This is a genomic window from Bradyrhizobium sp. sBnM-33 (assembly GCF_032917945.1).
GTDB lineage: Bacteria > Pseudomonadota > Alphaproteobacteria > Rhizobiales > Xanthobacteraceae > Bradyrhizobium.
Genome location: NZ_CP136624.1, coordinates 9,032,226 through 9,089,530, shown reverse-complemented (window position 1 = coordinate 9,089,530; position 57,305 = coordinate 9,032,226). Strand labels below are relative to the sequence as shown.

The window sequence follows — 57,305 nt, the reverse complement described above, 5'->3', positions numbered from 1 at the left end:
GGACTTGTTGATCTGCGCCAGCCCGTCGGACACGGTGTCGCAGGAGGTCACCGCGAAACCGCGGGTTTCCATGGCGCGCGACAGGCGCTCCAGAAACGGCTTGTCGTCCTCGACGATCAGCAGCGAGCGGTCGGCGAGATCGTTCAGTTCGGCAATGGCGTTCAAGGCAAGGTATCCCCGGTTGCGGATGCGAAGCACTTATAGACCATATGGCGCGGTAATTTTGCACTGCCAAGGCCCCAAGGGGCCGAGCAGCCCCGGTTTCCTCAATCCTTAACGCCTTTTAATCCGCTGGCCCGGCAGCATTTTCCTCGGCCTCGAAGCGGACGCGCGGCCACGCGATCCGCACCACGGCGCCGTGCTCGGGAAAGGTCCGGTTGGAGAACGAAACCTTCGCGCCGGTGCGTTCCAGGAGCGTTCGGGCGATAAATACGCCAAGGCCGAGGCCGGCGCGTTCGCGGTTGGTTTCGTCGGCGCTGCGACGCCTTGATAAATAGGGCTCGCCGATCCGTTTCAGCATGTCGGGCGCGATGCCGGGGCCGTCATCGGAGATGACGATTTCGACTGTATCCGCGTTCCACCAGGCGTTAACCTCCACCGTTGTCCGCGCGAAATCGACGGCGTTCTCCAGGATGTTGCCGACGCCATACAGAATCGCCGGGTTCCGGGCGCCAACAGGCTCCCGGGTGGCTGCGACAGCAAGCCGCACCCTGATCGTGACGCCAAAATCGCGGTGCGGCGCCACCACTTCCTCGATCAGCGTAGACAGCGGCATAAGATCGAACGGCGCCCCCGATGAGGAAAGCTGGGTGATCTTGGCGAGGATGTCGCGGCAGCGCTGCGCCTGCTCGCGCAGAGTCTTCAGATCCGAGGCCAACTGGTCGTTGCCCTCGGCGGTCTTTTCCAGCTCTCGCGAAATCAGGAAGATCGTCGACAGCGGCGTGCCGAGTTCATGCGCGGCGGCCGCGGCCAGTCCGTCAAGTTGAGTCAGATGCTGCTCGCGCGTCAGCACCAGCTCGGTTGCGGCCAGCGCGTCCGAAAGTTTGCGCGCCTCCTCGGTGGCCTGGAACGCATAGAGACTGGTGACGCCGATCGCGAGCACGATCGAGAGCCAGACGCCGAACAGATAGATCGGCGGCAGCACCAGCGGGTCTTCGCTGTCCCAAGGCAGCGGCAGATGGAAGAATACCAGTGCCGAGGCGCAGGCGACCGCGAGCAGCCCGAGGCCAACCGTCATCCGGACCGGCAGCACCGTCGCCGAGATCAGGACGGGGCCGAGGAACAGAAATGAAAACGGGTTCTGCAAGCCTCCCGTCAGGAACAACAGCGCGGCCAATTCGACGATGTTGAGCGCGAGCAGCGCCGCCGCATAGACCGGTTCCAGCCGTTGCATCGGGTTGAAGGCAACCTGCAGTGCAAGATTGAGCAGCGCCGAGATGCCGACGACGGCCACGCAGGCAATGATGGGAAAGTCGAACTCCAGCCCGTGCGCCACGATGAAGATCGCGGTGAGTTGGCCGAGCGCCGCCAGCCAGCGCAGCCGCAGGATCGTATCGAGACTGACAAAGCGGTGCGGATGGCGGAAATCGGAGGCTGCAACGTCGGACATGACTGGAGTTTAGCCGCGCGTGCGTGTGATCACAAATTCACGCAGTCGTTCGGGTCCAGCACGGGCCTGCATGGTTCGAGACGCCGCTTTCGCGGCTCCTCACCATGAGGGGATAGTTTTACCCCTCATGGTGAGGAGCGCGGCGGAGCCGCGCGTCTCGAACCATGCAGGCCCCGCCCGCCGCCAAGCACCCCGAACCCTTGCGCTATCAGCCATGATGGCCCAATGAACAGGCCGTAATGGTCGATAGCGAGGCAGTCCCAGCGCAATCGCCCGCGGCCGGGCCGGAAAGCTCCGCCGCGATCGACGTCGCGCATCTGATAAAACTCTACAAGACCACCCGCGCCGTGGACGATATCTCATTCCGGATCGCGCGCGGCAGCGTAACCGGGCTGCTCGGCGGCAATGGCGCCGGCAAGACCACGACCATTGCCATGATCATGGGGCTGGTGCTGCCGACCTCGGGCCGCGTCCAGGTGTTGGGGCACGTGATGCCAGAGCAGAGCGCCGAGGTGCTCGGGCGGATAAATTTCGAGAGCCCGTATGTCGACATGCCGATGCGGCTCACGGTGCGGCAGAACCTTACCATTTTCGGCCGGCTCTATGCGGTGGAGAATCTCGCCGAGCGCATCGAGCAGCTCGCATCCGACCTCGACCTGAAGGATTTTCTCGATCGCGCCAACGGCAAGCTATCGGCCGGACAGAAGACCCGCGTCGCGTTGGCAAAGGCGCTGATCAACCAGCCGGAGCTGTTGTTGCTCGACGAGCCGACGGCCTCGCTCGATCCTGATACCGCCGACTGGGTGCGGCAGCATTTGCAGAACTATCGCAAGACGCATGATGCCACCATTCTGCTGGCCTCGCACAACATGCTGGAAGTGGAACGGCTGTGCGACCGCGTCATCATCATGAAGCGTGGCCGCATCGAGGATGACGACAGCCCCGACCAGATCATGGCGCGCTACAACCGCACCACGCTGGAAGACGTGTTCCTCGACGTAGCGCGCGGCCGGGTGGCGGAGACCGCGCCATGAGCGCTACCGCCACCCATCACGGGATTGCCGCGCACCGCATCCAGGCGATGGTGCTGCGCTACTGGTACCTCCTGATGTCGTCCTGGCCGCGGCTGTTGGAGCTGATCTACTGGCCGGCACTGCAGATCATCACCTGGGGCTTTCTGCAGAACTACATCGCGCAGAACGACAATTTCTTCGCCCGCGCCGGCGGCACGCTGATCGGCGCTGTCATCCTGTGGGACATCCTGTTCCGCGGGCAGCTTGGCTTTTCGATCTCGTTTCTTGAGGAAATGTGGGCGCGCAACCTCGGCAACCTCATGATGAGCCCGCTGAAGCCGATCGAGTTCCTGATCTCGCTGATGATCATGAGCCTGATCCGGCTCGCGATCGGCGTGATTCCGATGACGCTGCTGGCGCTGTTCTTTTTCGATTTCAATTTCTTCGCGATCGGGCTGCCGCTGATCGCGTTCTTCTGCAACCTGATCTTCACGAGCTGGTCGCTCGGCATCTTTGTTTCCGGCCTGGTGCTGCGCAACGGGCTCGGGGCCGAGAGCATCGTCTGGACGATGATGTTCGGCCTGATGCCGCTCGCCTGCGTCTACTATCCGGTCGCGGTGCTGCCCGCCTGGCTGCAATGGATTGCGTGGATGCTGCCGCCGACCTATGTCTTTGAAGGCATGCGCGCGCTCCTGATCGATCACGTATTCAGGAGCGACCTGATGGTCTGGTCGCTGGCCATTAACGGGGTGCTGTTTGCCGCCTCCTTTGCGATCTTCCTTGCCCTTTTGCGCAGTGCCAAACATCACGGATCTTTGCTCGGGGGTGGCGAATAAGTCACAGATTCCCGTGGTTTCCCGGGGCGTTTACGCACGTTAGCGGTTGGATAGGTCCGATCGGTGCATTGACGCAATATTACGCATTCTGCACTATGCTGCGGCGCAAACAGAAGGTCAGAAATAAAATGCCGATTGGTGAGTTTGGCGGCGCACCGCCGCTGGTGGCCGAAGGCAGTCCGGCGCTAACGACGCCGATGTACTGGATGTACGAAATAGGCCACGCGTCGCTCAATCCGGCGCGCGCGGTGACCGATGCCACCAAGATTCTGTTTCAAAATCCGCTTAATCCCTTTTCGCACACGCAGTTCGGCAAATCGATCGCCGCGGCATGCGAATTGTTCGAGCGCACCACCCGCCGTTACGGCAAGCCCGAATGGGGGCTCGACTTCACCGAGGTGAACGGCATCCGCACCCCGGTCGAGATCCGCTCGATCTGGGAAAAACCGTTCTGCCGACTGCTGCATTTCGATCGCAAGCTGACCCGGCCGCTGCGCGCACCGCATCCGCGTGTGCTGATCGTGGCGCCGATGTCCGGCCATTACGCGACGCTGCTGCGCGGTACGGTCGAGGCATTCCTGCCGACGCATGAAGTCTACATCACCGACTGGTCGGATGCGCGAATGGTTCCTCTCGCCGAGGGCCGCTTCGACCTCGACGATTACATCGATTACATCATCGAGATGCTGCAGGTACTGGGCGGCAACATGCACGTGATCGCGGTGTGCCAGCCTTCGGTGCCGGTGGTGGCGGCGGTTTCCATGATGGAAGCCGCGCGCGATCCCTTCGTACCGCTGTCGATGACCTTGATGGGCGGCCCGATCGATACCCGCCGCAATCCTACTTCAGTGAACAACCTCGCCGAACAGCGCGGCATCGAATGGTTCCGTAACCACGTCATCACGAAGGTGCCGTTCCCGCATCCCGGGGTGATGCGCGACGTCTATCCGGGCTTTTTGCAGCTCTCGGGCTTCATCACCATGAACCTCGACCGCCACACCGACGCGCACAAGGCGCTGTTCAACAACCTGGTGAAGGGCGACGGCGATATGGTCGAGAAGCACCGCGAGTTCTATGACGAGTACCTCGCGGTGATGGATCTAACGGCGGAGTATTACCTGCAAACCGTCGATCTCGTGTTCGTCAAGCACGCGCTGCCCAAGGGCGAGATGACCCACCGTGGCAAGCCGGTCGATCCGTCAAAGATCCGCCGCGTGGCGCTGATGACGGTAGAAGGCGAGAACGACGACATCTCCGGGCTCGGCCAGACCGAAGCGACACACGCTTTGTGCCCCCATATTCCCGATCATCGCCGCGTGCATTACGTGCAAAAGGGCGTCGGACATTACGGCGTGTTCAACGGATCGCGATTCCGTTCCGAAATCGTGCCGCGCATCTCCGATTTCATGATGTCGACGGCCAATACCAACATGTCAGCGGCTACTACCAAGCCAACATTGGTCCGTGCAGCCGAATAGAGCCAAGGCGGCATCGATTTTCGTGCCGCCCATAAGTTGCTGACAAGATTCAAACATTCCGGATTCCGCTCGAATCAAGGGGTGAGTTCAGACTCACTCCTTGACGTCGTTTTTCAGTCCCGGTTCCAGCCGAAATTTGCGGTTCCAGACCCATCCCCTAGGGGCCATTTGGCGCCCGACCCCTGTATATTGGGCAAATGATTTGTTTTTGCGTCGAGCGATTTAGATGCGATTTCCCTGGCGGCGGATATGGCAGAATCCGGGCGAACTCCTGCTCCCCGGACTCCAAGAAATGGCTACTCGCGCCCTCCTTTATCGGCGGCCCGCCGAACCCGCGACTCTTTTGGTCAAACACTGCTCGCAAGTCTTTGCGATCAGGCTGCGCCGGCATCGCCGGGCGCGGCGATACACCTTGCGCATTCATCCGACGGATCGCGAAGCGATCCTGACGATGCCGCCGCGCGGTACTCTCGCCGAAGCCAAGGAGTTTGCGCAGCTTCACGGCGGCTGGATCGCCGCCCGTCTCGGCCGTTTGCCGAAGGCCGCGCCCTTTCAATCCGGCACTGTCATACCGCTGCGCGGTGTGCCGCACCGGATCGTGCATCGCGCGGGTGAGCGCGGCACGGTGTGGATCGAAACCCGCGACAGCGGCGAGAAGATTTTGTGCGTGGCCGGCGGCTACGAGCACATGGATCGGCGCGTCCACGACTTTCTCAAGCGCGAAGCGCGCAAGGATCTGCACAAGGCCTCGCTCGCCTATGCCGCGGAACTCGGCGTGCGGGTCAGGCGCGTGTCGATCCGCGATCAGTCGAGCCGCTGGGGATCATGCACCTCGGCCGGGTCGTTGTCCTATTCCTGGCGGCTGATCCTCGCGCCTCCTTACGTGCTGGACTATCTCGCCGCACATGAGGTCGCCCATCTCGTCGAGATGAACCATTCGCTCAGGTTCTGGCGCGTCGTCGACCGCATCTGCGACCATGTCGAACGCGCCAAGCGCTGGCTCGATACCCACGGCAACGATTTGCATCGGTATGGGGTGGAGGATTAGGTGTTGCCACACCTACTGCTGTCATCGCCCGGCTTGACCGGGCGACCCAGTATTCCAGAGACAGTAGTGATCAGCCGAGAAGCCGCGGGCGTACTGGATACCCGCTTTCGCGGGGTATGACGACCAGGACGCGGCGCTATCGCTACCTTCCAAACAACCGATCCACCAACCAGCCATCGAGACCTGCTGCGGCCTCTGGCCGCGCATTTGGATTGGGTGGCGGCCCGGATGGTCGTGCCGGCGCAGGCCGGTACGAACCGCCTGACGGCGCCGGCACCGGTGGGGACGGGCCCGCGCTGACCTGCGACGCCGTCTGGAACATGTTCGACAAAAATCCGCCGCGCTGCGCGTTCGGCAGTCCCGCCACCGGCACACCCTGATGGGCCGTACGCATGAAGCGGGTCCAGACTTCCACCGGCAGGCCGCCGCCGGTCGCCTTTTTGGTCGGCGAGTTGTCGTCATTGCCGAGCCAGACGCCCGTGACGAGGTTTGCCGTGTAGCCGATGAACCAGGCATCGCGGAAATCCTGGCTGGTGCCGGTCTTGCCGGCGGCCATCCAGCCCGGAATCTCCGCCCTGCGCGCGGTACCCGAGAGCAGCGTCTCCTGCATCATCGTGTTCATCATCGCGACATGGCGCGGCTCGATCACCTGGCCGAGCCGATCGGCCGTGCGCCTGTACAGCACCTTGCCTTCATTGGTGCGAATCTTGGTCACGACATGCGGGGAGACGCCGAGCCCGCCATTGGCAAACGGCGCATAGGCCCCGACCAGCTCGATGACGGAGACTTCCGAGGTGCCAAGCGCGATCGAGGGATTGGCCTCGAGTTTTGATGAAATGCCGAGCCGGTGTGCGGTCCGCACCACGTTCTTCGGCCCGACTTCGAGGCCGAGCCGCACCGCGACCGTATTGAGCGACATTGCCAGCGCCTGCGTCAGCGTGACCGAGCCAAAATATTCATGCGTATAGTTCTCCGGACGCCAGCCCTTGAGGTTTAGCGGCGCATCCTGTCGGATCGTTTCCGGCGTCAGGCCGCCCTCGATCGCCGTCAAATAGATGAACGGCTTGAACGCCGAGCCAGGCTGGCGTTTGGCTGTGACCGCGCGATTGTACTGGCTCTCGGCATAGTTCCGCCCGCCGACCATGGCGCGCACCGCGCCGTCGGGCGTCATCGCCACCAGCGCGCCTTGCGTAACGTTGAATTTGACGCTCTTGGCTGCCAGCTCGTCGATGATCGCGGCTTCCGCCACGCTCTGCAGCTTCGAATCGATCGTGGTCTCGACTACGATGCTCTGGTCGATCTGGCCGACGAGATCATCGAGCACCTCGCCGATCCAGTCGGCGACGTAGTTGACGGTGCCGGCGCCGGCCGGCTTCACGTGGTAGGAGGGATGGCCGATCGAGGCCTTGGCCTGGGCGTCGCTGATGAACTTGGCTTCCGCCATCGCCGCGAGCACGATCCGAGCGCGCGCTTCCGCGCCTTCGGGGTTGCGGTTCGGCGCCAGCCGCGACGGCGACTTGACGAGGCCGGCCAGCATCGCGGCTTCCGCGACCGTGACGTTTTTCGCCGACTTGCCGAAATAACGCTGCGCCGCCGCCTCGACGCCATAGGCGCCGGAGCCGAAATAGACGCGGTTCAGGTAAAGCTCGAGAATTTCATTCTTGGAGTGCTTGCGCTCCAGCCAAAGCGCCAGCTCCACTTCCTGCAGCTTGCGCGTGATCGTCCGTTCCTGGGTCAGGAACAGGTTTTTTGCGAGCTGCTGTGTCAGCGTCGAGCCGCCCTGCGAGACGCCGCGATGCAGGATGTTGGCAACGGCCGCGCGTGCAATGCCCACGGGATCGATGCCATAATGCGAATAGAAGCGACGATCCTCGATGGCGATGAACGCCTTCGGCAGATGGGGCGGCAGATCCTTCAGCGCGATATTGGCGCCGGGCGCTTCGCCGCGCGAGGCCAGCACGCCGCCGTCGAGTCCGACGATCTGGATGGTCGGCGGGCGCTTTGGAATTTCCAGCGACTGGATCGCCGGCAGATGCGCGCCGACCCAGACTACGACGCCGATGATGGCGATCGCCGCCCACAGGCCGAGCACCGCGCCCCAATAAACGAGACGGCCAATCCGGAAGCGGCGTTTCGAGCGCCGCTTCGCGCCGCTTTTGGTCCCGCGCGGCTTGCGCTCGCGCGGCGGCTCGTCCTCGTCGTCTTCTTCGTGCTTGCGCTTCGGCACTGGCTTTTTCGGTTTGTCGTCGTCGGTGGCGGCCGGAATGCGATCCTCCGGCGAGAGACGCAGGTCGGCGAGTGCTGCCGGAAGCCCAAACAGCGGCTCCTTGCGTGCGCCGCTCTTTTTCCGTCCCCACGCCATGCCAAACGCCGCTCACACCCGTCCTGCCGGAGGCTAGCGGTCGCTGTTTAAGGGTCGGTTACGGAAAGGTTAATGCGGGATTAGGAGGTGCGGCGGGGCTGTATTAGGGTTGGCGCAAACGGCAGCGTTTGCAGGAGAAAACGGCATGGGCCACATCGATCCAACCAAGGAGGTGTTCGCGCAATTTCGGGCCAATGACCGGCCGGGTCCGATCCATATGCTCAACCTGGTCCGGCTGCGCGCTGAGGCCTCCTATCCCGACGGCCGCAAGGCGACGGGGGCGGAAGCCTATGCCGCCTATGGGCGCGAAAGCGGGCCGGTGTTCGAACGGCTCGGCGGACGGATCGTGTGGCAGGGCAGGTTCGAGCTGATGCTGATCGGGCCGCAAGACGAGCGCTGGGACCATTGCTTCATCGCCGAATACCCAAGCGTCGCAGCCTTCGCGGAAATGATTCGCGATCCCGTCTACCGCGAGGCGGTGAAACACCGCCAGGCCGCGGTCGAGGATTCCCGCCTGATCCGGCATGCGGTGCTGCCGGTAGGTAAGAGGTTTGGGGAGATTCCGGCGTGAGCGTCGGTTCGGGTAGCAACCGTTAGACCCCCATGGTGAGGAGGCACCAACGGGTCCGCGCGAAGCGCGGCCCGATGACAGGCTCCGCGCCGTCTCGAACCATGTGGCCCGGCTAGTGCCATTCATCCTTCGAGACGCGGCGCAAGCGCCGCTCCTCAGGATGAGGTCTTGCAGAAAAAAATCGGCGGTCCCAAAGGGACCGCCGATCGCTTTCACCGCCGATCGTTTCGATTGGTTGGCCGCGACTAACCCGCCGGGCCGGCGTCCTCGAGGATCGGGCCGAACATCTCCCAACGCTCGCCGTTGAACTTCATCATCTGCAGCTGCTTGTTAACGCGGTAGTCGGTCGGCGTGGTGTTGACCGAGATGCCCGGCAGCAGCAGGTCGAGCTGAACGTTCTTCAGGTTGGTCGCCTGCTTCAGCACGTTCTCGCGGGTCAGGTTGTCGCCGCACGCCTTGAGCACATGGATCATCAATTGCGAGGTCATGTAGCCATAGGAATTGAAGCTCGAATCCTTGTCGCCCTCCGGATAATACTTCGCCATGAATTCGAAATACTTCTTCATGCCGGGGTCGTCCTTCCAGGTCGGATCAAGCGGATCCTTGCCGTAGTTGACGCTGATCACGCCCTTGGAGGCTTCAAGGCCTGCCGGCTTCATCACCGCGCCGACCGAGGTGGCGTTGATGTCGAGGATGTGCACCGGCTTCCAGTTGAGCTCGGCGATCTTCTTGATCGCCTGCGCGGCCGGCTTCGGCGTCGTCGCCGAGAAGAACAGGTCCGCGCCGGCGTCCTTGATCTTGAGGATCTGCGAATCGATGGTCGGATCGGAGACTTCGTAGGAGGCTTCCGCCACCACCATCTTCGCGGCCTTGTCGCCGAGGCCGGCCTTGATGCCGTTCAGGTAATCCTTTCCGAGGTCGTCGTTCTGATAGAGGATTCCGACCTTGGCGTTCGGATATTCCTTCAGGATGTACTGGCCGTAGATGCGCCCCTCGACGAAGTAGTTGGGGTTGAAGCCCATCGTCCACGGAAAATTCTTCGGGTCGGTAAACTTCGACGCGCCGGTCGCAGCGAACAGTTGCGGCACCTTCTTGGCGTTGAGATATTTCTGCACGGCTGCGTTCGAGGGCGTGCCGAGGAGTTGGAAGGTCAGCAGCACCTCGTCGCTCTCGACCAGCTTGCGCACCTGCTCGACCGCCTTGGGCGGTGAGTAGGCGTCGTCATACTGGATCAGATTGATCTTGCGGCCGTTCACGCCGCCCTGATCGTTGATCATCTTCATATAGGCCGCCTGGGTCTTGCCGATCGTGGCATAGGAGGAGGCCGGTCCCGAGAATGGATTGGTCTGGCCGATCTTGATCTCGGTGTCGCTCGCGCCGGTATCGTATTTTTTCTGCGCCGACGCCGTCGAGACCGACAGCGCAAGCGCGAGCGCCGTGCCGGTGACCAGATGGAAAATACCCTTCCTCATTATGCTGCATTCCTCATGTGTTTTATGATTGGCGCTGATCGTGCCGCCGGCCGGTCTGGCCGAACGGATGTCGTCGCTGCCACAATAGTGGCGGAAGCCATGTTGCAATGCAAGGCATCGAAAACCCGGATAATTTCGGGATCGAGTTCCGCCTGCTCAAAAGGAATCCATTACGCGTATCAGCCGCAAAAAGATGCACGCGCCGCGCCGGCTCAAAACAAAAGCCGCCGGCATCGCGCGTGACGCCAACGGCTCGTGTCTTGAATTGGGGCAGGCGCTAGCCGCTCGGTCCGGTATCCTCGATGATCGGCCCGAACAGCTCCCACCGCTCGCCGTTGAATTTCATCATCTGCATCTGCTTGTTGATGCGATAGTCGGTCGGCGAGGTGTTGGTGACCATGCCGGGTAGCGACAGGCTGCCGGTGACGTTCTTCAGATTGGCCGCCTGTTTCATGATGTTGTCGCGGGTGAGATTGTCGCCGCATTGCTGCAGGATCTTCACCAGCAATTCCGCCGTTGCATAACCGTACGTGTTGACCGTGTTGAGCTTGTCGCCCTCCGGGTAATATTTGTCCATGAAGGCGAAATAGGCCTTCATGCCGGGATCGTCCTTCCACTGCGGATCACCGGGGTCCTTGCCGTAATTGGTCGAGATGATGTCCTTGGAGATGTCGAGGCCCGCCGGCTTCAGCGTGGCCGAGACCGGGCTCGCATTGATGTCGAGGATGTGGACCGGTTTCTAGCCGAGGTCGGCGACCTTCTTGATCGCTTGGGCCGCAAACTTCGGCGTCGAAGCGTCGTAGAGCAGGTCGGCGCCGGCTGCTTTCAATTTGACGATCTGCGAGTCGATGGTCGGATCGGTCAGCTCGTAGGAGGCTTCGGCGACGATCATCGACGCGGCCTTGGAGCCGAGCCCCTCTTTTAGGCCAGTGACGTAGTCGCGGCCGAGATCGTCGTTCTGATAGAGAATGCCGATCTTGGCGTTGGGATGATTCTGCAGAATGTATTTGGCGTAGATGCGCCCCTCGGACTGGTAATTGGGATTGTACCCCATGGTCCAGGGGAAGTTCTTGGGATCGGTGAACTTCGAGGCGCCGGTCGCGGCGAGGAGCTGCGGCACCTTCTTGGCGTTGAGATATTTCTGCACGGCGGCATTCGAGGGCGTGCCGATGATCTGGAAGGTGAACAGCACCTCGTCGCTCTCGACCAGCTTACGCACCTGCTCGACGGCTTTCGGCGGCGAGTAGGCGTCGTCATACTGGATCAGGTTGATCTTGCGGCCGTTGATGCCGCCTTGCTCGTTGATCATCCTGAAATAAGCGGCCTGCGTCTTGCCGATACCGGCATAGGCGGAGGCTGGGCCCGAGAACGGAACGGTCTGGCCGATCTTGATTTCGGTATCGCTGGCGCCGGTATCGTATTTCTTCTGCGCGGTAGCCGGTGACGTCAGCGCGATCGCGACCGCCGTGCCTGCGATCAGATGAAGAACACCACCTCTCATATGTTGCTCCCTTTCCTTGATCTCGACCGATGATCCTGTTCCAGCCCTCCGTTAGGAAGGGCCGGACGTCATCGTTGGAGGAGAGTGTGGCGGAAGGGTTTTGCCAATGCAAGGTAGTGCGGCAAGGGCGCTAACGCCGGCCAGAACAGGATCAGGGCGAGCGCTGCGGGCGCCGCCTGCGCGTAGAGGATCCGGTCAACCGGCAGCGGAATTCGGGTGGACACTAACGCGTCGCAGATGAAAAGTGCGGGGCCGCTCGCAGATAGTTTCAGGGACGACGATGCTGGAAAACTTCAACCTCGACCACCTGCCAACGCCGATCGGCACGGCGCTATTGGTCACCGATACGGACGGCCTGCTCCGCGCGCTGGACTGGGAAGACTATGAGACGCGCATGCAGCGCTTGCTGCGCCTGCACTATGGCGCGGTGAATTTGAACAATGGACGGGCGCCGCGTGATTTGCGCGCCGCCTTGACGGGCTATTTCGAGGGCGATCTCGACCGCTTCGCTTCGATCGAGTGGCGCGTCGGCGGCACGCCGTTTCAGCAGAAGGTCTGGAACGCGCTGCCGAAGATCGCGGCAGGCACGACGATGAGCTATGGCGCGCTCGCCGCAAAACTTCGGATGCCGCGCGCCGTCCGCGCGGTCGGCCATGCCAACGGCTCCAATCCGATCAGCGTGGTCCTGCCCTGCCATCGGCTGATCGGTGCTAATGGTTCGCTGGTGAAATACGGCGGCGGGCTGGAGCGCAAGCGCTGGCTGCTCAAGCACGAGGGCGTGGAGATCCCGTGCTCGGGAACAGGAGAGGCGGATCGGCCGGGCGAGTTGCGCTCGGCGCCGTCACCCGTTTCAAGTCAATCGGGGTCACGGGGCGCGTTTCGCATGTCCCGAAGGATATAGATGAACACAATCAGCAGAGGTCCCCACGCCAGTAACGCGCCCACCAGCATCGCATTTACTGTCGCCATGCTGGCTCCTCCGCGATCATCGGCACGATAGATGGTCTCGGCGCGCCGCAGGTGCCGGTACCTGGTAGAGCCACTTCCAATACGTCCGGTTGCGCTCCAGTTGACGCTTGTAGATCTCGCGGCACTTCGCCGAACAAAACTGCTGGAAGTACCAGCTACGCCGGACCAGCCCGAAGGGGCGCTTACATTCCGGATTTCCGCAACAATTGTTCATGACGCAATCTCCGCATTGGCACGCCGTATCCAACGAATGAAACTCTCGTGGCCCTTGTTGAGACAGAAGCGCCCGCAATAGCGCTCGCGCGCTGGATTTCGCAGAGAGATGATTTTGGGGTCTTCGCTGTCACACTCGGAGCAACGCGGTTCTGTATGCATGGCGACCTCCTTCCCAGGAATTGCCATTTGCCGATTAAAATGTGTGATGCTTTGCGCCCTCTGTTCCAAAGGGACGACGCGAAGTCTGGCGTGGTTGGGGCTTATCTTCAATTCGTCTAGATGTTTGGCGAGATCATCCTTACGTATGCTGGCTCGCCTGAGGGCCGGATCGGCTCATTTGGTTGCCGCCTCGCCATTTGGCGCCAGCGCCGTTTCGAGGCACTTGATCAGTGCTTCCCCATCGCACGGCTTGCTCAAAAAGCAGGTCGCTCCCGCCTTCATGGCCCGGGCGCGGTCGCTTTCGACCGAAAAGGCCGTGACGAAGATGAAGGGAAAGCGATGGCCGGTATCGAGTAAATGAGCTTGCAGATCGAGCCCGCTCATGGCGGGCATTCTGACGTCCGTTATCACGCATGAAGTGTCATTCAGATGCGGCGATTGCAGGAACTCCTCGGCCGACGCAAATGAATGGACGACGTAACCGAGCGACCTGACGAGATTACGGGTCGCGGCGCGAACCGACCCATCGTCGTCGATGATTGATATGACCCGATTGGACAAGGCGATCCTTTCTGGAGACGACCAGAGGATGTTCTTTGCTGTGTCGCCGCGTATCGGGAGAGTGCGCTGCAAATCAGCGAGGGAAAATCATACTTAGGTTTGCGATCGGCCGGATGCGGGCCCGATCCCGAGTAGCTCGGCCATCCGCACCAGATCGGGCAGCGACTTCGCGCCCATTTTCCGCATGATATGTCCGCGATGTATCTTCACGGTGATCTCGGCCAGGCCGACTTCGGCTGCGATCTGCTTGTTCATGAGCCCCGCCGTAACCAGCGCCATCACCTGTCGCTCCCGGGGAGTTAGCGTCTCGAAAAGCGCGCTCAGCTCTGAGAGAACATTTGCTTCATTGCGGCTGCTGCGGTCGCGTTCGATCGCCGCGGTTACGGCATCCAGCATGTCCTGATCGCGGAACGGCTTGGTCAGAAAATCGACGGCGCCGGCCTTCATTGCACGGACCGTCATCGGAATATCGCCATGGCCCGTCATGAAGATGATTGGAATGTGAATGTCGGCCTTGGCCAGTTCGGCCTGAAAGTCGAGGCCGCTCAGCCGGGGCAGCCTGATGTCAAGAATCAGGCAACTGGGGGCATTCGGAAGCTTGTGCTGCAGAAACTCGTGAGCCGAACCGAACGCCTCGACGCGCAATCCCACGGACCGGAAAAGATTGCTCAGTGCCTCACGTACCGATGCGTCGTCGTCGATGACGAAGACGACCGGCTCCTCGGCGCTTACGAGGCCGGAAGGCGATGCCGGGCGCGCGGTCACGGCGCATCCTCCTGAGCTAATGGCAAGGTGAACTGGAATGTCGCGCCAGGGCCGGCATTTCCGAATGCGGACAGCCGCCCGCCATGAGCGCCGATGATGGAGCGGCAGATCGACAGGCCCATGCCCATGCCGCTGGATTTGGTGGTGAAGAACGCGTCGAACAGCCGGTCAGCATTCGCGGTGGCGAGCCCGACGCCGCAATCTTTCACGGTCACCACGATTTGTCGGGCTTCATCCTGGCAAGTCCGGATCACCAGCTCCCGCGGTCGGTCCGTGACCGCCTGCATGGCCTCAATGGCATTGATGACCAGGTTGAGAATGACTTGTTGCAACTGGACCCGGTCGGCGATGACCAGCGGCGGGTCGGGGGAGAGCTCCAGCCGCAACGATACCTGGTGGTTGAGCAACGCATGCTGCACCAGGCTGATGACCTCGTTGATGACATCATTGATGTGAAGCGCAGCCTTTTGACCGGTCGTCTTGTTCACAAGCGCACGGACCCGCTGGATCACTTCGCCGGCCCGATTGCCATCCTTGATGATCGCCTCCACGGTCCCGCGCGCTTCTTTCAGATCGGGTGGCTCACGGTCGAGCCAACGCTTGCATGCGGCGGCATTGGTGACCACGGCGGCGAGCGGCTGGTTCACCTCATGGGCGATCGACGCGGCCAGTTCGCCGAGGGCAGTCACGCGCGTGACATGCGCGAGGGTCGCCTGCGCTTCATGTAATTCCATCTCGGCCCGCTTGCGTGCCGTGATATCGGTTACCGCTCCGACGAATTCGATGCCATCAGCTTCCTTCACCGCATGCGCGGTGGCGTGGACATGCTTGACCGAGCCGTCGGGCATCAGCAATCGATATCCATGCTCGAAGTCCTTGCCGTCGCGGGACGCGCGATCGATGGTCCGTTGCACGCGCGCGCGGTCATCCGGATGAATGCGTTGAAAGACGGTGGCATGCGTGACGGAGGGTGCCCTTTCGAATCCGAATATTCTGAAGGTCTCTTCCGACCAGATAATCTCGCCGCTGGCGACGCGCCAGCCGAAGCTGCCGGTGTGGCTCAATCGCTGGGCTTCGGCCAAATACATTTCACTCTCTCGCAGCGCATTTTCAGCCTGCTTGCGCTCCGTGATGTCCTCGCATGCGATCAGGACGATCAATCGGCCGTCCAACCGCCGCACGGCCTTGGCGTTTTCACGAACCCAGAGGGTTGAGCCGTCCTTGCGAACCTTGCATATCTCCCAACTGTGGGTCTGGCCGATATTGTCCAGGCATACGGCGACGTTGCCCTGGGCGATGGGTTGCTCCTCGGCAGGAAAGACTTTCAGCACGGATTTCCCGAGCAATTCGCTGACGGAATAGCCAAGCTGCGCGGCGCCGAATGTGTTGACGGACAGCACCGTCCCCGTCGCATCGACCATGAAGTACATCACCGGGTTATGCTCGAAAACCTCCTTCCATTGGGCCTCGCTGTGGCGCAGCTTCTCGATCGCGCGCGCTTCGGCGCTCACCCGGCCCTCAAGCACGGCTTCCATTTGCCGGCGGGTGCGCCCCACCAGGCCGATCATGATCAATGAGGCGGCAAGCGAAGCGATCAGCAGTGCGACCGCAATGAAATGAGCGGTGGCCGTCGGGGCCGGGCCGAGCAGCAGCCAGATACCGGCCACCGCTCCCAACGCCAGCGCCATGCTGCCGAGCAGCCATTGCTCGGCCGAGCGCCAGGATTTTATCGTCGGCTTACGCATCATCGGCACGGACTCGGCATCCCGAGCGGCGCTGCGTCGCCAAGAGTTCGCGACCATCAGCGGCGACAACGTCGCCCTCCTAACAGGCTGGATATTAGCAGCTTTTCGTCGGCCCGGAGGGCAAAATCGGCTGGTCCCCCGCGGCCTCTTGACCTGCGGGGGCGCGATCTTCCTATCGAGTGAGGCCCGGCTGCGATCCTAAACCTCGGTATGGTCCGCTCAACCGAATGGAATGCCTGCATCAACCTCCGTTCAATGGTCCGCTCCTTCTCGATGACTACGCTGACTGGCTAACCGGATGGCGGCAGCGCGCAGGTTTTGCCATGCGGGAAGAGTATTACGAAGACCCATCGGACGTCTTGCCGGTCGCAACCGTCGCTGTGGTCAAACCCGCTTCGTTAGGGGATCGCCGACCGAACTCAGGGGATTGATATGCCGAAACCGCATCTGCATCTGATCCGTTGCTCCGACGGTGTCGAATCCGAAACGAACCGCCGCTATCGCAGGTTCCAGCCCACGGTTATCGATGGTGGCAAGCGAACAGGCATCGCCCCGCTAGAGAACCCATGGGGAAGTCTACTTGACCTGTTCGGTCTCGGCGTCCTGATTGGGCAGGCAAGCTATCTTACCTTCATCGCCGCGAGCTTGGTTGCGCTCGAGTGTCAAGGTTGGGCTTCGGGCGAACGGACCAACTCGGGAACGCCGGCTGGTCGCGCAGGACTCCGCAGAGTGTAGCCTGTAGGATGGGTAGAGCGCAGCGAAACCCATCACTGCCTCTCAACACGATTGATGGGTATCGCGAAGCGAACCCATCCTACAAAACTATGAATACCCGGAAGCGAATCCGCTGACCAAAGCAGAGCAGGCCGAGTTCGATGCGATCAGGGATCGGCTGTGGCATTCATGGTTGCCGCCGGTCGAGGCTATCAGCGAATTGACGCGCGCGGCTGTCGCGCTGCCGGACGAGAACGACGCCGCTTGGAAAGTGCTGGAGGCTTGCGGCATCTCGCGCGGCGTGTCCGGGCTGCGATCCTGATCGCCTCAACGGTTCGAGGTGATCCTGCAGACATTGCGTCCGCCCGCGTCATAGATCGTGGTCGTGTTGCCGTTCGTCGTCTCGCGGCTGATGACGTTGCCTCGCGTTGTAGTTCGGTTGTGTCTCAGTTTGAATTTTTTGGGGGGCTGCTTTGCCGGAAGTGCTCCACGGCACCATCAATTTGAACCCAATCATGCTTCGACTGTTCGAAAACCGATATGACGGGGGCTGGGTATTTTGGTTCTGCCATCGCGCCGACTGCAACGGCGATCAGCGCGGGCAGATTGCTGAGTTTCCAGTATACTGTTGAGCCGCACTGTGGACAGAAATAGTTATGGATTTTCCCGCCGCTTGCGGCGGCATGCGTGAACTCTTTTGAGGTTCCTGAGATGGTGACAACATCAGCGGGGTAATAAGCGCCTACACCGAACGGCGCGCCGGTTCGGCGTTGGCAGTCGATGCAGTGACAAGCAACGACTAGCTTGGATGGTTCTTTTGGAAGCGAGAGCGTGACTGCACCGCAGCTGCATCGAGCGTCAGCCATTCGAAATATCCTCCAATTGCTTCTGAGCAAGCAAAGCTTACCGCGAAGGGACGACGGGCCATCCGACCGATGAAGGTCAAATCGATCTGATCGAACTTTATGGGGCTTTATTGCTCCGTCAAAGCTCGCAGTGACACCACGGGGGACACATCAGGCACATCGCATTGATATCTCGATGGTTTTTGTGCCGTTCCTCTCCCTTGCGCAGGGAGGCCGGGATGCTCCTGCTGTACCTGTATGCTGGTGTGCGCGTTCTTAGTGCGCAAATTGCACACGAGACCGCGGGTGCGGCGCGCACCCGGTCTTCCCTGCGCCCTCTGTTTTGGAAGAGGGCGGGAAGTTGAGAGCAAACTTCGGTCGCCATGCGCCGCGAGATCGCGAAGTCACCCTCAGTTGTCATCGCCCGGCTTGACCGGGCGACCCAGTATTCCAGAGACAGCAGTGATAGAATCGATAAGCCGCGGCGTACTGGATCCCCGCCTTCGCGGGGATGACGGTCGAATGTGCGTCGCTATCTCACGCCGCCGGCTTAGCGACGTTGTCTTCGGCAGAGAGCAGATGAAGCAGCGCGCTCTTGATTGCGGCCTGCCGGGTCGGCGCGTTGATCTGGGCGCCGAGCAAATCGGTGACGTAGAACACGTCACGGGCGCGTTCGCCGAAGGTCGCGACATGGGCGGAGGCGATGTTGAGGTTGAGCTTCGAGATCGCAGTGGTGAGCTGATACAACAGGCCCGGGCGGTCGAGGCCGGAGACCTCGATCACGGTGTAGCGGTCCGACCACTGGTTGTTGATGATGACCTCGGGCTCGACCACGAAAGCGCGAACCTTGCCGCGGTTGGCCGACTTGCGCGCCACCACTTCGGGCAGCCGCAATTTGCCTTCGAGCACCTGCTCGATCATTTCGCCGATGCGGGTCGCGCGCCGTCCCTCATCCTCGTCGCGGTCGTATTCCCTGGAGATCGCGATGGTGTCGAGCGCACGGCCGTCGGTGGTGGTGTAGATCTGCGCATCGACGATGTTGGCGCCGGCAGAAGCGCAGGCGCCGGCAATGATCGACAACAGCCACGGATGGTCGGTCGCGAGAATCGTCAGTTCGGTGACGCCGCGCGCCTCGTCGAAGCCGACATTGATCGCGAGCTGATGCCCGGCCTGTTCGCTGGCGCGGATGAAGCGCGCCTGGCGAATTTTCCGCTGCAGGTCGACCTTGAGCCAGTAGGCCGGATAATGCCGCGCAATATAAGCGTTGAGCTCCTCTTCCGGCCATTCGGTGAAGGCGGCGCGGAATTCGGCCTGCGCCAGCGCAATGCGCTGCGCGCGGTTCACTTCCGAGAAGCCGCCGGTCAGGACCGGCTCGGTCTCGTAATACAGCGTGCGCAGCAACTGCGCCTTCCAGCCGTTCCAGACGCCGGGGCCGACGCCCCTGATGTCGGCGGTGGTCAGGATGGTCAGAAGCTTCATCTGCTCGACGGATTGCACGACGGCAGCAAAATTCTCGATCGTCTTGCGGTCGGAGAGGTCGCGCGACTGCGCCACCGTCGACATCGTCAGATGCTCTTCGATCAGCCATGCCACCAGCTCGGTGTCACCTGCGGAAAAGCCGAGCCGCGGACACAGCCGGCGCGCCACCCTGGCGCCCGCGATCGAATGGTCCTCCGGCCGCCCCTTGGCAACGTCGTGCAGCAGCGTGGCGATGTAGACCACCGCGCGATGTTCGGGCTGAATCTTGCGGAACAGGTCGCTCGCGACCGTGAATTCGTCATTGCCGCCGCGTTCGATCTCCTGCAGGAAGCCGATGCAGCGGATCAGGTGCTCGTCCACCGTATAATGGTGGTACATGTTGAACTGCATCATCGACACGATCTTGCCGAAGGCGCGGATGAAGTGACCGAGCACGCCGGTCTCGTTCATCCGCCGCAGCACGGTCTCGGCATCATTCGACGTCAGGATCTCCATGAACAGCCGGTTGGCTTCCGGATCTTCGCGAAGCTGGCTGTTCACAAGTTTCAACGAGCGCGTCACCGTCCGCATCGCGTCGGGGTGGAAGGCGAGGTTGTTCTTCTGCGCCAGATGGAAGATCCGGATCAGGTTCACCGGGTCGTGCTTGAAGACGTCGGGCGCAGCGAGGTTGATGCGGTTGTTGTCGATGATGAAGTCGTCACTGTCGGGCACCCGCCGCCGCTTGGTGCTCGGCCGCAGCCGCGCCACCATGCGGCTCAGCACCGGCGCCGGCTTGGCCTGCTCGTCTTCGAGCTTGGCGCACAGGATCGCGGTGAGATCACCGACGTCCTTCGCCACCAGGAAGTAATGCTTCATGAAGCGTTCGACGTCCTGCATGCCGGGATGCGAGGTATAGCCGAGACGAACCGCGATCTCGCGCTGCATGTCGAACGACAGCCGCTCCTCGGCGCGCCCCGACACGAAATGCAGATTGCAGCGCACCGACCACAGGAAATCGGCGCAGCGGCGGAAGGTGCGGTATTCCTGCGCGTCGAACACGCCGCGCTCGACCAGTTCGCCGGTCTCGCGCACGCGGTAGACGTATTTTGCGATCCAGAACAGCGTGTGCAGGTCGCGCAATCCGCCCTTGCCGTCTTTGACGTTGGGCTCGACCAGATAGCGCGACTGGCCGGCGCGGCGGTGCCGCTCCTCGCGCTCCGCGAGCTTGGCGGTGACGAATTCGGCAGCCGTGCCCTGCACCACCTCCTTGTCGAACCGGGCGACCAGTTCGTCATAGAGCGGCCGGTCGCCGGTCAAGAACCGCGTCTCGAGGATCGCGGTGCGGATCGTCATGTCGCCGCGCGCCTGGCGGATACATTCGTCGACCGAGCGCGTGGCGTGGCCGACCTTCAATCCCATGTCCCACAGGCAATAGAGAATCGCTTCGGCGACCTGCTCGCCCCAGGCGGTCTGCTTGTAGGGCAGGATGAACAATAGATCGATGTCGGATTCCGGTGCCATCAGGCCGCGGCCGTAGCCGCCGGTGGCGACGACCGCCATACGCTCGGCGCCGGAGGGCACGTGCGAGCGATAGAGATGCCGCGTCGCAGCCGAATAGAGGATGCGAATGATCTCGTCCTGCATGAAGCAGAGCCGCTCCGCGCAGCGGCGGCCGTGGCGATCCTTCAGCAGCACGGCCTGCGCGATGGCGCGCGCCGCGATCATCTCGGTCTTGAGCAATTGCGCCAGCGCCGAGCGGAACACGTCCTCGCGGCCAGCATGCTTTTCGGCCAGCGCATCGACCGCCGCGGTGATCCGCGCGGTATCGAAACGGTCATCCGCCCCGGAGCGGTCCTCTGTCACGATGCTGTCCATGATCTCCCCGATATCGGACGGCACAGGGGCTGTCACGGGCGATTGTACGGTCAAATCCAAGCTATGCCGCCGCGTCGGCGAATTCCAGTCATAACCTGTTGGAAAAGCGTGGATTTCCGAATGCGGGGTGCGGGCGGCCGCGGCGGCGTGATGACAGCGCGTCGATCGCCCTTTATATCCGATGCACAAAACAAAGTCGGGAGATGAAAATGGACGCCGCCGAACTCCGCGCGATGCAAGCCCCGATCAAGGAACGCTACAAGGCCGATCCCTCGGCCGCCGTCATTACGCTGAAGGCCAAGGGCTCGATCGACAATGAAGGCATCGCCTGCAAGGTCGAGACCGGCCGCGCGCTGGCGGTGGCCGGCCTGCACCCGGGAACCGGCGGCTCCGGCCTGGAGCTCTGCTCCGGCGACATGCTGCTCGAAGCGCTGGTCGCCTGCGCCGGCGTGACATTGAAGTCCGTCGCCACTGCCACCGAGGTGCCGCTTAGAAGCGGCAACGTCATCGCCGAGGGCGATCTGGATTTTCGCGGCACGCTCGGCGTCGACAAGGAAGCACCGGTCGGCTTCGAGGAAATCCGCCTGCGCTTCGAGGTCGCAACCGACGCGCCGCAGGACAAGCTCGACCTGCTACTCAAGCTGACCGAGCGCTATTGCGTGGTCTATCAGACTATCAAGAACGGCCCGAAAGTCTCGGTGTCGATGAAGCGGGTGTGAGGCAATCTTGGCGTCGTCCCTGCGAAGGCATTGCGAAGGCAGGGACCCATAACCACGGAAGTTCATGGGGGCGGGAGGGGCCAACCCCGAATCCCAGAGATCGAGAAGCCGCGGCGTATGGGTTCCTGCGTCCGCAGGAACGACGGATAAATGTCCCCCGAATTTGCCTTCATCCTGACGCTCGGCCTGCGCATGGCGATTACCGCGGCGTTCGTGGTGACGGCTTCCATCGTCACCGAACGCTCAGGCCCCGTAATCGGCGCGCTGATCGCGACGCTGCCGATCTCGGCCGGGCCGTCCTACGTATTCCTCGCGCTCGATCACGACGCTGCCTTCATCGCCGAGGGCGCGCTGGCAAGCCTGCCGATCAACGCCGCGACGATATTCCTGGGCTTGACATATGTCGTGCTGGCGCAGCGCCACGGCGCGCTGCTCAGTTGCCTCGCGGCGGTCGCCGTATGGCTCGCGCTCGCCGCGATCATCCGCTCGGTGCAATGGTCGCTCGTTGGCGGCCTGATCGTGAATGCCATTGCGTTTGGCATCTGCGTGCCGCTGCTCGCCCGCTACCGCCACGCCAAAATGCCGCCGATCCGGCGCCGCTGGTACGACATTCCGCTGCGGGCCTCGTTGGTCGCGACGCTGGTGGCGACGGTGGTCACGACTTCGGGCTGGGTCGGTCCCAAGATCAGCGGCATGATCGCGCTGTTCCCGATCGTGTTCACCTCGATGATGCTGATCCTGCATCCGCGCATCGGCGGTCCGCCGACCGCCGCCGTGCTCGCCAATAGCGCCTGGGGATTGATCGGCCTCGGCATCGCGATCGCCGTGCTGCATGTCGCGGCACTGCAGTTCGGCTCGGCGGTTGGGCTCAGTCTCGCGCTGGCGACGTGTATCGGCTGGAACCTGAGCCTGTGGTGGCTCGGGCGAAGGAAGGCGGCGCCCTAACGATACCTTACGATTGGTCTGAGTGCGTATGTCGCAGCATGTAGTCCGCTCGCGATCGTATTGCTGAGCTCCGATCACTTGCCAGAATCGCGATTAAGCTGTCCGCATCCGGTAATTGTCCTCGAGCGTCGACCATGGCGTCGGCGGCGACCCTTCTGACCAGGACCGACCGGTCGTGGATGCCTCTTCTGATCCAATCGGCGGCAGGACTGGCTCTCTGAATATCGCGCGAGTCCAGCATCCTCACACGCTTCCGCAAGCCATAGACCTTGTCGATCCAAGCCCACTCGTAACCCACCGGCCAGGTTGCTCTGCCGGACAACAAGCACTGGTAGGCTGCGACTCGGACGGATGGTTGAATCGCATCGATAGCAAGGCGTGGAAGATGCTTATCGATCTCTGGATATCGCAACGCGTGGCGCAGGCAGCTTGCAAACGGTCCGGTCTGTTGCTTCCGCATCCGGATGGCGAGAGCCGCCATGACATCGGTCCGTCCAAACACGGAATCCAGAACGTTTGCCTCCTCGCTCCAACGAGCCCACACGAACCGGCGGTCAAGCAGGTATGGAGCGGCACTCGCTGCGACTTCCGGGCTTATTCGAGGGAAAACTCGTTCGGCGCAACGGACCGCCGCCTGACGTACCGCTCCGACCCAGTCGTTTAATCGCCAAGCCAGCGCCGATAGGAAGAAGGCAGAAGCCGGAGGTGCGTTGATGGTGTCGAGCGCGGCCTCTCTCACATAACCACTGCGGTGAAACAGAAAGAACCAAGCGTAATCGTGGCTCCTCTTCATGAGCTTCTGTTCGGATTTCCTAAGCTGTTCGAGCAGGGAAGGTTCATACGGCGAGACCACATCGGTCATTTCGCGACTTGCATCCACGATCAGCTTGGCTGGAAGTTCAGAAAATTCAGCCAGAATGTCCTGCAGTTCGGAATCGGACAGCGCGCGAAAGCGCTGGGTGATCAACGCGGACAGTTGAGCGGACAGCGATGGCGGCAGGACGGATCGACGTGGCATGGCCGCATTCTGGCACCACTCCTTGAATGCTGGAAGATACACGCTGCATGTCTGCCGAGATTTACTTCGGCAGCTTCGCCTTCAGCGCATACAACGCCTCCAGCGCCTCGCGCGGCGACATCTCGTCGGGGTGCAGCGCCCTCACGGCTTCCATCAATTGCTCGGCCTCGCTCGGGGCTTCGGCTTCGGCGGCGGCGCGGGAGGGGACGGCGAACAGCGGCAAATCGTTGGCCAGTGCCCGCGCGGTCTGGCCGCGGTCCTGCGCCTCGAGTTTTGCGAGCACCGACTTGGCCCGCGCAATCACGGCCGGCGGCAGGCCGGCGAGCTTCGCGACCTGAATGCCGTAGGACCGATCGGCCGAGCCGGGGAGCACCTCGTGCAGGAACACGACGTCGCCCTGCCACTCCTTGACGCGCACCGTGGCATTGAACATCCGCGGCAGTTTGGCCGAAAGCGCGGTCAGCTCATGATAATGCGTCGCGAACAGCGCGCGGCAGCGATTGGCTTCATGCAGGTGCTCGATCGCGGCCCAGGCGATCGAGAGACCGTCGAAGGTCGCGGTGCCGCGGCCGATCTCGTCGAGGATGACCAGCGATCGTTCGCTCGCCTGATTGAGGATGACCGCGGTCTCGACCATCTCGACCATGAAGGTCGATCGTCCCCGCGCGAGATCGTCGGCCGCGCCGACGCGTGAGAACAATCTATCGACGACGCCGATCCGGGCGCGTGACGCCGGCACATAGGAGCCGATCTGCGCCATCAGCGCGATCAAGGCGTTCTGCCGCAGGAACGTTGACTTACCAGCCATGTTCGGGCCGGTGATCAGCCAGATCTGGCCGGATTTTTGCGCAGGCCCGGGCGAGAGATCGCAGGCATTGGCAATGAACGGCTGGCCGTCGCGCTTCAGCGCCTGTTCGACCACGGGGTGCCGGCCGCCCTCGACGGCGAAACCGAGCGAGTTATCGACCTCGGGCCGAACATAATTATCGTCGACCGCGAGCTTCGCCAGCGCGGTCGCGACGTCAAGCATCGCAAACGCATGCGCCGCGGCGCGCAGATCGTCGCTGGCGGCCAGCGCCATCGCGGAGAGCCGCTCGAAGATTTCGAGCTCGAGGTTGAGCGCGCGGTCGCCGGCGTTGGCGATCTTGGCCTCGATCTCGCCGAGTTCGGAAGTGGTGAAGCGAACCTGCCCCGCCAGCGTCTGGCGATGGATGAAGGTCGCATTCAGCGGAGGCGCCATCAGTCTGTCGCCGTGCTGCGCCGTCACCTCGACGAAATAACCGAGCACGTTGTTGTGACGAATCTTCAGTGCCTTGATGCCGGTGTCCTCGGCATAGCGCGCCTGCATCGCGGCGACGACGAGGCGGGAGGCGTCGCGTAAGTTTCGGCTCTCGTCGAGCGCGGGCTCATAGCCCTCGCGGATGAAGCCGCCGTCGCGCTTGATCAGCGGCAATTGCTCGGCGAGCGCGCGTTCGAATTCACGCGCGAGATCGCGCGACGGGCGGCGCAGCGCCTCCATCACGGCTGCAATTTCAGATGGCGGCGCTTCGAGCTGTGTGAGCCGCGCCAGCGCTTGGTCCGCGGCGAGGATACCGTCGCGCAAGCCTGCAAGGTCGCGCGGGCCGCCGCGTCCGACCGACAGCCGCGCCAGCGCACGCGACATATCGGGTGCGGCGCGCAGCACGTTGCGGATGTCATCACGTGCAGCGCTGTCGCTGACAAAGGCGGCAATTGCATCAAGCCGCCGTGCGATCGCGGCGCTGTCAGTAAGTGGCGCGGCGAGCCGTTGCGCCAGTAGCCGGGAGCCTGCGGCGGTCACGGTGCAGTCAATTGCATCCAGCAGCGATCCGCGCCGTTCGCCCGCGAGCGTGCGGGTCAATTCGAGATTGGCGCGGGTGGCAGGATCGATCGCCATCGTCGTGCCCGCGGCCTCGCGTGACGGCGGCGACAGCGGCGGGCGCTTACCGACCTGGGTGCGGTCAATATAAGTGACGGCGGCGGCCGCCGCGGTCGCCTCCAGCCGCGACATCGCGGAAAGGCCGTCCATGGTTGCGACCGCGAAATAGTCGCACAGCCGCCGCTCGGCGGTGGCGCCGTCGAAGACGTCGCGGGTTAGCGGCGTCACTGAGGGCAGTTCGCGCAGCAGCGGGCCCAAATCAGGATCGCCATAGAGCGCATCGGTAACGATCGCTTCGTTCGGATTGATCCGCGCCAGCGTCGCCGCGAGTTCCGCGGTCGAGCATTCCGTGACTGTGAATTCGGAGGTCGAGATATCGATCCAAGCAAGCCCGATGCGGTCGCCGCCAGAGGAGGCGCGGGCGCGCGCGATCGCCAAAAGATAATTGTTGGTGCGGGCATCGAGCAGCGTGTCTTCGGTCAACGTGCCCGGCGTCACCAGCCGCACCACGCCGCGGGCTACCACGCTCTTGTTGCCACGAGCGCGTGCCGCCGCGGGATTCTCGGTCTGCTCGCAGACGGCAACGCGATGTCCGGCATTGATCAGGCGATGCAGATAATCTTCGGAGCGCTCCACCGGCACGCCGCACATCGGGATATCCATGCCTTGATGCTTACCGCGCTTGGTCAGCACGATCCCGAGCGCCTTGGAGGCGATCTCGGCGTCCTCGAAGAACAGCTCGTAGAAATCGCCCATCCGGTAGAACAGGAGCAGTCCAGGATGGGCGGCCTTGATTTCAAGGTACTGTTCCATCATCGGCGTGACACGCGAAGGCGCATCGGTAGCCGGCGTGGCCTCAGGCGGAACGGGGGAGGGGATGGACTGCTGGATCGTCATCAGAGCGTTTTCAAGTGAAGTGGGTACCGGTTCGCGTGAAGAAAACGCGTCAAACGAGAAGCTGGAGCCGGCCGAGGCTCCAGGGGCGGCAAGCTACAAAATTTCGCCGCCCGATCCTATTCCCATACCTGCGTTGTCAGAGTTTTCCACGCCCCGAGGCCGATCAACTGGTTGCATCCCATGAGAGCGCATGACGGCCCCTCCGCGAAAGCGCCGCGGGGCAGCCATGCCTCAATTGACCTGCCGCGGGCGCGCTCCTAAAACTCGCCATCAATTCTGGGTCAACGCCTAAGGCACGGCATTCAGGGAGAGATTCTATGCGTGATGTATTCATTTGCGATGCCGTCCGGACCCCGATCGGCCGTTTCGGCGGCTCGCTCGCCAAGGTGCGTGCCGACGATCTGGCCGCAGCCCCGATCAAGGCGCTGATGGCGAAGCATCCCAACCTCGACTGGACCCAGGTGGATGAGGTGTTTTTCGGTTGCGCCAACCAGGCCGGCGAGGACAACCGCAACGTGGCGCGCATGGCGCTGCTGCTGGCGGGCATGCCGGAATCGGTTCCGGGCCAGACGCTCAATCGCCTGTGTGCGTCGGGCCTTGATGCGGTCGGCGCCGCGGGGCGGGCGATTCGATCAGGCGAAATCGATTTTGCGATTGCCGGCGGTGTGGAATCAATGACGCGGGCGCCGTTCGTGATGGGCAAGGCACCTGAAGCGTTTGCGCGCTCAGCCGAGATTTACGACACCACCATCGGCTGGCGCTTCATCAATCCCGTGTTGAAGGCGCAGTATGGCGTCGATGCGATGCCGGAGACCGGCGAGAACGTCGCCGAGGAATTCCAGGTGTCGCGCGCCGACCAGGATGCGATGGCAATCCGCTCGCAGCAGCGCGCGGGGGCGGCGATCGCCTCGGGCTATTTCGCCGAGGAAATCACGCCGATCCAGGTGCCCGGTGGCAAGGCCGGCCCGATCACCGTCGACAAGGATGAGCATCCGCGTCCCGAAACCACGCTCGAAGGATTGGCAAAACTGAAGCCGATCGTGCGCAATCCCGGCACGGTGACGGCGGGCAATGCCTCTGGCGTCAATGACGGCGCGGCGGCGATGATCCTCGCCTCCGAAGCCGCGGTAAAGAAGCACGGGCTGACGCCGCGGGCGCGCATCCTCGGCCTCGCATCAGCCGCCGTGCCGCCGCGCATCATGGGCATCGGCCCGGTGCCGGCAACGAAGAAGCTGATGGAGCGGCTCGGCATCAAGATCTCTGACTTCGATTTGATCGAGCTCAATGAAGCCTTCGCTTCCCAGGGCATAGCCTGCTTGCGGCAACTGGGCGTCAAGGACGATGCCGAGTTAGTCAACCCGCATGGCGGCGCGATCGCGCTCGGCCATCCGCTCGGCATGAGCGGCGCGCGGCTAGCGCTGACGGCGGTGCACGGTATGGAGAAGCGAGGCGGGAAGCTTGCCTTGGCAACCATGTGCGTCGGCGTCGGCCAAGGCGTTGCGGTCGCGATCGAGAAGGTCAATTAAGACAATGATTTGGGAGGGCGAAAAATCGCTCTTTCCCAAATTAGTTATGTCATATAATGATCCGCGATGCGGCTCAGCGACAAAATTGCAAAGCAATTTTACGCTGGGAGTGCGATGCGAGGGAGGAGTTCGTCATGACATTGGTCTATCCAGTGCAAAGTCTCGCGGCCCATCCGCCGCGGCTGTCTCCCGCCTACAAGAGCACGGTCAAGCGCTCGCCGTCCAAGCCGCTGATCCCGATGCGGCATACGCTGTCGGAATTGACCGGACCGGTCTATGGCCACGAGACGGTGCGCGAGAACGATCACGACCTCACGGTTCACGGCAAGGGCGAGCCGATCGGCGAGCGCATCATCGTGCATGGCCATGTGCTCGATGAAGACGGTCGCGGCGTGCCGAACACGCTGGTCGAACTGTGGCAGGCCAATTCCTGCGGCCGCTATGTCCACGTCGTCGACCAGCATCCCGCGCCGCTCGATCCGAATTTCACCGGCGCCGGCCGCGCGCAAACGGACGCGCAGGGCTATTACCGCTTCATCACCATCAAGCCCGGCGCCTATCCCTGGGGCAATCACCACAATGCTTGGCGGCCCGCCCACATCCATTTCTCGGTATTCGGGCACTCCTTCGTCTCTCGCCTGGTGACGCAAATGTATTTCCCGGGCGATCCGCTGTTCCCGTTCGATCCGATCTTCAATTCGGTCACCGACGAGAAGGCGCGCAACCGGATGATCTCGTCATTCGATCTGGAGAACACCAAGCCGGATTGGGCGCTGTGCTACCGCTTCAACATTGTGCTGCGCGGGCGCAACGCCACGCCGATGGAGAACAAATAGTGCCACAGACCAAGCCGGACGGCATCACCCCGTCGCAGACCGTCGGTCCGTACTTCGCCTATGGCCTGACGCCGAACGGCAAATACGACTGGAACGACGCGTTCAACAACAATCTGGTGACGCCGGACACCTCAGGCGAACGCATTCGCGTCGAGGGAACGGTATTCGACGGCGACGGCGTGCCGCTGCCGGATTGCATGCTGGAGATCTGGCAGGCGGACGCGCAGGGCAGGTTCAGTGACCCGCAGGACAAGCGCGCGCCGCCGAATTCGTCGTTCAAAGGGTTCGGCCGCATCGGCACCGATGCCAAAGGCGGCTACGCGTTTGACACCATCAAGCCGGGCATCGTGCCCGATCCCGACGGCAAGCCGCAGGCGCCGCATATCCTGCTTGCGGTGTTCGCACGCGGCATGCTCCTGCATAACTACACGCGAATTTATTTCGACGGTGAGGCCGCCAATGCCGCCGATCCGGTGCTGGCGCTGGTGCCGGCCGAGCGCCGCTCCACGCTGATCGCGACGCGCCAGCCGGGCAGCGGCAATGCGAGCTATCGTTTCGACGTACATCTGCAGGGCGACAACGAGACGGTGTTCTTCGACGTCTGATCGGCGTTGGCGCGGAAGCTTGCGCCGATGTCTTCAATTGCCGCAGGACATGGCGCTGATGGTTCAATCCCCGACCCGCGAAAAATTTCTGACCGGGTTGATCGGTGCGCCGATCGCGCAGTCCGCGGCGCCGGCAATGCATGAGCAGGCCGGCGACGCGTTGGGCGTTCGCTGCCACTATCAATTGATTGAGGTCGCGGGCGCCGATGCAGCCGGCTTGCGCGCGTTGCTCGACGGTGTAAGACGCCTTGGCTTTGCCGGCGTGAACGTCACGTTTCCATACAAAGAAGCCGTGGTTCCATTGCTCGATGAAATGTCGGCGCGGGCGCGTGACATCGGCGCGGTGAATACCGTTGTCGTGCGCGATGGACGGCTGATCGGACATAACACAGACACCACGGGCTTCGAGCGGGCTATCGCCGATCTGGTCGCTGCTTCCAATCGCGGAGCGGTCGCGCTGATCGGCGCCGGCGGCGTCGGCAAGGCGATCGCATTCGCGCTCGCGAGTCTCGGCGTGGTCGGAATCAGCATTTTCGATGCCGATCGCGCCAAGGCCGAACGGTTGGCGACGCAATTGCGCGACCGTCTGGAAGCGCGGGTTGCCGATGACATCGCGGACGCGCTGCAAGCCGTCGCTGGCGTGGTCAACGCAACGCCTATCGGCATGCTGCCGGACTGCGGCATGGCCGTGCCGGAAGCGCTGTTGAATCGCGGTTTGTGGGTGGCCGATGCGGTCTATACGCCGCTATGGACGCCGCTCCTGACTGCAGCAAAGGCAAGAGGCGCGAGGCTCATGACTGGGCGCGAACTTGCCATCTATCAGGCCGCGGACGCGTTTGAATTGTTTACCGGATTGAAGCCGCCGGCCGACGTAATCCAGAATGCGTTCGACGCCGTGATGGCAAGCAGATACGGCGTGAAGAATGTCGCCTCGGTTTCGCAGATAATGGATCCGGCATGAGCGAACCATCCGAGGAAGCCGCCAACAGGACGCGCGAAGTGTTGGGCCTGCTCGGCTTTCTGCTGGTTGCGACCGCCCAGGTCTCCAACATGATCCTGGCGCGTGGTGTTGCCGGAACCGTGCCGCCGTTCTCGATCGCCTTCTTCCGCTGGAGCATCGTCGCGCTCGGCCTCTTGCCGGCCATTGTGATGGCATTGCGGGAGAAGCCCGGCCTGTTGCAGGGGCAGACGCTCGGCATCGTGGCGGCTGGCTTTCTCGGCATGTTCGTATGCGGCGGCCCAGTCTATGTCGCTGGCGTTACGACGTCGGCAATCAACCTGGCGCTGATCATGGCGCTGTCGCCGCTTGCGGTCCTGTTGTTCTCTTTCGTATCGGGCCAGGAATCGATCCATCGAAATCAGATTATCGGCATGCTGCTGTCGCTGGTGGGCGCGGCGCTGATCATTACCAAGGGACAGGCCACCATTGGCGCCGGCGTGGTGACCGGCGATCTCCTCGCACTGATGGCGATGCTGGGCTGGGCGGGCTACACCCTGCTGCAGAACCGTGTCGGCAGCGGTGTGAGCTTTCTGGCGCGGATCGGTCTGTTCGCCGCAGCGGGCGCGCTGTTCTCGCTGCCGTTCGCCATCCATGAAATGTGGTCGGCGCCTGCCGCTGCGTTCAGCGGGCGGGCGGCGCTGGTCTATCTCTTCGCAGGACTGGTCCCCGGTCTTTTTGCCTATTCGGCCTATGCTTATCTCGGCGCGAAATTCGGCGCGGTGTCGACGTCGCTGAGCCTTTATCTCGGACCGATTGTGAGCGCGGTGCTGTCGATCCTGTTTCTTGGGGAGGCGCCGACCATGATCCATCTGATCGGCGGCGCGCTGTCGCTCGGTGGCATGTGGTTGAGCCTGCAGGCCAAGCAGGGCGGGTCATCGCCCTAACGCGACATCGGCTTAGTCAATACTAAGGCATCTTCCGAGCTCGATGCGCGGCATGGCCGCCTTCGGCGTCGTCGCCTCGGCTTGACAATAATCGATCGGTTATATAACATATCATTTATATAACTGATCCGAGATGGACGATGTCAAACCTCGACGCCGCCTTTTCCGCGCTGGCGGACCCAACACGCCGGGCGATCCTTGCCCGCCTCGCGTTGGGCGAGGCCACCGTCATGGAGTTGGCCGAGCCGTTCGAGATGACGCAGCCCGCAATATCCCGACATCTCAAGGTGCTCGAGGGCGCAGGTCTCATTCTCCGCCGGGTCGAAGGCACGAAGCGGCCGTGCCGGCTGGCGCCGACGGCCATTGCCGAGATCGACCAATGGCTCGGGATGCTGCGCCAGACCCTGAGCGCGAGTTACAACCGGTTGGACGATGTGCTGGCCGAAATGAAAACCCAGGAGTGAAAGGTAATCCCATGAGTAAGTTGACGCTGAAGACCGAAGGCGACACCCACGTCGTGGTTACCAGGCGCTTTGCCGCCACGCCGGAGGCGGTGTTTCGCGCGCACACCGAACCCGCGCTGATCCAGAAATGGCTGCTTGGTCCGGAAGGCTGGACGATGCCGGTCTGCATCAACGAGGCGCGCCCGGGCGGCAAGATTCGCTACGAATGGAGCGACGGCAAAGGTGGTGGCTTCTACCTGACCGGTGAATTTATCGAGGTGGTGCCGTTCAGCCGGCTCGTACACGTCGAACGGATGCATCTGCCCGACCCGACACCGGACAATCATGTCGAAACAAATTTTTCACCCGACGGCACCGGCACATTAATGACCATGCGGATGACGCTGCCCGATGCTCAGACGCGCGCTACGATGCTGGCGACCGGCATGGAAGATGGTATGGAGGCGAGCTACGCGCGGCTTGACGCACTTTCGATACCGACGCGGCCGTAACGAAAACCGCGAGCCGGCGGCCTACTCCATCACCGCATGATCCGGCGCGATCGACTGCTTGCGCAGCGTCGCCTTGGTCGAGCCGATCATGATGGCGAGCGGGATGGCGCAGGCGGTGAAGATCATCACGAGCTGATAGTCATACGAAAACGCGATGATCTGCGCCTGCACCTTGACCATCATGTCGGCCATGGCGCGGCCCTTGTCAGTGGCGAGATCGATCATGTCGCGCACGCCCGGCATCTGCAGGGCGTGATTGAACGGGTTGATGTGCTCCGACAGCACCGCGTAGGTGTAGCGCGTGCCTTGCGTCAGTTGCGAAATCACGAGCGAGATCCCGATCGAGCTGGCGACATTGCGCATCAAGGTCAGCATCGAGGTGCCGTCGGTGCGCAGATGATTGGGCAGCGTCAAAAACGCCACGGTGGAGAGCGGCACGAACACCAATCCGAAGCCAAAGCCCTGCACCACGCTGATGATCACAATCTCGGTGGCGCCGGTCTGGTCGGTCCAGCCGGTCATGTAGAACAGCGACAGGCAGGTGATGCCGAGGCCTGAGACGATCAGCGTTCGTGCCTCGATATGGTTCATCATGCGGCCGACCAGCATCATCGCCACGAACGTGCCGCAGCCGCGGCTCGCCAGCAGAAGCCCGGCGGTGATGATGGGATAGCCGATCACGTTCTGCAGGAACGGCGAGGAAAGGGCCATAGTGGAAAACAGCACCAGCCCCATCACGGCCATGAACACGCAGCCGGCGACGAAATTCTTGTCTTTGAACAGCGCGAACTGGATGAACGGATGTTGCGTCGTTAGCGAATGCGCCAGGAAATAATAGAAGCCGATGCCGGCGATGATGAACTCGGCTATGATCTCGTTGGATTCCAGCCAGCCGAGCTGCTCGCCGCGGTCGAGCGCGAGCTGCAGCGCACCGATGGCGACCGCCAGCGCTGTGAAGCCGAACCAGTCGAAGCGCAGCTCGATGTCCTTCTTGGTTTCGTCCATGAAGATGGCGAGGCCCAGCACGGTGACAATGCCGAACGGCAGGTTGACGAAGAACACCCAGTGCCAGGAATAGGTTTCGGTCAGCCAGGCGCCGAGCGACGGGCCCATGATCGGGCCCATCATCACGCCCATACCCCAGATCGCCATTGCTTTGGCGCGTTCGTGCAGCGCATAGGAATCGAGCATTACGGCCTGCGACAGCGGCACCAGCGCCGCGCCGAACACGCCTTGCAGCAGACGAAACACCACCATCTGGCCGATGTCCTGCGCCAATCCGCACATCACGGAAGCAATGGTGAAGCCGGCCGAGCAGATGATGAAGATGCGCTTGCTGCCGAAGCGGTTGGCGATCCACCCGACCGGCGCGGTCATGATCGCGGCGGCAACGATATAGGACGTCAGCACCCAGTTGATCTGGTCCTGCGACGCCGACAGCGTTCCTTGCATGTAGGGCAGCGCGACGTTGGCGATCGTCGTGTCCAGCGCCTGCATGATGGTCGCCGTCATGGCGCAGATCGTCACCATGTTCCGGCGCAGGCCGGGAACGGATGCCGATGGCTGGCCCGGTGTCGCCATCGCGCTAATCGTGGTCCTGGTTCGCCGTCGCTGGCGACAGGCCGAGCAGGGCTGACAGCGAGCGGCGATGGTTGGTGTCGATGGTGGCGTAGACGCTCATGCCGGCCTTCAGCTTGCGGACGAATTTGTCGTTCTTATCGAAATAGATCCGCACCGGAACGCGCTGCACCACCTTGACGAAATTGCCCGACGCGTTCTGCGGCGGCAAGATCGCGAATTGCGCACCCGTGCCGGGCGAGAGCGAGCCGACCGTGCCCTTGAACGGGTGGTTGGGAAAGGCATCGACCTCCAGTGTGACCGACTGGCCGACCGCGACATAGGTGAAATCGGATTCCTTCGGATTGGCGTCGACCCACGGATTCGCGGTGTCGATGATGCTGAACACCGGCGTGCCGGCGGTGACAAAGCGGCCGAGCTGGATCTGCTCGACCTGCGTCGCAATGCCGGCCATCGGCGCGCGCATCACGCTGTGGTCGAGATTGCGCTGGGCCTGGTCGAGCGCGGCCTTGGCCTGGGCATAGGGCGGAAATTCCTCGAGCGGCAGATCGGGATTGCCGAGCAGTTGGGCTTTGGCGGTCGCGATCTTCTGCTGCAGCAACTGATACTGCGCGCTCGCGGTGACGAGGGCGGTCGACGCGTTATCGAGATCGAGCTGCGAGCCGAAATTGTTCTTCACCAGCGCCGACTTGCGCTCCACGTCACGCCGCTTCAGGTCCATGCCCTGCTGCGACAGCTCGCTCATCTGGCTGTAGATCTTGAGATCGGCGATCAGATTGTCATAGGTGACCTTGGCCTGCGCGAGGTTGGCCTTGGCCTGCGCCACGGCTAGGCGAAAGGGGACGGGATCGATTTCGAACAACACGTCGCCTGGATTGACCTGCTGGCCTTCCTTCACCACGACCTTCTCGATCTTGCCTGATATGTCGGGCGTGATCAGAACCTTCTGCGCGCCGACATAGGCGTCGTCGGTGGTCACGTAGCGGCCGCCGTTGAGATAGAACGTCACGCCGGTGACCAGCGCAGCCAGCGGCAACACCACCAACAACAGGAAGCGGCGGTAGCGCCGCATGCCGGCCATCAGCCGGCGGCGCGGCTCGGCCGCGAGTTTCGGCCGTGACGGCGTCGCGGGAGCGCCCTTCTGCTCGGGCGGGAATTTGAGCACGGGATCAGCCATAGCGCTGCTCCTTTCGCGGAGGCTCGTTCGCCGGATTCTGGATCGCGCTGCGAACGTTCTCCTTGATCAGGTCGAGTTGGTCGAGCAGGCGGTGGGCATCGGTGGGATTGATGCCCTCGAGCGCGGTCGCCGTCAGTTCGGAGCGAAGCCCGGCGAGCTTGCCGAGCAGCGGCCGCGCGGCCTTGCGCAGATACAGGCGATTGACGCGGCGGTCATTCTCGTCGCCGCGCCGTTCGATCCAGCCATTGTCGCAGAGCTTGTCGATCAGCCGCGTCAGCGTGATCGGCTGCATCTCCATCTGTTCGGCAAGTTCAGACTGCTTGAGCCCCTCGGCGCGCTCGACCTTGGCCAGTACCGCCCATTGCGCGCGGGTGATGCCGTAGCGCGCCGCCTGCCGGTCGGCATAGGCGCGCACCATCCGTTGCACCTCGCCAAGCGTAAACAGGAAATTCATGTCCACGGAACCGCGCATAGCCAGCCTCCATAAGCTTGCGATATGATAAGCTTGCTTATGAATTCCGCACGCCGAGTTAATAATGGCCTGATCCGCTTCCAGCACATGGCTGGGAACCAAAGCGTGCGCGGGCTTTAGGATTGGCCCTCAAACTGGTACAAAGGTGAATATGAGCCTGACAAAGCCAACATTTCCTGCGCCCGACCACGATCACGGCCGCTGCACTGCGGAAGCGATCGCGCATGCCGAACAGGTTTGCGCGCGGCGGGCGCAGAAATTTACCCCGATTCGGCGTCAGGTGCTGCAGGCGCTACTGTCGAGCCATCGCCCGCTCGGGGCCTATGAGGTGATCGACGAGCTCGCCAAATCGATGCCGCGGCCAGCGCCGATCACGGTCTACCGCGCGCTCGATTTCCTGATGGAGAACGGCCTCGTCCACCGCATCGAGAGCCGCAATGCGTTCCTTGCCTGCGCGCATGATCATGACGAGACCTCGATGGTGGCGTTTTTGATCTGCGAGCGCTGCGGCTCGGTCGGTGAAATTCCCGCAGCCCCCGTGGCGCAAAGCCTCAATGCGGCGGCGCGCGCATCCGGATTCGCGCCAAAGCTCTCCGTCGTCGAGATCGCCGGCACCTGCGCCCATTGCCAGAAATAACGAGAACACGGCGCCAGGCCGGCCACGAGGGCTAATGTCGTCCAAGCCAGTAGAATCTTCCGCCGGGCGTGCGCTCACGCCGGGTGCCATCGCCTTGATGCTGATGCTCTGCCTGAGCTGGGGGTTCAACCAGATCGCAGTCAAGCTCGCGCTGCCCGATATTCCGCCGATGCTGCAGGCATTGATCCGCTCCGCCGGCGCCTTGCCGGTCATGCTGTTCGCCGGGTGGCTGCGCGGCGTAAAATTCTTCGAGCGCGACGGCTCGCTCGTCCCCGGGCTGCTGGCCGGCATGTTGTTCGGGGTAGAGTTCGTGCTGATCTTCAGCGGACTGGTGTTCACATCGGCGTCGCGCGCCGCCGTGTTCCTGTACACCGCGCCGTTCTTCGTCGCGCTCGGCTCCTACCAGTTTCTTGGCGAGCGCCTGAGCATGATGCAATGGGGTGGGCTGGGCCTGAGCTTTGCCGGTGTCGCGCTGGCAATCGGCGTGCCGCAGGCAAATGTCGATGCAAAAGTGTTGCTCGGCGACCTGCTGGTGGTCGGCGGCGGCGCGCTATGGGGCGCGACCACGCTGATCGCCAAGGGCACGAAACTTCGTAACGCGGCTCCGGAAAAAGCCCTTGGCTATCAGGTGGCCGTATCGATTCCGATCCTGGGCTGTGCATCCCTGCTGTTCGGCGAAAAGATCACCCACATGCCGAGCGCGCTGTCGATTTCGCTGTTGGCTTATCAGGCGATCTGGGTGGTGGGCTGCACCTTCGTGCTGTGGTTCGCGCTGGTGAAGACCTATTCAGCCAGCAAACTGTCGTCGTTCACCTTCGTCACGCCGCTGTTCGGCGTCGTCGCCGCCTATTTCATCCTGCACGATACGCTGACGATTGCGTTCGGTGTTGCGGCGCTGCTGGTCATCGCGGGGCTCTATCTCGTGAACAAGCCGGATCCGAAGGTGGTGCCGGATCCGAACGTGCCAGCGTAGTGGCCGCGACACTCGTCATTGCGAGCGAAGCGAAGCAATCCATCGCGCCGCAAGCGGAGACGTGGATTGCTTCGTCGCTGTCGCTCCTCGCAATGACGTGGAAAGAGCGCGGGTCTACGTTCTACCCCGTCTCGATCGGCAGCGACGCATCCTTGGCCCATTCACCCATCGAGCCATCGTAAAGGGTGAGATTGTCGTAACCGAGCTGGTAGAGCAGGAACAGGTCGATCGTCGCCGAAATGCCGCCGCCGCAATAGGCGACCACGCGCTTATCATTGGTGATGCCCTGGGCCTTGAATTTGGCTTCCGCCTCCGCCAGCGGCACGAAGGCCTTGGTCTTGGGATCGAGCAGCGTCGCGGCCGATAGGTTGCAACTGCCGGGTATGCGGCCGGGTCGGCCGTAGCGGCTTGGCTCGAGGCCCTGGTGAAACTGCGGGCCGAGCGCGTTGACGACGACCGTATTGCGCTCCGAGGAGGCCGCGAGCGTCTCGTGTTTGTCGACGAAAAATCCGCCCCTCGGCTTCGCCGTGAAGGTCGCTGGCGAATATCCGCTCGCGGGGCCGGTTTCGAGCGGGCGGCCTTCGAGCTTCCATTTGTCGAGACCGCCGTCGAGCACCGCGACTTTCTCGAAGCCGAGCGATTTGAGCATCCACCAGAACCGCGTCGCCCACATTGGCGTGCCGACGCTGTACAGCACGACCTGGTTTTCATTGGATACGCCGTGACGGCCGAACGCCTGCTCGAGCTGCGCGACATCGGGCATCATGAAGCGCAGCTCGGTATTGGGATCGGAGAACTCGCCCTGCAGATCGAGAAAATCCGCACCGGGAATATGCCCGGCCTCGAACGTGTGCCGTCCGGGTACGGTGAGATAGGGCTGGCTGCTGCCTTCGGGCGCGGGTTCGAGATAGGTGGTGCAGTCGAACAGCCGCAGGTCGCCTTGGCCGAGAATATCTGTGAGTTCCGCAGTAGAGATGAGCTCGTTACGCCCCGACATTGTCGCCCTCCCGTTATTCTGGCCGAATGCTAGGGCTCGCGTCGGACTATGGAAAGGCGGTCTGGCGCACGCCTGCCCTTTCAATTCGGCGATTCCTGTCCAATATATCGGTTAACGGAAGACGAGGTCTTTTGCCCTGCTTTCGGCGGCTGCGGCTGGCCTAAGCTACTGAACATACAAGATAAAAGTACGCTATGTGACAAGGCGCACACTGCCTTCGCCGCCCCCTTGGTACATGTCACCAAAACCTGATATTCGAGGCCCCATGAACAAGCCCGAAATAATCCCGCAAGACGACGTCGCTGGCCCCCGCGGCCGGCACAAAACCACCCAAGTCATGGTCGGCAATGTTGCCGTCGGTGGGGGTGCACCGATCGTCGTGCAGTCGATGACCAACACCGACACCGCCGATGTCGAAGGCACAATCGCGCAGGTCGCGGCGCTATCGCGCGCCGGATCGGAAATGGTGCGCATCACGGTGGACCGCGAGGAAGCTGCTGCCGCCGTTCCGCACATCCGCGACGGCCTGCGCAAGCGCGGCATCACCACGCCCCTGATCGGCGATTTCCACTATATCGGCCACAAGCTGCTCGCCGAATATCCGGCCTGCGCCGAAGCGCTCGACAAGTACCGCATCAATCCCGGCAATGTCGGCTTCAAGAACAAGCGCGACACGCAATTCGCCGACATCATCGAGATCGCCAACAAGAACAACAAGCCGGTCCGCATCGGCGCCAATTGGGGTTCGCTCGACCAGGAATTGCTGACCAAGCTGATGGACGAGAACACCGCTTCGCCGAACCCGCGCGATGCGCGCGCGGTGACGCGCGAGGCCATGGTGCAGTCGGCGTTGCTGTCGGCCGCCCGCGCCCAAGAACTCGGCATGCCCAAGAATCGCATGATCCTGTCGGCCAAGGTTTCCGCCGTGCAGGACCTGATCGCGGTCTATCAGGAGCTGGCGCGCCGCTCGGATTACGCCATCCACCTCGGCCTGACCGAAGCCGGCATGGGATCGAAGGGCATCGTGGCTTCATCCGCCGCGCTCGGCATCCTGCTGCAAGACGGCATCGGCGACACCATCCGCATTTCGCTCACGCCTGAGCCCGGCGGCGACCGAACGCTGGAAGTTCAGGTCGCGCAGGAATTGCTGCAGACGATGGGCTTCCGCACTTTTGTGCCGCTGGTCGCGGCATGTCCCGGCTGCGGCCGCACCACCTCGACCACGTTCCAGGAACTGGCGCGCTCGATCCAGGATTTCATCCGCGAGGAAATGCCGGGCTGGAAAACGCAATATCACGGCGTCGAGCAGCTTAACGTCGCGGTGATGGGCTGCATCGTCAACGGCCCCGGCGAGTCCAAGCACGCCAACATCGGCATCTCCCTGCCCGGCACCGGCGAAGCGCCGGCCGCGCCCGTGTTTGTCGACGGCAAGAAGTTCCGCACCCTGCGCGGACCCACGATTGCCGCCGACTTCAAGGCGCTGGTGATCGATTATATCGACCAGCGCTATGGCAAGGGCAACAAGACGCCCGAGAGCACGGTGACCGCGGCGGAGTAGATCGTAGCCCGGGTGTAGCCAACGGGTCGCGCGAATGCGCGCCCGATGACAGGCTCCGCGAAACCCGGGACTTTCGTGCAAGCTGATAGCTTGATCCCCGGATTGCGCTTCGCTCTATCCGGGCTACGATGGTTGAAAATAACAGCCATCGGAGAGACGCCCATGTCATCGCTGTCCGGCAAGCAGGGACCGCGCTACCGGCATATCGCCGACGAAGCCCAACCCTACGAGACCATTGCGGTCGAGAAACTCACGCCGATCATCGGCGCGGAAATCTCCGGCGTCGATATCGGCAAGCTCGTATCCGACGATGCGCGCTCCAACCGGCAGATGGACGAAATCCATCGCGCGCTCGCCGAGAACCTCGTCATCTTCTTTCGCGACCAGCATATCACCCCGCAACAGCATCTCGCCTTCGGCCGCAAGTTCGGTGAGTTGCACGTGCATCCGGCGGCGCCCAATGAGGGCGACCCGGCGCTGATGAAGATCTATGCCGATAAGAATTCACCGCGCGCCAATGGCGAAGGCTGGCACAGCGACGTGTCCTGCGACGTCGAGCCGCCGATGGGATCGATCCTCTACATCAAGCAATGCCCGCCGAGTGGCGGCGACACGCTGTTTGCCAACATGTACGCCGCCTATGAGGCGCTGTCGGACCGGATGAAGACCTATCTCGACGGGCTGACCGCATTGCACGACGGCGAGCAGACCTATCGCGGGCTCTACGCCAACTATGGCGTCGCCGACCGGGTGGAATATCCTCGTGCCGAGCACCCCGTGGTGCGCACGCATCCCGTCACCGCTAAGAAGGCGCTCTACGTCAATCGCGGCTTCACCCGCCACATCATAGGCATCCCGCGCGACGAGAGCGATGCCATGCTGGCCTATCTCTACCAGCACGCGGAGAACCCGCTGTTCCAATGCCGCTTCCGCTGGACGGAAAACGCCATTGCGTTCTGGGACAACCGCTGCGCCCAGCATCGCGCGATGTGGGACTACTGGCCGCACACGCGGTCGGGCACGCGGGTGACGGTGAAGGGGGAGAGGCCGGTGTAGAGCTGCGTGTCGTGCCCCGGACGCAGTGCATCGCGCAGCGATGCACTGCAGAGCCGGGGCCCACGGTTTGCATCCACAATGGGTCCCGGCTCTGCAGCGCGTCACTTCGTGCCGCGCTGCGTCCGGGACACGTGAGCAGGACGGACGTTGACGTTATCGGCTACTCGCGCCATCTTCCGCAAAAGCAAGAACAACATCGGGAGTCGCCCCATGCTCCGCGCAGAAGACAACAAATTCCTCACCGAGAGCGGTGCAGGGACCGGCATGGGCGAACTGTTGCGCCGCTTCTGGATTCCGGTGCTGCTCTCGGAAGAACTGCCTGAGGCCGACGGTCCGCCGAAAAAGATCGTCGTGATGGGCGAGCAACTGCTCGCCTTCCGCGACACAAACGGCGTCGTCGGCGTCATCGATCAATATTGCCCGCATCGCGGCGCCAATCTCTGGCTTGGCCGCAACGAGGAGTGCGGCATCCGCTGCGTCTATCACGGCTGGAAGTTCGACACCTCGGGTGCCTGCGTCGACATGCCGACCTCCTATCCCGACCTGAACGCGAAAGATCTGATCCGCATCAAGTCCTATCCGGTGCGCGAATGGGGCGAGATGATCTGGGCCTATATGGGCCCGGCGAACCAGATGCCTGAATTGCCCGATCTGGAAATGGCGCTGGTGCCGCCCTCGCATCGCTACGTCTCGAAGAAATGGCAGGACTGCAACTGGGTGCAGGCATTGGAAGGCTCAATCGACACTGCGCATTTTACCTTCGCGCATCTCTCCTTCGAGAAGGAAGAGAACGAGATCCTCGACATCAAGAAGCACTTTGTGAACCCGCTGACGCGGGTGGCGACCGACCACATGCGCTGGATCGCCGAGGACCCGCGACCCGTCATCAAGATCAACCCCCATGAGGCCGGGCTGACGATCGCCGGCGGACGTCTCACCGGCAGCGATAATATCTACTGGCGCATCGCTCAGTTCCTGATGCCGGTGCATGCCTATGCGCCGAGCGCGATGCCGGGCGAGAACATCTTTGGTCAGAGCTTTGTGCCGGTCACCGATACAAATTGCTGGATTTACACCTATGCCTGGAATCCGGAACGGCCGATTACGGATGCCGAACGTGAGGCCTACGATCGCGGCAACGGCGTCATTGCGGAAGTCGACGAGAATTATGTGCCGCTGCGCAATAAGTGGAACGACTACCTGATCGATCGCAAGCTGCAGAAGACCCATAGCTACACCGGCATCAAGGGCGTGTCCGAGCAGGACGCTGCCGTCCAGGACAGCCAGGGCCCGATCGCCGACCGCACGCGCGAACATCTCGGCCCGACCGACCTCGGCATCATGCATTTCCGCAAGCTCGTGATGGACGCCGCCCGGGCGCTGCAGAAGGGCGAGGCGCCGCCGCATCTGAAGCATCAGGACCGCTATGCCGTGCGCTCCGGCGCCTGCGTCACCAGCAAAGCCAAGGACCTCACCGCTGTCATGATCGAGCGGTTCGGCGATGCCGCCGGCTATGTCGGGCCGGGGCGGAACGCGGCAGCGGAGTAGGTACAGCTTTTCCGCGTCATTGCGAGCAAAGCGAAGCAATCCAGTGTCGCTCAACAAACCTAAGTCTGGATTGCTTCGTTGCTTCGCTCCTCGCAATGACGAGGGGAGTGCTGCGCAATGATCACAACGTGAGCTTCCGATGCTCCCGATTGCTCAAACTGGCTTCCTCCAGGTCGAGGTCGCGTTCGATCCGTCGCCTGGTTTCGTCTGTAATCTTGCCGTCGCGGAGCAGGGCATGGATGAATTTCCGCTCGGCTCCAATCAATTCCAGCGTCAGTTCGGCGCCCGCAGCCGTAGCGTCGTGTGCGTCGGGTTCAAGTGAATTGGGAAGCTGGCTCGTGCGTATCTCGTGCCGTGCGCGCAGCAGCTTGACGACTTCATCGGAGAGTTCGCGGTCGTCGGTAATGACGTCGAGCGATTTGAGCGCTGCATGGAGCGCTTCGCGCCGCGCCGCGATCTCGGCTTCATGCTCCGCCAGGTGCTCGGTACGGCCATCCCTGGTGACGCCGAGCCATCGTGCCACCGGCGATAATCCGAGCCCCAATCCCACCAGCGTGATAAAGATAACGCCGAAGGCAATGAACAGGATCATGTCGCGGTAAGGAAACGCCTCGCCGCTCGGTAGAGCGAACGGCAGGGCCAGCGCCGCGGCCAGCGACACCGCGCCGCGTACGCCGGTAAAGGCGACCACGAACGCGGCCTGCCAGGATGGCGCCGGGTCACGCTCGCGGGTCCGCTTGCTGAGGAGCCGCGGCAGATAGGTTGCCGGGTAGACCCAGGCAAAGCGCGCGACGATGACGATGACGGCGACCAGCGCGGTTGCGAGCAGGATATCCTGCAGCGGAAATGCCTTCGATTTCTCGAATAGGAGCCGCATCTGGAATCCCGTCAGAAGGAACAATAGCCCCTCGACCAGATAGATCACGAGGTCCCAGAAGAAGATGCCCTGCAGGCGCGTGGCGGATGAAATCAACAGCGGGCCGTTCCAACTGATGTAGAGGCCGCAGGCCACGGTCGCGATCACGCCGGAGCCGCCGAGATGTTCGGGGATCCAGTAGGCGAGGTAGGGCGTGATCAGCGACAGCGTGATCTCGACCTGCGGGTCCCGCGCGCGGTGCCGTGCGCGCAATGACAGCCAGCCGACCGCGAGGCCGAACAGGATTTCGCCGATCACGATGACGGCGAAGGTACCGGTGGCATTCGGCAGCGAGAACAAGCCGGTCGAAATCGCTGCCACCGCGAACCGATAGAGGATCAGCGCGGTAGCGTCGTTGGCCAGTCCCTCGCCCTCGAGTACGACAAGAATGCGGCGCGGCATGCCGAGCTTGCGGGCAATCGCCAGCGGCGCCACCACATCGGGCGGCGCGACGATCGCTCCCAGCAGGAAGCCGACGCCCCAGGGCAGCCCGATCAGATAGTGTGTTGCGGCCGCGACCGCGAAGGCGGTGAAGATCACGCAGCCGACCGACAGCAGGATGATCGGACGGAGATTGTATTTGAATTCGCGCCAGCTCATGGCGACGCTCGCCGAATAGATCAGCGGCGGCAGAAACACCAGCAGCACCAGCTCGGGCGGCAATTCTACCGTCGGCATGCCCGGCACGAAGGCCAGCGCGATGCCGGCGAGCAGCAGCAGGATGGCCGGGGCGACGTTGATTCGCCGCGCCAGCAATGCGGTGCCTGCCAGCACCGCGAGCAGGATCAAAAAGATCTGAAATTTGGCTTCCATGATCGCCCCCTTCGCAGGGAAAAACCGCGAGGTCAATGCGCAGGGCGCGCGCTCACGAACGAAGGGCGATGCGTTTTGAAATCGTTCCTGACAAAACTATGAGAGCGCATCAGACCGCGCCCCGGCGTCGGCAGGCGAAGCGGACGGGAGCATTGCCGTGGAGCAAACTGGTGGGCATGCCAATTGTGATCGGCGCCAGGATCGGCGATCTTCCTGGCCGCGCGCGCGTCGGGGGCTTGAGTAGATATTACTCACGCAGATCGTAGCGATAGGATTTCGAGACGATCTTCCAGCCGTCGCGCAGCTTCATCGCTACCAGATAGTCGGTGAAATAGCGCGGCGGCAACTGGCAGCGCACCTTGATGAAGGCGGTCTGATCATCCGAGCGATCAATCGTCACGATGAAATCCTCGCGCGGCTTTCCTTCAGCCTTGGCGGAGGGCCGCTTGCGTACCCGGTCGAGCCAGTCCGGCACGGTCAGCACCTGCAACTCGCCCTTCTCCAGCCAGCGCAAATCGGCGCTTCTGTCAAAGATCGCGCCGAGCTTGTCGGCATCGCCCTCATAGAGGCCATCGAAATAGGTCTGCACCACGGCTTCGACAGTCGATCGGTCTGGGCTCACGGCTTTCCTCCCGGGCAAGACAGAAATCATTCGAGGCGAATTTAGCCATGGACCGGCGGATTGCGCTATTGAGAAAAGGTGAACGCTCGCATCGTTGCCGAAGAATGCGCCTGTCCCGCGGGGCTGCGCCGGGAACCCCGGTGGAAACGGCAAAGGCGGTGACCGAACCTGCGGGCCTGTTCGCCTGACTAAGGATATAGCGAGGGGGCCGATTCACGTCTGCGTGGTTCGTGACTTAACTCACAAAGCGGTGGTCTCGCTTCTGATAGGCAGACCGGTGTGGTAAAAAAGTACGAGACTCCGGAGGAGTCATGATGATGTCTGGATCGCTAAAATTGTGCCGATGGGCACTTGCAGCCGCCGCCTTCCTGCTGGTGAGCGAGCCGGCCTTTGCCGAGAAGCGCGTCGCGCTGATCCTCGGCAACTCCGCCTACCAGAATGTCGCACCGCTCACCAACCCGGTTAACGACAGTTCCAAAATCGCGGCGACGCTGAAGGACGCTGGCTTCGACGTCGTCGATTCCCGCCGCGACTTGCCGGCGGCCGAAACCCGTCGCGCGCTGCGCGACTTCGCCGATCGCGCGCGCGATGCCGATATCGCCGTGGTCTATTACGCCGGCCACGGGATCGAAGTTGACGGCGCGAACTACCTGATTCCCGTCGATGCGCGGCTGGAACGCGATACCGACATTTATGACGAGGGCCTCTCGCTCGATCGCATCCTGATTGCAATCGAGCCGGCCAAGAAGCTGCGACTCGTGATTCTCGACGCCTGCCGCGACAATCCGTTTGCCCGCACCATGAAGCGTACCGTCGCGTCGCGTGCGATCGGGCAGGGGCTTGCCAAGGTCGAGCCGACCAGTCCGAACGTCCTGATCGCGTATTCGGCCAAGGCCGGTTCGACGGCGGCCGACGGTGACGGCCAGAACAGCCCGTTCACGGCGGCGCTATCGAATCATTTGACCAAGCCCGGGCTCGACGTGCGCCGCGCGTTCGGCTTTGTCCGCGACGAGGTGCTCAAGACCACCAACAATCGGCAGGAACCCTTTGTGTATGGTTCGCTGGGCGGTGAAGACGTGCCGCTGGTGCCGGCACCGCGCGCGGCGCCGGCGACCGCTGCGCCAGCCCTGAGCGCGCAGGCCGAAGCCCGCCGCGACTACGAACTGGCGCTACAGATCGGCAACAAGAGCGCGCTCAACGCCTTCCTTGCGCAATATCCCGACGGCTTCTATTCGAGCCTCGCAAAACTTCAGCTCGACAAGATCGCGGCCGAGGAGGCGCGCGTTGCGGCGACCGAGAAGGCGCGGCTGGCCGAGCAGGAGCGGGCGCGGCTTGCCGCCGAGGGCGCCCAGAAGTCGCAGCAGGCAAAGGCCGCGGCGGAAGCCAAGGCTGCCGAGCAGGCGCGCATCGCGGCTGAAAAGGCCAAGCAGGTGGCGCAGGAGCAGGCGGCCGCGGCCGAGCAGAAGCGCGTCGCCGCCGAAAGCGCAGCCGCCGACAAGGCGTCGGCTCCAGCACCTGCGGAGAAGGACAAAGCCGTAAACGTTGCTGCCCTCACGGCCGGCACGCCGCAGGCCGACGTCACAAAATCGGTGCAGGCCGAACTGCGCCGCGTCGGCTGCCTGACCGGCAATGCCGACGGCAACTGGAATAGCGCCTCGCAGCGGTCGCTGACCCTGTTCAACCGCTACGCCGGAACCAAGCTCGACACCAGGGTCGCCAGCGTCGATACGCTCGATACGATCAAGCTGAAATCGGCGCGCGTATGCCCGCTGGTCTGCGAGCACGGCTTCAAGGCCGAGGGCGAGCGCTGTACCAAGATCACCTGCGCTGAGGGCTCGTTCCTTAACAACGACAATGAATGCGAGAAGCGCAGCGCCAGGAAACCGGTCGCCAAGCGCGATAGGCCGGAACCAAGGCGCGTTCCGGAGGCAAGGCAAGCTCCAGAACCAAAACAAGTTATTGTCACGCGTTCTCGCGCGCCGACTGGTCCAGGGCTGTCATCGACAGGGCGTCCGCTTACCGGCCACGAACGTGCGGTGGGTTGCAACTCATACCAAGCCATCATGTCGGGTGTGTGCCCGTAGCCGCAGACACGCTTGGCCCCGACTCTTCTCTGTCCTGACTGCAGAGGGGGCCGGGTCCCGCTTCAAGGCCGTGACGCCAGCGATCAGATCACGCTCGCTGCGATATTCACCATTAAGGCCAGCAGCGCGGTGTTGAACACGAACGAGATGATGCCGTGCACGATCGCGGTGCGGCGAATGACCTTGTCGGTAATGCCGACGTCGGAAACCTGCGCGGTCATGCCGATCACGAACGAGAAGTAGACGAAATCCCAGTAATCCGCATCCCCGTGCGCTTCGCCGCTTGGAAACTGCAGGCCGCCGGGCTTTTTGCTGCGATAGAAATCATGGGCGTAGTGCAGCGCAAAGGCGGTATGCACCAGCGCCCATGATAATGCGATCGTCACTGTCGCCAGGATCAGCCCGGCCGGATTGCCTTTCGAGGCGCCGAGCTCGAACACGATCGCGCCAAGGCTTGCGAGGGCGCCGAACGCGGTCACCAACAGGATCAGGAAGCGGCCGTCATCCTGCAACACCGCGCTGCGCCTTATATGGCCAACGTCGCAGCGCAGCATCATGATGTAGGCAAGTACGAGATACAGTGCGGCGAAGACATCCCAGCCGACGATGAGACGTGTCGCCAGTCGACGTGTGTCAGGCAACAGGAAGAATACGGCCATACCGACAGCGAGTGCGACGAAAGTCCGCGGTCGCCCATAGACGACGCGGACCGGCATCGGCAGGCTCCGGAAGCGAACAAGGTGTTTCTCGAGTTCCTTGTCCATCCGCCCGCCTTCTAATGTGCGCTAGTTCCTGCGCTCCGCGACGAAGCGCGCGGCTGCGCGCAACACGTCGCCCTTGGCGCCGAAGATCGACAGTGCGGAATCGGCGCGCGCCAGGAGATCGCGCACGCGCTGCTTGGCGCCGTCGATGCCGAGCTGGGTGACGAAGGTGGTCTTGCCGAGCGCCGCATCCTGGCCGGTCTGCTTGCCGAGCGCTGCGGCGTCGCCCTCGACATCGAGCAGGTCGTCGGCGATCTGGAACGCCTCGCCGAGCGCGCGGCCGTAATCGTCGAGCGCCTGGTATTGCTTCGGCGTGGACTGGCCGAGGATCGCACCGGCGATGCAGCCATAGCGGAGCAGCGCGCCGGTCTTCATCTGCTGCAGCCGCGCCACGTCGACGGGTTCCCGATCGCCGAAGCGGCCCTCGCCGGCGAGGTCGAGGATCTGGCCGCCGACCATGCCGCCGATGCCGGAAGCGCGGGCCAGCGCCCGCGTCAGCAGCAGGCGCACATTGGCGTCGTTGTGGATCTCGTCGCGGGTGACGATGTCGAACGCCAGCGTCAACAGCCCGTCGCCGGCAAGAATCGCAGTGGCGTCGTCGGTCTTCTTGTGGAGCGTAGGCCGGCCGCGACGCAAATCGCTGTTGTCCATCGCCGGCAGATCGTCATGGATCAGTGAATAGCAGTGGATGCATTCGAGCGCCGCGCCGACCAGAAGGGCGGCCTCGCGCGGGACCCCGAACACCGCCGAGCTTTCGACCACCAGAAAGGGCCGCAGCCGCTTTCCGCCGCCGAGGCTGGAATAGCGCATTGCGTCCATCAGCCGCTTCGGCCGCGCGATCTCGTCGGGCAGCAGCGTATCGGATAACAGCTTCGCCAGCAGCGCTTCGGTATCCTCCGCAGTCTGGTCCAGTCGTTTGGCAAAATCGGCAGTGGCGGTCGTCATTAAGAATAGCTCCAGATCAATTTGGCCCGGACAATCGTTGATGGCAGGGGCTTCGTCAATTCCATGACGCAGGTCACAAAAGCGCTGGAAAACGCCCGAAATATCATCGAGATGTCACGTGGGTGGGGCCTGTTCAGCGGTCCCGGACGGCCTGGCTGAACCGGAAGCATCCAATTTGCGCATTGTCCGAATTTTAGTGCTGATCCTGCTGGCGCTGCTGTTGCTGCCCTATCTGGTGACGCCGTTCTACCACACCGGGCATCCGGTCTCGGCCCTGATGGCTTGGCGCTGGCTCAAGGGCGCGCCGGTGTCGCGGCAATGGATCGATTTCAAGGCGATTTCGCCTTACCTGCCGCGCTCGGTGGTCGGTTCCGAAGACGCCAGATTCTGCAGCCATCACGGGGTCGATTGGGGCGCGCTGCACGACGCAATCGACGACGCCGAGGACGGCGAGCCCACCCGCGGCGGGTCGACAATTACCCAGCAGGTGGCGAAAAACCTGTTCCTGTGGCCGGGCCGCAGCGTGGTCCGCAAGGTGCTGGAACTACCGCTCGCGATGTGGATCGATCTGGTGCTGCCCAAGCAGCGGATCCTGGAAATTTATCTCAACATCGCTGAATTCGGCCCGTCCGGGCAGTTCGGGGCGGAAGCCGGGTCCCTTTACGCCTTTGGCCGTTCGGCCTCGACCCTGTCGCCGCGCGAGGCCGCTTTGCTGGCGGCGATCCTGCCCAACCCTGTCAGGCGCAGCGCCCGCAATCCCGGCCCCGGGGTGCGCCGTCTGGCCGCCACCTACACGGCGCGGGCCAATGCCGCGGCGCTACAGCGCTGCTGGAGCGAGAATCGCGCTTTCTGAGCCAATTTTCGGCCGTTTTTACCGCAGCCTGCCCTAGCTTTACGCCAGCCCATCCTCTATAAGCGCGGCCTTATCGGCATCGCAGCCCGTGCGCGAAGCGCTGGGCGGTCTGGTTTCGGACGGATGCCTCCGACAAAACACCCCTAGAGGACCGTTATGGCCGTTCCCAGAAGAAAAACATCGCCCTCGCGGCGTGGCATGCGCCGCTCGGCGGACGCGCTGAAGAAGCCGACCTATGCTGAGGACAAGGATTCGGGCGAGCTGCGCCGTCCGCACCACCTCGACCTGAAGACCGGCATGTACAAGGGCCGGCAGGTGCTGAAGAAGAAGGAATCCTGACCGGACAGGGGATAAGGCGCCGCCTCCAACGGCGTCTGCCCGAATTTGGCCAACGAGTGGGCCAACGGTTCCATGGCGAAGCGATGCTTTGCCCGGGAACATTTCCGGTCTTCCCAGCAAGGCGCGATACCCATGGTCGGTTTTCCGCTGCTTCTGATTCCGCTCGCGATCTACAACATCATCGTCTTCCTGATGCCGGAGGTATCGTTCACCGATCCGCTGGTGAAGCTGACCTTGATGTCGGGTGCGGAATGGACGGTGACGCTCAGCGACGTGCTGCTCACGCTTAGCATCCTGCTGCTGCTCGCCGAGGTCATCAAAGGCGCGCGGCCCGGCGCAAAATATCTCACCGACCATCTGCTGTCGCTGATCGTGTTCGGCGCGGCGGCAGCTGAATTTATGCTGTGGCCGAAGTTTGGCACCTCGACCTATTTCCTGATGACGGCGCTGTCGCTGGTGGATTTCGTCTCCGGCCTCGCATTGCGGACACGACGCCGTGCCGTTGCTGCGGTGGCGCCTGCGCCACCGCCAAAAGCCGCCGAAAAAGCCGAGGTGCCCGCAGCCGAACCCCGAATCGAGCCAGCACCCACAGCACCTGCGACTGCTACGACAGCGACACCGGCGGCAGCCTCTGTTGCCGAATCCGTGTTGAAGGATCGCCCCGAGCCGAAACCGGTGCAGCCCGCCCTCGCGCCTGAGGCGGCCTCGCCCGCAGCGCCGTCGCCGGAAGGACCTGCACCAGAAGCCGCTTCGCCCGAGATTCCGTCGCCGGGACTGCAGCCGGGCTCGGGCTCTCCGCGATCGCCGGATAAGCCTGACACGCCCCAGCGCTGATCTAGATGGTTTGCTGTGTCCGGAAGCCGGTATTGCGGCACCGGATCAGGCTGGCACCATAGGCCGTCTGCGCATCCGCCAACGAGGCTCGCCTCAGGCCTCGGGTTTGCGGTATCTGATCGGCGGCCGCGATCAACTGTGCGAGGAAGGTCGGATCGGGCCGCGGCATCGCCGCTCGCTGTGACCAGTGCACGGACTGGGTGACCGGCACCAGCTCGACGCAGACCGGCTCGTCGAGGTTGACGAACTCGCCGTCCAAAATTTCGTCTGATCGATCGATATCCAGCATCGCACACCGCAACCGGCTAAAACTGTCACGTTTTGGGACGTTACGCCCCACTGCGATCTGACTTCGCAAGGCCTATGCCGCTCCCTTCCGCTTCGTTCCCGGCTGATTCGGAAAGTCCGTGAAACATGGTTTCCGGTTTATTTATCAACTTTGCCTAGCCTCTCGTTAGAAACAGCCACTATCCTCAAGGCAATTGGGAATCACCCGGTGGTGTCCCGAATCGAGGCGATCTGATGCCCCCTGTCCCGGAAGCCTCCAGCATTCTCGCCTCGCTAGGCCAGGCGGCTTTCGTTTGGGACCTGATAGCGGACACCATCGCCTGGAGCGACAACGCCGGCGCGGTTTTCACCGACATTCCAGCGGAAGCACTGGCGAGTGGCGCCGGGTTCGCCAGGCTGATCGAGCCCTCCCGTTCGATCCGGACGGATGCCCTCATTCAATCGCCACCGCCGCGGGGCGACGAAGGTGTCGCCTATCGGATCGAATATGGCGTGCGAGCCTCAAGCTCCGCACCGGTACTTTGGATCGAGGAAACCGGTTGCTGGTTTGCAGGACCCGACGGCAAGCCGGTGCGCGCACAAGGCATTGTCCGCATCAACAATGAGCGCCGTGCCCGCGACGAGCAATTGCTGAAGCTCTCGATGCACGATCCGTTGACCGGTGAACTCAATCGCACGCATCTCATCGCCTCACTGGCGGAAGCGATCGAGGAAGCCATGCGTCTCCGGTCGACCTGCGCCTTCATGCTGATTGGCATCGATCATTTGGCGCGGGTCAACGACGCGTTCGGCTTCGACGTCGCGGACGCTGTGATTGCCGAAATCGGAAAGCGCATCCGCGCCAAGCTGCGCGGCGGCGACGTGCTCGGGCGGTTCTCCGGCAACAAGTTCGGGTTGATCTTGAGGAACTGCACCGTCGACGACGCCAATATCGCGGCTGAGCGCTTCCTGGCAGGGATCCGCGACGAGATAATCCCGACTAAATCTGGTCCCGTCTCGGTGACTGCCTCGATCGGTGCGATCAGCATCCCCCGTTACGCCCGCAATGCCGATGAGGCCGTCAACCGCGCCCAGGAGACGCTTGATGACGCCAAGCGCCGCCGCGCCGGATCGTTCTCGCTGTGGAAGCCGAACGTCGAGCGCGACGCCCAGCGCCGCGTCAACATCCGCGTCACCGACGAGATCGTCACTGCATTGAACGAGCGGCGGATCGTCACCGCCTTCGAGCCCGTAGTCGAAGCGCGCTCGCGGCAGCCGGCATTCTACGAATGCCTGGTGCGGATGGAGCAGGCGGACGGGCAGGCGCTGCTGGCGCCCGATATCGTTCCGGTCGCCGAGCGATTGGGTCTGATCCGGCTGGTCGATCATCGCGTGCTCGAACTCGCGGTCGCCGAACTTGCGGCGTCGCCGAACGTGCGGCTCAGCCTCAACATCTCGCCCGACACCACTATGGACCCGGATTGGTGGACCGGAATCGAATCGCTGATGCAGGCACATCCCGGTGCCGGCGAGCGGCTGATCGTCGAGATCACCGAAACGGTTGCGATCCAGGACATCGACGATATCAAGGGCTTTATCACACGACTGAAGAATTTCGGCAGCCAGATCGCGATCGACGATTTTGGCGCCGGCTACACCTCGTTCCGCAACTTGCGCAAGCTTGGCGTCGACATCGTAAAGATCGATGGTGCCTTCGTGCAGAACATCGCGCGCTCCGCCGACGATCGCGCCTTCGTGCATACGCTGATCGATCTCGCCAACCGCCTCCAGATCAAGACGGTGGCGGAATGGGTGCAGGACGAGGAAGCCGCCGTGATGCTGCGCGAATGGGGCTGCGATTACATCCAGGGCCGCCTGATCGGGCTGGCATCGCCGCAGCGGCCGTGGAGCGTGGCGGGAGATGCGGCACTGCCGGCGGCGGGTTAGCTCAGCCGTAGCCCGGATGGAGCGAAGCGCAATCCGGGGAAGCTCAGGCAATTTGCGCGAGAGTGTCGGATTTCGCGGAGCCTGTCATCGGGCGTGCATTCGCGCGACCTGTTGGCTGCATCCGGGCTACGAGACTTGAAGTCTCACTCTTCCTTCTTCGGCTCTTTCGACATGCGCTCGAGGCGTTCCTGCATGTCCTTCATCTGGCGGCGAAGATCGTCGATGTTGTCTCCGTCGGTCGACGGCTCCGGCACCTTCTCAGGCTCGGGCGAGGTCGATCCGGCGCGCGGCGGCACGAACGGCTTGAACATCGAGAACGTCTGCTGAAACAATTCCATGTTGCGGCGGACATGCTCCTCAAGCGGCGCGAACGGTGTGCCGCTGAAGGTGTTGGTGAGCTGCTTGCGGAATTTTTCCTGCTCGCGCGTCAGCGTATCGATCGACTGCTCCAGATATTTCGGCACCACCAACTGCATGCTGTCGCCGTAGAAGCGGATCAACTGCCGCAGGAAAGTAGTGGGCAACAGATTTTGTCCCGCCTTGTTTTCCTGTTCGAAGATGATCTGCGCCAGCACCTGGCGGGTAATGTCATCGCCGGTCTTGGCGTCGTAGACGAGAAAATCCTCGCCTTCCTTCACCATCGCAGCGAGATCCTCGAGCGTCACATAGGTGCTGGTGCCGGTATTATAGAGCCGCCGATTGGCGTACTTCTTGATCGTCGTAGGTTGTTCTGACTTTGCCATAAGCTCACACATCGACACCGAGAGCAGGGAACCCGGCGGCCTCGCCGGCGGGCAGACAAGCAACGCAAACGCAGCAAAGTAAGCATTTTCAATGCGGTTCGGCTACCGTTTTGTGCGGCACGGTTAATTCCAAGGCATAGACGCTGCTACGGAAACCCCCATGGGGATCAATTTGAATGCGCCGCGGCAGGATTTTGGGCGCCGGCCAATTGACATGGGTCAGCGAGGTTAACAACATAAGGCGAGAGACAGGCACGCCACCCCGGCCGCCCGCCGTCAAACAACCTCAAGCCCAAGAAACCCCATAAGGAGATGTCCATGTCAGACGATGTCGTCATCGTCAGCGCCGCCCGCACTCCGGTCGGCAGCTTCAACGGCGCGTTCGCCACCACCCCGGCCCATGACCTCGGCGCCATCGCAATCAAGGCCGCGCTGGAGCGGGCGGGTGTCGAGCCGGGCCAGGTCTCCGAAGTCATCATGGGCCAGATCCTGACCGCGGCGCAGGGCCAGAACCCGGCCCGTCAGGCCTCGATCAATGCCGGTATTCCGGTGGAGAGCCCGGCCTGGGGCGTCAACCAGCTCTGCGGCTCGGGCTTGCGATCGGTCGCGCTCGGCTATCAGGCACTGCTGAACGGCGATTCCTCGATCGTCGTGGCAGGCGGCCAGGAATCGATGAGCATGGCCCCGCATGCGCAATATCTGCGTGGCGGCGTGAAGATGGGCGGGCTGGAGCTGGTCGACACCATGATCAAGGACGGTCTGTGGGACGCTTTCAACGGCTATCACATGGGCAATACCGCCGAGAACGTCGCCAAGCAGTGGCAGATCACCCGCGCCCAGCAGGATGAGTTCGCCGTCAACTCGCAGCAGAAGGCCGAAGCCGCGCAGAAGGCCGGCAAGTTCAAGGACGAGATCACCGCCGTCACCATCAAGACCCGCAAGGGCGATGTGGTGGTCGACACCGACGAATATCCCCGTCACGGCGCGACGCTGGAGGCGATGGCCAAGCTGAAGCCCGCTTTCGAGAAGGACGGCACCGTGACCGCCGGCAGCGCGTCGGGCATCAACGACGGCGCAGCCGCCGTGGTGCTGATGACCGCCAAGGAAGCAGCCAGGCAGGGCAAGAAGCCGATCGCCCGCATCGTCTCCTGGGGCCAGGCCGGCGTCGATCCCAAGATCATGGGCACCGGCCCGATCCCCGCGTCGCGCACTGCGCTGAAGAAGGCCGGCTGGAACGTCGGCGACCTCGATCTGATCGAGGCCAACGAGGCGTTCGCGGCGCAGGCCTGTGCGGTCAACAAGGACCTCGGCTGGGATACCAGCAAGGTCAACGTCAACGGCGGCGCGATCGCAATCGGCCATCCGATCGGTGCGTCGGGCGCGCGCGTGCTGGTGACGCTCTTGCACGAGATGCAGAAGCGCGACGCCAAGAAGGGCCTCGCCACGCTGTGCATCGGCGGCGGCATGGGAATCGCGATGTGCGTTGCACGCGACTGAACTAAAGGCAGAGTGATCGGTTGAATGATGAAAAGATCATCTCGCAACCGCGGCTCGAATTGGTAAAGATGAAATGCCCGGTCTCGCGCCGGGCATTTTCGTCTCCGCAAGCGTTTTCAACAACGCTTCAAGCCAAAGGCTCAGCTTCGTCAAAAGACCGGGACAATTCCGGCATAGAAAGAAGACCACCAAGGAGGACTACGACATGGCACGTGTTGCATTGGTTACGGGGGGCACGAGGGGAATTGGCGCTGCGATCAGCAAGGCGCTGAAAGCTGCGGGCTACAAGGTCGCGGCGAGTTACGCCGGCAATGATGCTGCCGCCGAGAAGTTCAAATCCGAGACCGGCATTCCCGTCTACAAATGGGACGTCAGCTCCTTCGATGCTTGCGCCGAAGGTGTCAAGAAGGTCGAGGCCGATCTCGGACCGATCGACGTGCTGGTCAACAATGCCGGCATCACCAAAGACGGCGCCTTCCACAAGATGACGCTCGATCAGTGGAACGCGGTGATCAACACCAATCTCGGCTCGCTGTTCAACATGACGCGCCCGGTGATCGAGGGCATGCGCGCCCGCAAATTCGGCCGCATCATCAACATCTCCTCGATCAACGGCCAGAAGGGACAGTTCGGCCAGGTCAACTATTCCGCCGCTAAGGCCGGCGACATCGGCTTCACCAAGGCGCTGGCGTTGGAGAATGCCAAGGGCGGCGTCACTGTGAATGCGATCTGCCCCGGCTACATCAACACCGAGATGGTGCAGGCGGTGCCGAAGGACGTGCTTGAGAAGAGCATTCTGCCACTGATCCCGATCAACCGTCTCGGCGAGCCCGAAGAGATTGCCCGCGCGGTGGTGTTCCTGGCTGCCGACGAGGCCAGCGGCATCACCGGCTCGACCATGACGATCAACGGCGGCCAATACATGGTGTGATGTTTTCTTGCCATTGCCTGCGACAAACGCGAAGCGTTTGCGCAAGTGAGCGATAGCGACGGCCCTTCTCCGCTTGCCGCGCAAGCTTCGCAGGGTTAGGAGTCCGCCGAAGCGTTTTAACGCGAAGGCGGAAGCAATCCATCTTGGCTATACAGGCGAGAAAGATGGATTGCTTTGCTTCGCTCGCAATGACGAGACCCATGACTCCCCGTTCCGCCACACTGATCGGACTGACCGCGATCCTGATGTGGTCGCTGCTGTCCGTGCTGACGGTTGCGACTGGAAAAGTCCCCGCATTCCAACTCGCCGCCATGACGTTTGCGATCGGCGCCCTGGTCGCTTTCGCAAGTTTCCTGTTCAGGCCCGCCGCCTTTGGCGCCTTGAAGCAGCCACCGGTCGCCTGGGTCGTCGGCGTCGGCGGATTGTTCGGCTATCACGCGCTGTACTTCCTCGCGTTGCGCTTTGCGCCGCCGGCCGAAGCCGGCTTGCTGAACTATCTCTGGCCGCTCCTGATCGTGCTGTTCTCGTCACTGCTGCCGGGCGAGCGGCTGGCGCCACATCACATCATCGGTGCGTTGCTCGGGCTTGCTGGCACCGTGCTGCTGTTTGCCGGCAATACCAGCAGCTTTGCGCCAGGCCAGATCCCAGGACTGGCTGCGGCCTTCGTCGCCGCCTTTGTGTGGGCCGCCTATTCGGTGATGTCGCGGAAGCTCAAGGCGGTGCCGACCGATGCGGTGGCCGGCTTTTGCCTCGCCACCGCGCTGCTGGCTGCGCTCGTCCATGGCATGGTGGAGATTACGGTGTGGCCGGAAACGATCGGGCAGTGGCTTGCCATCGTGGCGCTTGGCGTCGGCCCTGTCGGTGCTGCGTTCTTCGTCTGGGATATCGGTATGAAGCGTGGCGATATCCGCGTGCTCGGAGCGGCGTCCTACGCGACGCCGCTCCTATCGACCTTGTTTCTGATCCTCGCCGGTTTCGCGCAGCCGACCGCCACGATCGCCATTGCCGCGATCCTGATCGCCGGCGGCGGCCTGATCGCGGCGAAGGACATGGTGTGGAAGAAGTAGGATCTCGGTGCCCAGCCTGTCACGCTTGCACACGCAAGGAAGCAAGTGTCGCGGCACAAAACGCCAGCAAGGTCACGCCCGCATTAACGGCGTGGGAATATTCCCAGTGCCGGCGCGAGGTTTGCCAATCCTTGGGTTTCACAGTCCAATTGTTGGTGGCGACGTTGACCGGGTTGGTCCAGATCAGGAAAATTGCCAGATTGACAACGAT

48 protein-coding genes and 3 pseudogenes (2 of these 51 cut by a window edge) are annotated in these 57,305 nt (G+C 62.7%); 28 read left to right on the top strand and 23 right to left on the bottom strand.

Annotated elements, in window-relative coordinates; translation table 11 throughout:
* A protein-coding gene (locus RX328_RS42780; protein WP_213253455.1) for an ActR/PrrA/RegA family redox response regulator transcription factor crosses the window boundary here: on the bottom strand, positions 1-165 show its start. The gene continues 390 nt to the left of window position 1, outside the view; the window shows 165 of its 555 coding nt (coding positions 1-165); its start codon is at positions 163-165; its stop codon lies off the left edge, out of view.
* A 118-nt stretch (positions 166-283) separates the two neighbouring features.
* Positions 284-1,609, bottom strand: a complete 1,326-nt coding sequence (locus RX328_RS42775) for an ActS/PrrB/RegB family redox-sensitive histidine kinase (protein WP_213253454.1) — start codon at positions 1,607-1,609, stop codon at positions 284-286.
* 239 nt (positions 1,610-1,848) lie between these two features.
* Here RX328_RS42775 and RX328_RS42770 point away from each other — a divergent pair, with 239 nt between their 5' ends.
* From RX328_RS42770 to RX328_RS42755, 4 genes and pseudogenes are all read left to right on the top strand, one after another.
* Entirely contained in the window at positions 1,849-2,643 is a 795-nt protein-coding gene (locus tag RX328_RS42770; RefSeq protein WP_213253453.1) for an ABC transporter ATP-binding protein, read from the top strand.
* Positions 2,640-3,458 carry an ABC transporter permease gene (locus RX328_RS42765; protein WP_213253452.1) on the top strand — a complete coding sequence of 273 codons (819 nt, stop codon included), beginning with the start codon at positions 2,640-2,642 and terminating at the stop codon, positions 3,456-3,458. The genes RX328_RS42770 and RX328_RS42765 overlap by 4 nt, the downstream gene beginning before the upstream one ends.
* A 128-nt stretch (positions 3,459-3,586) precedes the next feature.
* A complete protein-coding gene (locus tag RX328_RS42760) occupies positions 3,587-4,936 on the top strand; it encodes a polyhydroxyalkanoate depolymerase (RefSeq protein ID WP_213253451.1) in 1,350 nt (449 codons plus the stop codon).
* Between the two features lie 197 nt (positions 4,937-5,133).
* Positions 5,134-5,984 (top strand): annotated as a pseudogene (locus RX328_RS42755) (M48 family metallopeptidase).
* A 142-nt stretch (positions 5,985-6,126) separates the two neighbouring features.
* On the opposite strand, the gene RX328_RS42750 reads toward RX328_RS42755, so the two are convergent.
* Positions 6,127-8,346, bottom strand: a complete 2,220-nt coding sequence (locus tag RX328_RS42750) for a transglycosylase domain-containing protein (RefSeq protein WP_213253449.1) — start codon at positions 8,344-8,346, stop codon at positions 6,127-6,129.
* 145 nt (positions 8,347-8,491) lie between these two features.
* Here RX328_RS42750 and RX328_RS42745 point away from each other — a divergent pair, with 145 nt between their 5' ends.
* Positions 8,492-8,917: a DUF1330 domain-containing protein gene (locus RX328_RS42745; protein WP_213253448.1), complete on the top strand. Its 426-nt coding sequence runs from the start codon at positions 8,492-8,494 to the stop codon at positions 8,915-8,917.
* Between the two features lie 245 nt (positions 8,918-9,162).
* On the opposite strand, the gene RX328_RS42740 is transcribed toward RX328_RS42745, so the two are convergent.
* Together RX328_RS42740 and RX328_RS42735 are read right to left on the bottom strand one after the other, a co-directional pair.
* Positions 9,163-10,389 (bottom strand): ABC transporter substrate-binding protein, encoded by a 1,227-nt coding sequence (locus RX328_RS42740; RefSeq protein ID WP_213253447.1) that lies wholly within the window; start codon positions 10,387-10,389, stop codon positions 9,163-9,165.
* A 277-nt stretch (positions 10,390-10,666) separates the two neighbouring features.
* Positions 10,667-11,890: pseudogene (locus tag RX328_RS42735) on the bottom strand (ABC transporter substrate-binding protein).
* Positions 11,891-12,170: 280 nt separating this feature from the next.
* Between RX328_RS42735 and RX328_RS42730 the strand changes: the two are divergent.
* Positions 12,171-12,677, top strand: a pseudogene (locus tag RX328_RS42730) (methylated-DNA--[protein]-cysteine S-methyltransferase); the annotation flags it as partial.
* Positions 12,678-13,408: 731 nt separating this feature from the next.
* Here RX328_RS42730 and RX328_RS42725 read toward each other — a convergent pair.
* The 5 genes from RX328_RS42725 to RX328_RS42705 all read right to left on the bottom strand — a co-directional run bounded on the left by RX328_RS42725 (position 13,409) and on the right by RX328_RS42705 (position 21,197).
* Positions 13,409-13,795 carry a response regulator transcription factor gene (locus tag RX328_RS42725; protein ID WP_213253445.1) on the bottom strand — a complete coding sequence of 129 codons (387 nt, stop codon included), beginning with the start codon at positions 13,793-13,795 and terminating at the stop codon, positions 13,409-13,411.
* A gap of 93 nt (positions 13,796-13,888) precedes the next feature.
* Positions 13,889-14,560, bottom strand: coding sequence for a response regulator transcription factor (locus RX328_RS42720; RefSeq protein WP_213253444.1), 672 nt, complete (start codon positions 14,558-14,560; stop codon positions 13,889-13,891).
* Positions 14,557-16,374, bottom strand: a complete 1,818-nt coding sequence (locus tag RX328_RS42715; RefSeq protein ID WP_409410860.1) for a PAS domain S-box protein — start codon at positions 16,372-16,374, stop codon at positions 14,557-14,559. Before RX328_RS42715 ends, RX328_RS42720 begins: the two co-directional genes overlap by 4 nt.
* Before the next feature lie 1,091 nt (positions 16,375-17,465).
* Entirely contained in the window at positions 17,466-17,885 is a 420-nt protein-coding gene (locus RX328_RS42710) for a GFA family protein (protein ID WP_213253443.1), read from the bottom strand.
* 516 nt (positions 17,886-18,401) lie between these two features.
* Complete coding sequence (locus RX328_RS42705) at positions 18,402-21,197, bottom strand: [protein-PII] uridylyltransferase (RefSeq protein WP_213253466.1); 2,796 nt, start codon at positions 21,195-21,197, stop codon at positions 18,402-18,404.
* Between the two features lie 209 nt (positions 21,198-21,406).
* Between RX328_RS42705 and RX328_RS42700 the strand changes: the two genes are divergently transcribed.
* Both RX328_RS42700 and RX328_RS42695 read left to right on the top strand, forming a co-directional pair.
* The gene (locus RX328_RS42700; RefSeq protein WP_213253442.1) at positions 21,407-21,916 is read left to right on the top strand and encodes an OsmC family protein; all 510 of its coding nucleotides are present in this window, start codon (positions 21,407-21,409) and stop codon (positions 21,914-21,916) included.
* 150 nt (positions 21,917-22,066) lie between these two features.
* Positions 22,067-22,861 carry a hypothetical protein gene (locus RX328_RS42695; protein WP_213253441.1) on the top strand — a complete coding sequence of 265 codons (795 nt, stop codon included), beginning with the start codon at positions 22,067-22,069 and terminating at the stop codon, positions 22,859-22,861.
* 7 nt (positions 22,862-22,868) lie between these two features.
* On the opposite strand, the gene RX328_RS42690 is transcribed toward RX328_RS42695, so the two are convergent.
* Together RX328_RS42690 and mutS are read right to left on the bottom strand one after the other, a co-directional pair.
* Positions 22,869-23,921, bottom strand: coding sequence for a hypothetical protein (locus RX328_RS42690; RefSeq protein ID WP_317258598.1), 1,053 nt, complete (start codon positions 23,919-23,921; stop codon positions 22,869-22,871).
* Between the two features lie 19 nt (positions 23,922-23,940).
* Positions 23,941-26,673, bottom strand: coding sequence for a DNA mismatch repair protein MutS (mutS, locus tag RX328_RS42685; RefSeq protein WP_213253439.1), 2,733 nt, complete (start codon positions 26,671-26,673; stop codon positions 23,941-23,943).
* A gap of 317 nt (positions 26,674-26,990) precedes the next feature.
* On the opposite strand from mutS, the gene pcaF reads away from it, so the two are divergent.
* The 7 genes from pcaF (at position 26,991) to RX328_RS42650 (ending at position 32,479) form a co-directional block, all read left to right on the top strand.
* Positions 26,991-28,199, top strand: coding sequence for a 3-oxoadipyl-CoA thiolase (pcaF, locus tag RX328_RS42680; RefSeq protein ID WP_213253438.1), 1,209 nt, complete (start codon positions 26,991-26,993; stop codon positions 28,197-28,199).
* A 134-nt stretch (positions 28,200-28,333) separates the two neighbouring features.
* Positions 28,334-29,035 carry a protocatechuate 3,4-dioxygenase subunit beta gene (pcaH, locus tag RX328_RS42675; protein ID WP_213253437.1) on the top strand — a complete coding sequence of 234 codons (702 nt, stop codon included), beginning with the start codon at positions 28,334-28,336 and terminating at the stop codon, positions 29,033-29,035.
* Positions 29,035-29,640 carry a protocatechuate 3,4-dioxygenase subunit alpha gene (gene pcaG, locus RX328_RS42670; protein WP_213253436.1) on the top strand — a complete coding sequence of 202 codons (606 nt, stop codon included), beginning with the start codon at positions 29,035-29,037 and terminating at the stop codon, positions 29,638-29,640. Before pcaH ends, pcaG begins: the two co-directional genes overlap by 1 nt.
* Before the next feature lie 58 nt (positions 29,641-29,698).
* Complete coding sequence (locus tag RX328_RS42665; RefSeq protein ID WP_213253435.1) at positions 29,699-30,601, top strand: shikimate dehydrogenase; 903 nt, start codon at positions 29,699-29,701, stop codon at positions 30,599-30,601.
* Complete coding sequence (locus RX328_RS42660; RefSeq protein WP_213253434.1) at positions 30,598-31,524, top strand: DMT family transporter; 927 nt, start codon at positions 30,598-30,600, stop codon at positions 31,522-31,524. The genes RX328_RS42665 and RX328_RS42660 overlap by 4 nt, the downstream gene beginning before the upstream one ends.
* A gap of 140 nt (positions 31,525-31,664) precedes the next feature.
* Positions 31,665-31,988, top strand: a complete 324-nt coding sequence (locus tag RX328_RS42655; RefSeq protein WP_213253433.1) for an ArsR/SmtB family transcription factor — start codon at positions 31,665-31,667, stop codon at positions 31,986-31,988.
* A gap of 11 nt (positions 31,989-31,999) precedes the next feature.
* On the top strand, positions 32,000-32,479 hold the full coding sequence (locus tag RX328_RS42650) for an SRPBCC domain-containing protein (protein WP_213253432.1): 480 nt from the start codon (positions 32,000-32,002) through the stop codon (positions 32,477-32,479).
* A 21-nt stretch (positions 32,480-32,500) separates the two neighbouring features.
* On the opposite strand, the gene RX328_RS42645 is transcribed toward RX328_RS42650, so the two are convergent.
* The 3 genes from RX328_RS42645 to RX328_RS42635 are packed head-to-tail and all read right to left on the bottom strand — an operon-like array spanning position 32,501 to position 35,706.
* Positions 32,501-34,060 (bottom strand): MDR family MFS transporter, encoded by a 1,560-nt coding sequence (locus tag RX328_RS42645; RefSeq protein WP_213253431.1) that lies wholly within the window; start codon positions 34,058-34,060, stop codon positions 32,501-32,503.
* A 4-nt stretch (positions 34,061-34,064) separates the two neighbouring features.
* Positions 34,065-35,234, bottom strand: coding sequence for an HlyD family secretion protein (locus RX328_RS42640; protein ID WP_213253430.1), 1,170 nt, complete (start codon positions 35,232-35,234; stop codon positions 34,065-34,067).
* Positions 35,227-35,706, bottom strand: coding sequence for a MarR family winged helix-turn-helix transcriptional regulator (locus RX328_RS42635; protein ID WP_213253429.1), 480 nt, complete (start codon positions 35,704-35,706; stop codon positions 35,227-35,229). Before RX328_RS42635 ends, RX328_RS42640 begins: the two co-directional genes overlap by 8 nt.
* A 151-nt stretch (positions 35,707-35,857) precedes the next feature.
* Here RX328_RS42635 and RX328_RS42630 point away from each other — a divergent pair, with 151 nt between their 5' ends.
* Positions 35,858-36,343, top strand: a complete 486-nt coding sequence (locus RX328_RS42630; protein WP_213253428.1) for a Fur family transcriptional regulator — start codon at positions 35,858-35,860, stop codon at positions 36,341-36,343.
* Positions 36,344-36,377: 34 nt separating this feature from the next.
* A complete protein-coding gene (locus RX328_RS42625; RefSeq protein ID WP_213253427.1) occupies positions 36,378-37,316 on the top strand; it encodes a DMT family transporter in 939 nt (312 codons plus the stop codon).
* A 121-nt stretch (positions 37,317-37,437) separates the two neighbouring features.
* On the opposite strand, the gene RX328_RS42620 is transcribed toward RX328_RS42625, so the two are convergent.
* A complete protein-coding gene (locus RX328_RS42620; protein ID WP_213253426.1) occupies positions 37,438-38,313 on the bottom strand; it encodes a sulfurtransferase in 876 nt (291 codons plus the stop codon).
* A gap of 265 nt (positions 38,314-38,578) precedes the next feature.
* On the opposite strand from RX328_RS42620, the gene ispG reads away from it, so the two are divergent.
* From ispG to RX328_RS42605, 3 genes are all read left to right on the top strand, one after another.
* Positions 38,579-39,871 carry a flavodoxin-dependent (E)-4-hydroxy-3-methylbut-2-enyl-diphosphate synthase gene (ispG, locus tag RX328_RS42615; RefSeq protein ID WP_213253425.1) on the top strand — a complete coding sequence of 431 codons (1,293 nt, stop codon included), beginning with the start codon at positions 38,579-38,581 and terminating at the stop codon, positions 39,869-39,871.
* A 162-nt stretch (positions 39,872-40,033) separates the two neighbouring features.
* Positions 40,034-40,927 (top strand): TauD/TfdA dioxygenase family protein, encoded by an 894-nt coding sequence (locus RX328_RS42610; protein WP_213253424.1) that lies wholly within the window; start codon positions 40,034-40,036, stop codon positions 40,925-40,927.
* Between the two features lie 210 nt (positions 40,928-41,137).
* Positions 41,138-42,475 carry a Rieske 2Fe-2S domain-containing protein gene (locus RX328_RS42605; protein ID WP_213253423.1) on the top strand — a complete coding sequence of 446 codons (1,338 nt, stop codon included), beginning with the start codon at positions 41,138-41,140 and terminating at the stop codon, positions 42,473-42,475.
* Positions 42,476-42,596: 121 nt separating this feature from the next.
* On the opposite strand, the gene RX328_RS42600 is transcribed toward RX328_RS42605, so the two are convergent.
* Positions 42,597-44,204: a Na+/H+ antiporter gene (locus RX328_RS42600; RefSeq protein WP_213253422.1), complete on the bottom strand. Its 1,608-nt coding sequence runs from the start codon at positions 44,202-44,204 to the stop codon at positions 42,597-42,599.
* Positions 44,205-44,451: 247 nt separating this feature from the next.
* A complete protein-coding gene (locus RX328_RS42595; protein ID WP_213253421.1) occupies positions 44,452-44,826 on the bottom strand; it encodes a nuclear transport factor 2 family protein in 375 nt (124 codons plus the stop codon).
* A gap of 317 nt (positions 44,827-45,143) precedes the next feature.
* Between RX328_RS42595 and RX328_RS42590 the strand changes: the two genes are divergently transcribed.
* Entirely contained in the window at positions 45,144-46,910 is a 1,767-nt protein-coding gene (locus tag RX328_RS42590) for a caspase domain-containing protein (RefSeq protein WP_213253420.1), read from the top strand.
* A gap of 83 nt (positions 46,911-46,993) precedes the next feature.
* Here the strand turns inward: RX328_RS42590 and RX328_RS42585 are convergent, their stop codons facing one another.
* Both RX328_RS42585 and RX328_RS42580 read right to left on the bottom strand, forming a co-directional pair.
* Positions 46,994-47,674, bottom strand: a complete 681-nt coding sequence (locus RX328_RS42585; RefSeq protein ID WP_213253419.1) for a DUF1345 domain-containing protein — start codon at positions 47,672-47,674, stop codon at positions 46,994-46,996.
* Positions 47,675-47,695: 21 nt separating this feature from the next.
* On the bottom strand, positions 47,696-48,616 hold the full coding sequence (locus RX328_RS42580) for a polyprenyl synthetase family protein (protein ID WP_213253418.1): 921 nt from the start codon (positions 48,614-48,616) through the stop codon (positions 47,696-47,698).
* 151 nt (positions 48,617-48,767) lie between these two features.
* On the opposite strand from RX328_RS42580, the gene mtgA reads away from it, so the two are divergent.
* The 3 genes from mtgA (at position 48,768) to RX328_RS42565 (ending at position 50,642) form a co-directional block, all read left to right on the top strand.
* Positions 48,768-49,469 carry a monofunctional biosynthetic peptidoglycan transglycosylase gene (mtgA, locus tag RX328_RS42575; protein WP_213253465.1) on the top strand — a complete coding sequence of 234 codons (702 nt, stop codon included), beginning with the start codon at positions 48,768-48,770 and terminating at the stop codon, positions 49,467-49,469.
* A 156-nt stretch (positions 49,470-49,625) separates the two neighbouring features.
* Positions 49,626-49,808 (top strand): 50S ribosomal protein L32, encoded by a 183-nt coding sequence (gene rpmF, locus RX328_RS42570; protein WP_028347701.1) that lies wholly within the window; start codon positions 49,626-49,628, stop codon positions 49,806-49,808.
* Positions 49,809-49,940: 132 nt separating this feature from the next.
* Complete coding sequence (locus RX328_RS42565; RefSeq protein WP_213253417.1) at positions 49,941-50,642, top strand: hypothetical protein; 702 nt, start codon at positions 49,941-49,943, stop codon at positions 50,640-50,642.
* Position 50,643: 1 nt separating this feature from the next.
* Here RX328_RS42565 and RX328_RS42560 read toward each other — a convergent pair whose 3' ends face one another.
* Positions 50,644-50,931, bottom strand: coding sequence for a hypothetical protein (locus RX328_RS42560; protein ID WP_249726728.1), 288 nt, complete (start codon positions 50,929-50,931; stop codon positions 50,644-50,646).
* Between the two features lie 233 nt (positions 50,932-51,164).
* Between RX328_RS42560 and RX328_RS42555 the strand changes: the two genes are divergently transcribed.
* Positions 51,165-52,856, top strand: a complete 1,692-nt coding sequence (locus RX328_RS42555) for a putative bifunctional diguanylate cyclase/phosphodiesterase (protein ID WP_213253416.1) — start codon at positions 51,165-51,167, stop codon at positions 52,854-52,856.
* Between the two features lie 143 nt (positions 52,857-52,999).
* Here the strand turns inward: RX328_RS42555 and phaR are convergent, their stop codons facing one another.
* A complete protein-coding gene (phaR, locus tag RX328_RS42550; RefSeq protein ID WP_213253415.1) occupies positions 53,000-53,599 on the bottom strand; it encodes a polyhydroxyalkanoate synthesis repressor PhaR in 600 nt (199 codons plus the stop codon).
* Positions 53,600-53,917: 318 nt separating this feature from the next.
* On the opposite strand from phaR, the gene RX328_RS42545 reads away from it, so the two are divergent.
* The 3 genes from RX328_RS42545 to RX328_RS42535 all read left to right on the top strand — a co-directional run bounded on the left by RX328_RS42545 (position 53,918) and on the right by RX328_RS42535 (position 57,094).
* Positions 53,918-55,096: an acetyl-CoA C-acetyltransferase gene (locus RX328_RS42545; RefSeq protein WP_213253414.1), complete on the top strand. Its 1,179-nt coding sequence runs from the start codon at positions 53,918-53,920 to the stop codon at positions 55,094-55,096.
* Positions 55,097-55,301: 205 nt separating this feature from the next.
* Positions 55,302-56,027 carry an acetoacetyl-CoA reductase gene (phbB, locus tag RX328_RS42540; RefSeq protein ID WP_213253413.1) on the top strand — a complete coding sequence of 242 codons (726 nt, stop codon included), beginning with the start codon at positions 55,302-55,304 and terminating at the stop codon, positions 56,025-56,027.
* Positions 56,028-56,227: 200 nt separating this feature from the next.
* Entirely contained in the window at positions 56,228-57,094 is an 867-nt protein-coding gene (locus tag RX328_RS42535) for a DMT family transporter (protein ID WP_213253412.1), read from the top strand.
* A 19-nt stretch (positions 57,095-57,113) separates the two neighbouring features.
* Here the strand turns inward: RX328_RS42535 and RX328_RS42530 are convergent, their stop codons facing one another.
* Positions 57,114-57,305, bottom strand: the 3' portion of a protein-coding gene (locus RX328_RS42530; RefSeq protein WP_249726726.1) for a hypothetical protein. 267 nt of this gene lie beyond the right edge of the window; the window shows 192 of its 459 coding nt (coding positions 268-459); its start codon lies beyond the right edge, outside the window; the stop codon is at positions 57,114-57,116.

What these genes read in the sequence shown, in the direction of transcription:
- RX328_RS42775 (WP_213253454.1), bottom strand. Translation starts at nt 1,609, where the DNA reads ATGTCCGACGTTGCAGCCTCCGATTTCCGCCATCCGCACCGCTTTGTC.
- RX328_RS42770 (WP_213253453.1), top strand. Translation starts at nt 1,849, where the DNA reads ATGGTCGATAGCGAGGCAGTCCCAGCGCAATCGCCCGCGGCCGGGCCG.
- RX328_RS42765 (WP_213253452.1), top strand. Translation starts at nt 2,640, where the DNA reads ATGAGCGCTACCGCCACCCATCACGGGATTGCCGCGCACCGCATCCAG.
- RX328_RS42760 (WP_213253451.1), top strand. Translation starts at nt 3,587, where the DNA reads ATGCCGATTGGTGAGTTTGGCGGCGCACCGCCGCTGGTGGCCGAAGGC.
- RX328_RS42750 (WP_213253449.1), bottom strand. Translation starts at nt 8,346, where the DNA reads ATGGCGTGGGGACGGAAAAAGAGCGGCGCACGCAAGGAGCCGCTGTTT.
- RX328_RS42745 (WP_213253448.1), top strand. Translation starts at nt 8,492, where the DNA reads ATGGGCCACATCGATCCAACCAAGGAGGTGTTCGCGCAATTTCGGGCC.
- RX328_RS42740 (WP_213253447.1), bottom strand. Translation starts at nt 10,389, where the DNA reads ATGAGGAAGGGTATTTTCCATCTGGTCACCGGCACGGCGCTCGCGCTT.
- RX328_RS42710 (WP_213253443.1), bottom strand. Translation starts at nt 17,885, where the DNA reads ATGGCTGACGCTCGATGCAGCTGCGGTGCAGTCACGCTCTCGCTTCCA.
- RX328_RS42705 (WP_213253466.1), bottom strand. Translation starts at nt 21,197, where the DNA reads ATGGACAGCATCGTGACAGAGGACCGCTCCGGGGCGGATGACCGTTTC.
- RX328_RS42700 (WP_213253442.1), top strand. Translation starts at nt 21,407, where the DNA reads ATGGACGCCGCCGAACTCCGCGCGATGCAAGCCCCGATCAAGGAACGC.
- RX328_RS42695 (WP_213253441.1), top strand. Translation starts at nt 22,067, where the DNA reads ATGTCCCCCGAATTTGCCTTCATCCTGACGCTCGGCCTGCGCATGGCG.
- mutS (WP_213253439.1), bottom strand. Translation starts at nt 26,673, where the DNA reads ATGACGATCCAGCAGTCCATCCCCTCCCCCGTTCCGCCTGAGGCCACG.
- pcaF (WP_213253438.1), top strand. Translation starts at nt 26,991, where the DNA reads ATGCGTGATGTATTCATTTGCGATGCCGTCCGGACCCCGATCGGCCGT.
- pcaH (WP_213253437.1), top strand. Translation starts at nt 28,334, where the DNA reads ATGACATTGGTCTATCCAGTGCAAAGTCTCGCGGCCCATCCGCCGCGG.
- RX328_RS42665 (WP_213253435.1), top strand. Translation starts at nt 29,699, where the DNA reads ATGGTTCAATCCCCGACCCGCGAAAAATTTCTGACCGGGTTGATCGGT.
- RX328_RS42660 (WP_213253434.1), top strand. Translation starts at nt 30,598, where the DNA reads ATGAGCGAACCATCCGAGGAAGCCGCCAACAGGACGCGCGAAGTGTTG.
- RX328_RS42655 (WP_213253433.1), top strand. Translation starts at nt 31,665, where the DNA reads ATGTCAAACCTCGACGCCGCCTTTTCCGCGCTGGCGGACCCAACACGC.
- RX328_RS42650 (WP_213253432.1), top strand. Translation starts at nt 32,000, where the DNA reads ATGAGTAAGTTGACGCTGAAGACCGAAGGCGACACCCACGTCGTGGTT.
- RX328_RS42645 (WP_213253431.1), bottom strand. Translation starts at nt 34,060, where the DNA reads ATGGCGACACCGGGCCAGCCATCGGCATCCGTTCCCGGCCTGCGCCGG.
- RX328_RS42640 (WP_213253430.1), bottom strand. Translation starts at nt 35,234, where the DNA reads ATGGCTGATCCCGTGCTCAAATTCCCGCCCGAGCAGAAGGGCGCTCCC.
- RX328_RS42635 (WP_213253429.1), bottom strand. Translation starts at nt 35,706, where the DNA reads ATGCGCGGTTCCGTGGACATGAATTTCCTGTTTACGCTTGGCGAGGTG.
- RX328_RS42630 (WP_213253428.1), top strand. Translation starts at nt 35,858, where the DNA reads ATGAGCCTGACAAAGCCAACATTTCCTGCGCCCGACCACGATCACGGC.
- RX328_RS42625 (WP_213253427.1), top strand. Translation starts at nt 36,378, where the DNA reads ATGTCGTCCAAGCCAGTAGAATCTTCCGCCGGGCGTGCGCTCACGCCG.
- RX328_RS42620 (WP_213253426.1), bottom strand. Translation starts at nt 38,313, where the DNA reads ATGTCGGGGCGTAACGAGCTCATCTCTACTGCGGAACTCACAGATATT.
- ispG (WP_213253425.1), top strand. Translation starts at nt 38,579, where the DNA reads ATGAACAAGCCCGAAATAATCCCGCAAGACGACGTCGCTGGCCCCCGC.
- RX328_RS42610 (WP_213253424.1), top strand. Translation starts at nt 40,034, where the DNA reads ATGTCATCGCTGTCCGGCAAGCAGGGACCGCGCTACCGGCATATCGCC.
- RX328_RS42605 (WP_213253423.1), top strand. Translation starts at nt 41,138, where the DNA reads ATGCTCCGCGCAGAAGACAACAAATTCCTCACCGAGAGCGGTGCAGGG.
- RX328_RS42600 (WP_213253422.1), bottom strand. Translation starts at nt 44,204, where the DNA reads ATGGAAGCCAAATTTCAGATCTTTTTGATCCTGCTCGCGGTGCTGGCA.
- RX328_RS42590 (WP_213253420.1), top strand. Translation starts at nt 45,144, where the DNA reads ATGTCTGGATCGCTAAAATTGTGCCGATGGGCACTTGCAGCCGCCGCC.
- RX328_RS42585 (WP_213253419.1), bottom strand. Translation starts at nt 47,674, where the DNA reads ATGGACAAGGAACTCGAGAAACACCTTGTTCGCTTCCGGAGCCTGCCG.
- RX328_RS42580 (WP_213253418.1), bottom strand. Translation starts at nt 48,616, where the DNA reads ATGACGACCGCCACTGCCGATTTTGCCAAACGACTGGACCAGACTGCG.
- rpmF (WP_028347701.1), top strand. Translation starts at nt 49,626, where the DNA reads ATGGCCGTTCCCAGAAGAAAAACATCGCCCTCGCGGCGTGGCATGCGC.
- RX328_RS42565 (WP_213253417.1), top strand. Translation starts at nt 49,941, where the DNA reads ATGGTCGGTTTTCCGCTGCTTCTGATTCCGCTCGCGATCTACAACATC.
- RX328_RS42560 (WP_249726728.1), bottom strand. Translation starts at nt 50,931, where the DNA reads ATGCTGGATATCGATCGATCAGACGAAATTTTGGACGGCGAGTTCGTC.
- RX328_RS42555 (WP_213253416.1), top strand. Translation starts at nt 51,165, where the DNA reads ATGCCCCCTGTCCCGGAAGCCTCCAGCATTCTCGCCTCGCTAGGCCAG.
- phaR (WP_213253415.1), bottom strand. Translation starts at nt 53,599, where the DNA reads ATGGCAAAGTCAGAACAACCTACGACGATCAAGAAGTACGCCAATCGG.
- RX328_RS42545 (WP_213253414.1), top strand. Translation starts at nt 53,918, where the DNA reads ATGTCAGACGATGTCGTCATCGTCAGCGCCGCCCGCACTCCGGTCGGC.
- phbB (WP_213253413.1), top strand. Translation starts at nt 55,302, where the DNA reads ATGGCACGTGTTGCATTGGTTACGGGGGGCACGAGGGGAATTGGCGCT.
- RX328_RS42535 (WP_213253412.1), top strand. Translation starts at nt 56,228, where the DNA reads ATGACTCCCCGTTCCGCCACACTGATCGGACTGACCGCGATCCTGATG.